Annotated in this window: 53 protein-coding genes and 2 pseudogenes (1 of these 55 only partly in view); 31 read left to right on the plus strand and 24 right to left on the minus strand. The window is 69.8% G+C overall.

The window, feature by feature from the left end; all coding sequences use genetic code 11:
- Positions 1-70: 70 nt before the first annotated feature.
- Positions 71-871, plus strand: coding sequence for an arsenite methyltransferase (gene arsM / locus QSK05_RS12250; protein WP_352301050.1), 801 nt, complete (start codon positions 71-73; stop codon positions 869-871).
- Here the strand turns inward: arsM and QSK05_RS36325 are convergent.
- Both QSK05_RS36325 and QSK05_RS12265 read right to left on the minus strand, forming a co-directional pair.
- Positions 831-1818: pseudogene (locus QSK05_RS36325) on the minus strand (ABC transporter ATP-binding protein). The gene arsM and the pseudogene QSK05_RS36325 sit on opposite strands and share 41 nt — an antisense overlap.
- A gap of 187 nt (positions 1819-2005) precedes the next feature.
- Positions 2006-3031: a LacI family DNA-binding transcriptional regulator gene (locus tag QSK05_RS12265; protein WP_285597238.1), complete on the minus strand. Its 1026-nt coding sequence runs from the start codon at positions 3029-3031 to the stop codon at positions 2006-2008.
- Between the two features lie 147 nt (positions 3032-3178).
- Here QSK05_RS12265 and QSK05_RS12270 point away from each other — a divergent pair, with 147 nt between their 5' ends.
- The 3 genes from QSK05_RS12270 to QSK05_RS12280 are packed head-to-tail and all read left to right on the plus strand — an operon-like array spanning position 3179 to position 8143.
- Positions 3179-4699, plus strand: coding sequence for a glycoside hydrolase family 43 protein (locus QSK05_RS12270; RefSeq protein WP_285597240.1), 1521 nt, complete (start codon positions 3179-3181; stop codon positions 4697-4699).
- A gap of 49 nt (positions 4700-4748) precedes the next feature.
- Positions 4749-6041, plus strand: a complete 1293-nt coding sequence (locus tag QSK05_RS12275) for an MFS transporter (protein WP_285597241.1) — start codon at positions 4749-4751, stop codon at positions 6039-6041.
- A 14-nt stretch (positions 6042-6055) separates the two neighbouring features.
- A complete protein-coding gene (locus tag QSK05_RS12280) occupies positions 6056-8143 on the plus strand; it encodes a beta-galactosidase (protein ID WP_285597242.1) in 2088 nt (695 codons plus the stop codon).
- Between the two features lie 115 nt (positions 8144-8258).
- Here the strand turns inward: QSK05_RS12280 and QSK05_RS12285 are convergent, their stop codons facing one another.
- Positions 8259-8975 carry a calcium-binding protein gene (locus QSK05_RS12285; protein ID WP_285597247.1) on the minus strand — a complete coding sequence of 239 codons (717 nt, stop codon included), beginning with the start codon at positions 8973-8975 and terminating at the stop codon, positions 8259-8261.
- Positions 8976-9178: 203 nt separating this feature from the next.
- Here QSK05_RS12285 and QSK05_RS12290 point away from each other — a divergent pair, with 203 nt between their 5' ends.
- Complete coding sequence (locus tag QSK05_RS12290; protein ID WP_285597250.1) at positions 9179-9619, plus strand: hypothetical protein; 441 nt, start codon at positions 9179-9181, stop codon at positions 9617-9619.
- Positions 9620-9689: 70 nt separating this feature from the next.
- Here the strand turns inward: QSK05_RS12290 and QSK05_RS12295 are convergent, their stop codons facing one another.
- The 3 genes from QSK05_RS12295 to QSK05_RS12305 are packed head-to-tail and all read right to left on the minus strand — an operon-like array spanning position 9690 to position 13400.
- Complete coding sequence (locus QSK05_RS12295) at positions 9690-11228, minus strand: sulfatase family protein (protein ID WP_285597252.1); 1539 nt, start codon at positions 11226-11228, stop codon at positions 9690-9692.
- A 41-nt stretch (positions 11229-11269) separates the two neighbouring features.
- Positions 11270-12664: a glycosyltransferase gene (locus QSK05_RS12300; RefSeq protein ID WP_285597254.1), complete on the minus strand. Its 1395-nt coding sequence runs from the start codon at positions 12662-12664 to the stop codon at positions 11270-11272.
- Between the two features lie 7 nt (positions 12665-12671).
- Entirely contained in the window at positions 12672-13400 is a 729-nt protein-coding gene (locus QSK05_RS12305; RefSeq protein ID WP_285597256.1) for a TylF/MycF/NovP-related O-methyltransferase, read from the minus strand.
- 206 nt (positions 13401-13606) lie between these two features.
- Between QSK05_RS12305 and QSK05_RS12310 the strand changes: the two genes are divergently transcribed.
- Positions 13607-15178, plus strand: coding sequence for a sensor histidine kinase (locus QSK05_RS12310; RefSeq protein WP_285597259.1), 1572 nt, complete (start codon positions 13607-13609; stop codon positions 15176-15178).
- A 227-nt stretch (positions 15179-15405) separates the two neighbouring features.
- On the opposite strand, the gene QSK05_RS12315 is transcribed toward QSK05_RS12310, so the two are convergent.
- Positions 15406-15855, minus strand: coding sequence for a DUF6281 family protein (locus QSK05_RS12315; RefSeq protein ID WP_285597260.1), 450 nt, complete (start codon positions 15853-15855; stop codon positions 15406-15408).
- Between the two features lie 96 nt (positions 15856-15951).
- Here QSK05_RS12315 and QSK05_RS12320 point away from each other — a divergent pair, with 96 nt between their 5' ends.
- The 3 genes from QSK05_RS12320 to QSK05_RS12330 are packed head-to-tail and all read left to right on the plus strand — an operon-like array spanning position 15952 to position 18514.
- Positions 15952-16599, plus strand: a complete 648-nt coding sequence (locus QSK05_RS12320; RefSeq protein ID WP_285597261.1) for an HAD family acid phosphatase — start codon at positions 15952-15954, stop codon at positions 16597-16599.
- Positions 16600-16653: 54 nt separating this feature from the next.
- Positions 16654-17172: a hypothetical protein gene (locus QSK05_RS12325; RefSeq protein ID WP_285597262.1), complete on the plus strand. Its 519-nt coding sequence runs from the start codon at positions 16654-16656 to the stop codon at positions 17170-17172.
- Between the two features lie 52 nt (positions 17173-17224).
- The gene (locus tag QSK05_RS12330) at positions 17225-18514 is read left to right on the plus strand and encodes an alpha/beta fold hydrolase (protein WP_285597264.1); all 1290 of its coding nucleotides are present in this window, start codon (positions 17225-17227) and stop codon (positions 18512-18514) included.
- Between the two features lie 12 nt (positions 18515-18526).
- On the opposite strand, the gene QSK05_RS12335 is transcribed toward QSK05_RS12330, so the two are convergent.
- Complete coding sequence (locus tag QSK05_RS12335) at positions 18527-19597, minus strand: pyridoxal-phosphate dependent enzyme (RefSeq protein WP_285597266.1); 1071 nt, start codon at positions 19595-19597, stop codon at positions 18527-18529.
- Between the two features lie 83 nt (positions 19598-19680).
- Here QSK05_RS12335 and chrA point away from each other — a divergent pair, with 83 nt between their 5' ends.
- Entirely contained in the window at positions 19681-20868 is a 1188-nt protein-coding gene (gene chrA / locus QSK05_RS12340; RefSeq protein ID WP_285597268.1) for a chromate efflux transporter, read from the plus strand.
- A gap of 8 nt (positions 20869-20876) precedes the next feature.
- On the opposite strand, the gene QSK05_RS12345 is transcribed toward chrA, so the two are convergent.
- Positions 20877-22142, minus strand: coding sequence for a mechanosensitive ion channel family protein (locus QSK05_RS12345; RefSeq protein WP_285597270.1), 1266 nt, complete (start codon positions 22140-22142; stop codon positions 20877-20879).
- A gap of 264 nt (positions 22143-22406) precedes the next feature.
- Positions 22407-22733, minus strand: coding sequence for a hypothetical protein (locus QSK05_RS36630; protein ID WP_285597272.1), 327 nt, complete (start codon positions 22731-22733; stop codon positions 22407-22409).
- Between QSK05_RS36630 and QSK05_RS36330 the strand changes: the two are divergent.
- The 3 genes and pseudogenes from QSK05_RS36330 to QSK05_RS12360 all read left to right on the plus strand — a co-directional run.
- A pseudogene (locus QSK05_RS36330) lies at positions 22627-22947 on the plus strand (2-isopropylmalate synthase); the annotation flags it as partial. The gene QSK05_RS36630 and the pseudogene QSK05_RS36330 sit on opposite strands and share 107 nt — an antisense overlap.
- Positions 22948-23033: 86 nt before the next feature.
- Entirely contained in the window at positions 23034-23621 is a 588-nt protein-coding gene (locus QSK05_RS12355; protein WP_285597274.1) for a hydroxymethylglutaryl-CoA lyase-like TIM-barrel protein, read from the plus strand.
- Positions 23621-24274 (plus strand): hypothetical protein, encoded by a 654-nt coding sequence (locus QSK05_RS12360; RefSeq protein ID WP_285597276.1) that lies wholly within the window; start codon positions 23621-23623, stop codon positions 24272-24274. Before QSK05_RS12355 ends, QSK05_RS12360 begins: the two co-directional genes overlap by 1 nt.
- Here QSK05_RS12360 and QSK05_RS12365 read toward each other — a convergent pair.
- Positions 24271-24900, minus strand: coding sequence for a YczE/YyaS/YitT family protein (locus QSK05_RS12365; RefSeq protein WP_285597277.1), 630 nt, complete (start codon positions 24898-24900; stop codon positions 24271-24273). The genes QSK05_RS12360 and QSK05_RS12365 overlap by 4 nt on opposite strands.
- Positions 24901-25061: 161 nt before the next feature.
- On the opposite strand from QSK05_RS12365, the gene QSK05_RS12370 reads away from it, so the two are divergent.
- From QSK05_RS12370 to QSK05_RS12380, 3 genes are all read left to right on the plus strand, one after another.
- The gene (locus QSK05_RS12370) at positions 25062-26381 is read left to right on the plus strand and encodes a GH1 family beta-glucosidase (RefSeq protein WP_285597279.1); all 1320 of its coding nucleotides are present in this window, start codon (positions 25062-25064) and stop codon (positions 26379-26381) included.
- A gap of 23 nt (positions 26382-26404) precedes the next feature.
- The gene (locus QSK05_RS12375) at positions 26405-27604 is read left to right on the plus strand and encodes an MFS transporter (protein WP_285597281.1); all 1200 of its coding nucleotides are present in this window, start codon (positions 26405-26407) and stop codon (positions 27602-27604) included.
- Between the two features lie 61 nt (positions 27605-27665).
- A complete protein-coding gene (locus tag QSK05_RS12380) occupies positions 27666-28640 on the plus strand; it encodes a phosphotransferase family protein (RefSeq protein ID WP_285597282.1) in 975 nt (324 codons plus the stop codon).
- Here QSK05_RS12380 and QSK05_RS12385 read toward each other — a convergent pair.
- Positions 28637-29845, minus strand: a complete 1209-nt coding sequence (locus QSK05_RS12385; RefSeq protein WP_285597283.1) for a DUF2332 domain-containing protein — start codon at positions 29843-29845, stop codon at positions 28637-28639. The genes QSK05_RS12380 and QSK05_RS12385 overlap by 4 nt on opposite strands.
- A gap of 90 nt (positions 29846-29935) precedes the next feature.
- Complete coding sequence (locus QSK05_RS12390) at positions 29936-30499, minus strand: TetR/AcrR family transcriptional regulator (RefSeq protein ID WP_285597284.1); 564 nt, start codon at positions 30497-30499, stop codon at positions 29936-29938.
- Positions 30500-30579: 80 nt separating this feature from the next.
- On the opposite strand from QSK05_RS12390, the gene QSK05_RS12395 reads away from it, so the two are divergent.
- Entirely contained in the window at positions 30580-31680 is a 1101-nt protein-coding gene (locus QSK05_RS12395) for a zinc-binding alcohol dehydrogenase family protein (protein ID WP_285597285.1), read from the plus strand.
- Positions 31681-32144: 464 nt separating this feature from the next.
- Here QSK05_RS12395 and QSK05_RS12400 read toward each other — a convergent pair whose 3' ends face one another.
- Positions 32145-33110, minus strand: coding sequence for an NADPH:quinone oxidoreductase family protein (locus QSK05_RS12400; RefSeq protein ID WP_285597286.1), 966 nt, complete (start codon positions 33108-33110; stop codon positions 32145-32147).
- A gap of 194 nt (positions 33111-33304) precedes the next feature.
- Between QSK05_RS12400 and QSK05_RS12405 the strand changes: the two genes are divergently transcribed.
- Complete coding sequence (locus tag QSK05_RS12405) at positions 33305-33736, plus strand: hypothetical protein (protein WP_285597287.1); 432 nt, start codon at positions 33305-33307, stop codon at positions 33734-33736.
- A 65-nt stretch (positions 33737-33801) separates the two neighbouring features.
- On the opposite strand, the gene QSK05_RS12410 is transcribed toward QSK05_RS12405, so the two are convergent.
- Positions 33802-34263, minus strand: a complete 462-nt coding sequence (locus QSK05_RS12410) for a universal stress protein (protein WP_285597288.1) — start codon at positions 34261-34263, stop codon at positions 33802-33804.
- Positions 34264-34482: 219 nt separating this feature from the next.
- The gene (locus QSK05_RS12415; RefSeq protein WP_285597289.1) at positions 34483-34638 is read right to left on the minus strand and encodes a hypothetical protein; all 156 of its coding nucleotides are present in this window, start codon (positions 34636-34638) and stop codon (positions 34483-34485) included.
- 447 nt (positions 34639-35085) lie between these two features.
- Between QSK05_RS12415 and QSK05_RS12420 the strand changes: the two genes are divergently transcribed.
- From QSK05_RS12420 to QSK05_RS12450, 7 genes are all read left to right on the plus strand, one after another.
- Positions 35086-36255, plus strand: coding sequence for an ROK family transcriptional regulator (locus QSK05_RS12420; RefSeq protein WP_285597290.1), 1170 nt, complete (start codon positions 35086-35088; stop codon positions 36253-36255).
- A gap of 61 nt (positions 36256-36316) precedes the next feature.
- Positions 36317-37648 (plus strand): extracellular solute-binding protein, encoded by a 1332-nt coding sequence (locus QSK05_RS12425; protein ID WP_285597291.1) that lies wholly within the window; start codon positions 36317-36319, stop codon positions 37646-37648.
- A complete protein-coding gene (locus tag QSK05_RS12430; RefSeq protein WP_285597292.1) occupies positions 37645-38601 on the plus strand; it encodes a carbohydrate ABC transporter permease in 957 nt (318 codons plus the stop codon). Before QSK05_RS12425 ends, QSK05_RS12430 begins: the two co-directional genes overlap by 4 nt.
- Positions 38598-39422: a carbohydrate ABC transporter permease gene (locus QSK05_RS12435; RefSeq protein ID WP_285597293.1), complete on the plus strand. Its 825-nt coding sequence runs from the start codon at positions 38598-38600 to the stop codon at positions 39420-39422. Before QSK05_RS12430 ends, QSK05_RS12435 begins: the two co-directional genes overlap by 4 nt.
- A gap of 4 nt (positions 39423-39426) precedes the next feature.
- A complete protein-coding gene (locus QSK05_RS12440; RefSeq protein ID WP_285597295.1) occupies positions 39427-41037 on the plus strand; it encodes a beta-N-acetylhexosaminidase in 1611 nt (536 codons plus the stop codon).
- A gap of 183 nt (positions 41038-41220) precedes the next feature.
- The gene (locus QSK05_RS12445) at positions 41221-41946 is read left to right on the plus strand and encodes a GTP pyrophosphokinase (RefSeq protein WP_352301053.1); all 726 of its coding nucleotides are present in this window, start codon (positions 41221-41223) and stop codon (positions 41944-41946) included.
- Between the two features lie 570 nt (positions 41947-42516).
- Positions 42517-42861 carry a hypothetical protein gene (locus QSK05_RS12450; protein WP_285597297.1) on the plus strand — a complete coding sequence of 115 codons (345 nt, stop codon included), beginning with the start codon at positions 42517-42519 and terminating at the stop codon, positions 42859-42861.
- On the opposite strand, the gene QSK05_RS12455 is transcribed toward QSK05_RS12450, so the two are convergent.
- From QSK05_RS12455 to QSK05_RS12465, 3 genes are read right to left on the minus strand one after another with little or no spacing between them, the layout of a single operon-like run.
- Positions 42822-43805 (minus strand): glycoside hydrolase family 26 protein, encoded by a 984-nt coding sequence (locus QSK05_RS12455; RefSeq protein WP_285597298.1) that lies wholly within the window; start codon positions 43803-43805, stop codon positions 42822-42824. The genes QSK05_RS12450 and QSK05_RS12455 overlap by 40 nt on opposite strands.
- Before the next feature lie 24 nt (positions 43806-43829).
- Positions 43830-45101, minus strand: a complete 1272-nt coding sequence (locus QSK05_RS12460) for a sensor histidine kinase (protein WP_285597299.1) — start codon at positions 45099-45101, stop codon at positions 43830-43832.
- Positions 45098-45763, minus strand: coding sequence for a winged helix-turn-helix domain-containing protein (locus tag QSK05_RS12465; RefSeq protein ID WP_285597300.1), 666 nt, complete (start codon positions 45761-45763; stop codon positions 45098-45100). Before QSK05_RS12465 ends, QSK05_RS12460 begins: the two co-directional genes overlap by 4 nt.
- 96 nt (positions 45764-45859) lie before the next feature.
- Between QSK05_RS12465 and QSK05_RS12470 the strand changes: the two genes are divergently transcribed.
- Positions 45860-46525 carry a TetR/AcrR family transcriptional regulator gene (locus QSK05_RS12470; RefSeq protein WP_285597301.1) on the plus strand — a complete coding sequence of 222 codons (666 nt, stop codon included), beginning with the start codon at positions 45860-45862 and terminating at the stop codon, positions 46523-46525.
- A gap of 3 nt (positions 46526-46528) precedes the next feature.
- Here QSK05_RS12470 and QSK05_RS12475 read toward each other — a convergent pair whose 3' ends face one another.
- Complete coding sequence (locus QSK05_RS12475; RefSeq protein WP_285597302.1) at positions 46529-47674, minus strand: acyl-CoA dehydrogenase family protein; 1146 nt, start codon at positions 47672-47674, stop codon at positions 46529-46531.
- Positions 47675-47849: 175 nt separating this feature from the next.
- On the opposite strand from QSK05_RS12475, the gene QSK05_RS12480 reads away from it, so the two are divergent.
- The 4 genes from QSK05_RS12480 to QSK05_RS12495 are packed head-to-tail and all read left to right on the plus strand — an operon-like array spanning position 47850 to position 51056.
- Complete coding sequence (locus QSK05_RS12480) at positions 47850-49079, plus strand: acetyl-CoA C-acetyltransferase (RefSeq protein ID WP_285597303.1); 1230 nt, start codon at positions 47850-47852, stop codon at positions 49077-49079.
- On the plus strand, positions 49079-49849 hold the full coding sequence (locus tag QSK05_RS12485; RefSeq protein WP_285597304.1) for an SDR family oxidoreductase: 771 nt from the start codon (positions 49079-49081) through the stop codon (positions 49847-49849). The genes QSK05_RS12480 and QSK05_RS12485 overlap by 1 nt, the downstream gene beginning before the upstream one ends.
- Positions 49850-49851: 2 nt before the next feature.
- The gene (gene fabG / locus QSK05_RS12490) at positions 49852-50604 is read left to right on the plus strand and encodes a 3-oxoacyl-ACP reductase FabG (protein WP_285597305.1); all 753 of its coding nucleotides are present in this window, start codon (positions 49852-49854) and stop codon (positions 50602-50604) included.
- Positions 50604-51056, plus strand: a complete 453-nt coding sequence (locus tag QSK05_RS12495; protein ID WP_285597306.1) for a MaoC family dehydratase — start codon at positions 50604-50606, stop codon at positions 51054-51056. Before fabG ends, QSK05_RS12495 begins: the two co-directional genes overlap by 1 nt.
- On the opposite strand, the gene QSK05_RS12500 is transcribed toward QSK05_RS12495, so the two are convergent.
- From QSK05_RS12500 to QSK05_RS12515, 4 genes are all read right to left on the minus strand, one after another.
- Entirely contained in the window at positions 51053-51724 is a 672-nt protein-coding gene (locus QSK05_RS12500; protein WP_285597307.1) for a TetR/AcrR family transcriptional regulator, read from the minus strand. The two genes, QSK05_RS12495 and QSK05_RS12500, sit on opposite strands and share 4 nt — an antisense overlap.
- Positions 51725-51787: 63 nt before the next feature.
- Complete coding sequence (locus QSK05_RS12505; RefSeq protein WP_285597308.1) at positions 51788-52786, minus strand: class I SAM-dependent methyltransferase; 999 nt, start codon at positions 52784-52786, stop codon at positions 51788-51790.
- Between the two features lie 71 nt (positions 52787-52857).
- On the minus strand, positions 52858-54033 hold the full coding sequence (locus QSK05_RS12510) for an LLM class flavin-dependent oxidoreductase (RefSeq protein WP_285597309.1): 1176 nt from the start codon (positions 54031-54033) through the stop codon (positions 52858-52860).
- Positions 54034-54048: 15 nt separating this feature from the next.
- Positions 54049-55290, minus strand: coding sequence for an SfnB family sulfur acquisition oxidoreductase (locus QSK05_RS12515; RefSeq protein ID WP_285597310.1), 1242 nt, complete (start codon positions 55288-55290; stop codon positions 54049-54051).
- A 179-nt stretch (positions 55291-55469) separates the two neighbouring features.
- Here QSK05_RS12515 and QSK05_RS12520 point away from each other — a divergent pair, with 179 nt between their 5' ends.
- Positions 55470-56362, plus strand: partial view of a LysR family transcriptional regulator gene (locus QSK05_RS12520; RefSeq protein ID WP_285597311.1) — the 5' portion only. Its footprint extends 7 nt past the window's final position; the window shows 893 of its 900 coding nt (coding positions 1-893); its start codon is at positions 55470-55472; its stop codon lies beyond the right edge, outside the window.

Below are 56362 nucleotides of genomic sequence, written 5' to 3' on the forward strand. Positions count from 1 at the left end.
TTGACGAATGTCGATGGCTGGGCAAGCATGGGACATCGACAAGCATCAATGTCTCTGGGAGGTCGCGATCATGATCGACACCACACCTACGGATGAAGCGAGCCGGGTCCGTGAGGAGGTCCGGGTTCGCTACGCGGCGGCCGCTATCGCCGTGAGCGGCGGGGATACGGCTTCGGCGTCGTGCTGTGGTCCGGACGCAGCCGCCGGCTCGCCGGCTCTGGACGGCTCGTTCGGTGCCGGCCTGTACACCGCGGACGAGGTCGAGGGCCTGCCGGCCGAGGCCCTGGCCGCCTCCCTCGGCTGCGGTAACCCGATGGTGGTGGCGTCGCTCGCACCGGGCGACCGGGTGCTGGACCTCGGCTCGGGCGGCGGCATCGACGTGTTGCTGTCGGCCCGGCGGGTCGGGCCCACGGGACGGGCGTTCGGGCTGGACATGACCGAGGAGATGCTGGCCCTGGCCCGGTCCAACGCGGACAGGGCCGGGGCGACGAACGTCGAGTTCCTCAAGGGGCAGATCGAGTCGGTCCCGCTCCCGGCCGCGTCGATCGACGTGGTGATCAGCAACTGCGTGGTGAACCTGTCCACCGACAAGCCGGCGGTGCTGGCCGAGATGTTCCGGGTCCTTGTCCCCGGTGGCCGGATCGGGATCAGCGACGTGGTGGCCGAGGACGAGGTGAGCCCGGCCGAGCGGGCCGAGCGGGGCAGCTACGTCGGCTGCATCGCCGGGGCCTTGTCCCGGGCCGAGTACCTCGAGGGTCTGGCCGCGGCCGGATTCGTGGGCGCCGAGGTCGCGTTCACCCACGAAGCGGTCCCCGGGATGCACGGCGCGATCATCCGCGCCACCAAGCCCGCCGGCGCATCCTCCCGCTGAAACCCCCGGCCTGGAGCACTTCGCAGCCGACATCGACGGACGGGTCCGGGAACTGGCAATCGAGCTGGTCCAGGCTGGGTGGCTCGACGGTCAGGGCGCTCGGCGCACAGGCGGCCACCAGCGCCACGGAATCGCCGAGGGCCTGCGTGGGCGTGCGGAACGAGGTGCGGTAGGCGCCGGGTGTCTCCTGCACCTGCAGGTCTTCCAGATGGGCGACGTTTTCCAGCCCGGGAACGGGTTTCGCCGTGACCGCGGTCACCTGGGTGAGGGTGTGGACGCGCAGCTCGGCCAGGCTGCCCCGGGTCACCACCTGCCCGGCGCGCACGATACTCACGCGGTCGCACAGTGCCTCCACCTCAGCCAGGATGTGGCTGGACAGCAGCACCGTTCGGCCCTCCTGCTTGGCCTCGAGGATGCACTGCTGAAAGACCGCTTCCATCAGCGGGTTGAGCCCGGAGGTGGGTTCGTCGAGCAGGAGCGGATCGGCGTCGGTCGACAGGGCCGCGCACAACGCCACCTTCTGCCGGTTGCCCTTGGAGTACGTCCGGGTGCGTTTGGACGGATCGAGCAGGAACCGCTCGATCAGCTCGGTGCGCCGCTACGGGTTGGGCCTGCCCTGCGAACGCGCCAGGATGTCGATGCATTCACCGCCGGTCAGCCCGGGCCACAACGCCACGTCCCCCGGTACGTAGGCGACGTGCTCGTGGGCGGCCACCGGCCGGCTCCAGCAGTCCAGGCCGAACAACCGGGCCTGCCCGCCTGTCCAGCCGTAACTGCCCGAGCAGGGCCCGGATCGTGGTGGACTTGCCTGCTCCGTTGGGACCCAGGAAGCCGTGCACCTCTCCGCGGGCGACCGTGAGGTCGAGCCCGTCCAGGGCCTTCGTGGTGCCGAAACTCTTGCGCAGATCGGTGGCTTCGATAGCCGGGCCGGTGGTGTGAGACGTCATGTGAAAGCCGGACCCCCGTGGTCGTGGATGAACTCGTCCCCTGGCCGCAGTGAAGGTGCCGTTCTCCCGAACCGCTGCATATTCCGTGAGCCAGTTCACAGAGGCCGGACGGTATGCAGCAGGGCCAAAGGTCCCGAAGCGGGTGATCTGCGCTCCCGCAGCACCGGCAGGCCGGGCTGCGGGACGGTCAGCCGGGGGGAGGCCCGCTCGACTCCCGCACCACCATCGACGTGGACAGCTGCACATGATGCGATACCGGTGGTTCGCCCTCACTCATCCGGATCACGGTTGCCATTGCCACCCGGCCGATTTCGGCGATCGGGGTGTGGACGGTGGTGAGGAGCACGGGGGAGGGCATCGTGGTGTAGGTGTTGTCGTAGCCCACCACGCTGATGTCGCCCGGCACTGAGCGTCCGGTGTGGGTCACTCGTCGCAGGACGTCGAGCGCGCCCGGGTCGCTCGAGGCGAAGAACGCGGTGGGCGGGTCGGGGAGGTCGAGCATACGCAGCGCGGCCGGGCCGGCCTCGCCCATGCCGCCCTCCTCGGAGACCAGGGACGGGTCTTCCCGGATGCCGGCGGCCTCCAGCGCCGCGCGGTAACCGCTCAGGCGCTCGCGCAGGCCCGCGTGGGTGGCCGAGCCACCGACGAAGGCGATACGGCGGTGGCCGAGTGACGCCAGATGCTCCGTCGCCTGCAGGCCGCCCGACCAGTTGTTCGAGCCGACACTGGCGACGCGGGGGTCGAGGGTGTTGGGCGGGTCGACTGCCACGATCGGGAAATGGAGTTCGTGGCACACGGCGACCACCTCGTCCGACACCTGGGTGGTGACGACGAGCAGACCGGTGTGGCCGCGCCCGTGCAGTTCGCGGATGCGCCCGGGCTCCAGCGGGCCCAGGGGGGCGGGGGTGAGCGGGAACATCACGTCGGGCACCAGCTCGACGCCCACTTTCTGCGCCTGCGCGACCAGCCCGTCCAGCAGGTTCAGGAAGTACAGGTTCGCCAGGGTGTCGAAGAGGACGACGAACGAGCGTCGTCGTTGCTGCACGACCGGGCGGGTGGTGGGGGCGTAGCCGAGCCGCTCGAACGCCTCGCTCACCCGTCGTCTCGTCGCCTCGGAAACGCCCGGGCGGCCGTTGAGCACCTTCGACACGGTGGCCTTGGAGACACCGGTCGCGGCGGCGATCGAGTCCATCGTCGCGCGGTTCTCGGGCATAACCGCAGTCTACGCCCGACGAAACTGTTTCGTAAATTCGATGGGAAAACGCCCCTTGCTCGAGTCCGTACGTCCCTCTACTGTCACTTTCAGAACGAAACATTGCGAAACAGTTTCGTAGAGTTGGCTGTGCGAAGGAGCATGACGATGAACTCGAACCAACCGGCGGCGGACCTCGGTGCCCTCTTCCCGAATCCGCTGATCCCCGGCTTCAACCCCGACCCGAGCGTCGTGAAGGTCGAGGGTGTCTACTACCTCGTCACCTCGACGTTCGAGTACCTGCCCGGTCTGCCGGTCTACCGCAGCACCGACTTCGTGACCTGGGAGCAGATCGGCAACGTCGCGACCCGGCCCGAGCAGATCGCCGTCGACGAGGTGCCGACCGGCCTGGGTGTCTGGGCGCCGACCATCCGGCACCGCGACGGGCTCTTCCACGTGATCGTCACCGTGCCCGCCGGCCGCGGATGCGTCGTGTTCACCGCGACCGACCCCGCCGGACCGTGGAGCGACGGCACCGTGCTCGAGGGCCTCAACGGTATCGACCCGGACCTGGCCTGGGACGATGCCGGCAACGCCTACGTCACCTTCTCCGGGCTGCTGCTCGAGGGCGAGGACATGGGCCGGCACCTGGGCATTCAGCAGGTCCGCGTCGACCTGGAGAGCGGCAAGCTGCTCGAGGACCCACGCTCGCTGTGGTCCGGCTCCGGGTTCATGTTCCCCGAGGCGCCGCACCTCTACCACCGCGGCGACTTCTGGTACCTGCTCATCGCGGAGGGCGGCACCGAGCGCGGCCACGGTGTCTCCATCGCCCGGGGTCCCTCGCCCGAGGGACCTTTCGAGGCCTACGACGCCAATCCCTTCCTCACGGCCCGCAGCACGATCCGGCCGATCCAGAACACCGGCCACGGCGACCTCGTCGAGGGACCGGACGGCGGAACGCTGCTCGTGGTGCTCGGTGTGCGCCCCGGGGGTGGCACGCGGGCGTTCTCACCCCTGGGCCGCGAAACGTTCGTCACCACCGTACGATGGGAAAACGACTGGCCCGTAGCCGAACCCGTCATGCTGGCCGCCCGGTCCCCGATCACGGACGAGGCCTCCACCGCCGACCACCGCTGGATCGCCGTGCGTCGCACCCCCGACAGCGTGGCCACGTTCGGCCCCGGTGGCGTGAGCATCGTCGCCGACGGCTCCACCCTCGACGACCCACGTCCGTCGTTCATCGGCCGCCGTCAGCTCACCATCGCGGTCGAGAGCTCCACGACCGTGGACGTCTCGGCCGGCGTGGGCGGCCTGGCCGTACGGTACGACGAGACCCACCACTACGAGATCGAAGCACGGACGACCGGGTCGGTTGTCACTGTCGTTGCCCGCGCAGGCGTGCCCGGGTTGCGTCAGGAATGGACGGGAACCCTTCCCGCCGGACCGGTCACGCTGCACCTGGATGCCGTACGGCCCGCCGGGACGGGGTTCGGGCCGGAGATGATGACGAGCGACCACGTCGAACTCTGGGCCGAGGCCGGCGGGGAACAGGTACGCCTGGCCCGCGTCGACGGCCGCTACCTGAGCGCCGAGACCGCCGCCTCGTTCACCGGCCGCGTCATCGGGCTCTACGCCACCGAGGGCACCGTCACCTTCGACGGCTACCGGGCCACCGGATCCGACAGCTGATCGGGCTTCTGCTCCAACCCGTTCAAAGACGAACAAAGAAGGTTCCCCCATGAGCTCCCAGTCCTCCCTCGAGGAAGCCCCCCTCGCGGACGATGCCGCCCCCGACACCCGAGAACCCCTGGCGCCTGCGCGTATCGCCAGGTTCGGGGCCGGATTCCTGATCTTCGGCCTGAGCTGGGCCGTCGGCCTGGCTATGGTGGCCACCGTCCTGCTGCCGCAACGCCTCACCGACATCGGCGTCTCCTCCCCGGACGCCTGGTTCGGCACCATCAACTCGGTCACCGCGATCGTCTCCCTGGTCTCCAACCTGGTGTTCGGAAACCTGTCCGACCGCAGCCGTTCCCGCTTCGGCCGCCGCAGCCCCTGGATCCTCGGCGGCGGCATCCTCGGCGGCGTCTCGCTCTTCGCCGTCGGCCTGCTCACCAGCCCGGTCGCCATCATGGTCACCTACTGCGTCACCATGGTCGGCCTGAACATGATGCTGGCCCCCGCCGTCGCCGTCATCTCCGACCGCGCCCCGCTGAAGGTCCGTGGCACCATGTCCGCGTTCTTCGGGGCCGGCGCCACCATCGGATACCCGATCGGCGCCCTCGTCGGTGCGGCCTTCATCAGCCAGACCGTTCCCGGCTACGCGCTCGCGGCCGTGCTGATGGCGCTAGCGGGCATCCTCACCCTGATCGTCTGGCCCCGCGAGCGTCCCGTGCAGCACCTCGCACCGCCCACCGGCGGACTGCGCGAACTGCTGGCCTCGTTTCGTCCGCCGGCCCTGAAGGCCGCGCCGGACTTCTACAAGGCCTTCGGCGGCCGGCTGTTCATGCTGATCAGCTACCAGATGATTTCCGCCTACCAGCTGTACATCGTGCAGAACTACGTCGGTCAGTCGAAGGTGGAGTCGGCCGCGACCATCTCCACGATGTCGATCATCACGCTCGTCGTCGGTGTCGTGGCATCACTGGGCTCCGGCCCGATCTCGGACCGGATCGGCCGGCGCAAGGTGCCTGCCGTGGCCGCCAGCGTCCTGTTCGCGATCGGCGTGGCCATGCCGTGGATCTTCCCCTCGGCCATGGGCATGTTCCTCTACGCGGCGATCGCCGGATTCGGTTACGGGGTGTTCGGTTCCGTCGACCAGGCGATCAACGTGGACGTGCTGCCGAGCAAGGAGGAGGCCGGCAAGGATCTGGGCATCCTCAACCTGGCCACGACGCTCGGGCAGACCATCGGCCCGATCATCACCTCGACGGTCGCCGTGTCGACGGGCTCGTACGGCCTGATCTTCCCGATCTCGATCGCGATGGCCGTGGCCGGCGCCTTCATGATCACCCGCATCAAGAGCATTTCCTGAGGTAAGGAACCGTCATGAGCTACACCCCGTCCCAGATTCTCTACGGCGCAGCCTATTACCACGAGTACCAGCCGACGCCGCGCCTGCAGCAGGACTTCGAGGAGATGAAGGCCGCCGGTTTCAGCGTCATCCGGATCGGGGAGTCGGTCTGGTCGACCTGGGAGCCGCAAGACGGTGTCTTCGACCTGGACTGGATCACACCGGTGCTCGATGCCGCCGCCGAGCACGGCATCTCGGTGATCCTGGGCACGCCCACCTACGCGATCCCGCCGTGGCTGCAGCGCCGTTACCCGGAGATCAACGCCGAGATCGCCACCGGCCAGAAGTTCGGCTGGGGCATGCGGCAGGAGATCGACGTGACGCACGCCGCGTTCCGTTTCCATGCCGAGCGGGTCGTGCGCCGCATCCTGGATCGCCACGCGAGCCACGCGTCCATCATCGGGTTCCAGGTCGACAACGAGCCGGGTGCCTGGGTCCTGCACAACCACGGCGTGTTCGAGCGCTTCCGTGACCACCTGCGTCATCAGTTCGGCACCGTGGAGGAACTCAACGGGGCCTGGGGCCTGACCTACTGGTCGCACCGGCTCAGCGACTGGATCGACCTGTGGCGCCCCGACGCGAACTCGCTGCCGCAGTACGACCTGGCCTGGCGGCTCTTCCAGGCCGACCTGCTCACCGAGTTCATGTCCTGGCAGACGGACATCGTGCGGGAGTACGCCGGGGACCGGTTCGTGATGACCTGCATGTCGTACAGCCGCCCGACGGTGCGGGACGACGCGCTCGGCGAGATCTTCGACGTCACCGCCGGAAACCCCTATTTCAAGGCGCAGGACGCGCTGGCCCTGCCCGACACCGAGGTGAAGAGCCAGACCTGGTGGACGCAGGGCACCTGGGCGCTCTACCACAGCGCCGACTGGATGTTCGGCACGCGGCACGAGCCGTTCCTGGTCACCGAGGTCGGGGCGCAGTCCATCGGGTTCTCGTCGATGAACCAGCCCGGCTACCCGGGGCAGCGCCGCCAGGCGGCCTGGGCCCTGATCAGCCGCGGTGCCCAGATGATCGAGTACTGGCACTGGCACACCCTGCACTTCGGCCCGGAAACCTACTGGGGCGGCGTGCTTCCGCACAGTCAGAAGCCGGGCCGCACCTACCGCGAGATCGCCGCGATCGGCCAGGAGCTGGCGCAGTTCGGTGACCGGATCACCGGACTGCAACCCGACGCCCAGGTGGGTCTGCTCTACGACCACGCGAGCAAGTGGGCCCTGGAGAAGTTCGGCCCGCTCGCCGCGCCGGACGGGATGCCGATCCCCGACTCCTACGGCCCGCTCGTGGAGGCCTTCGCCCGTGGTTCCTTCGACGCCGGGCTGCAGACCCGGGTCTTCCACGCGAGCGCCCTGACCGGCTTCGACGCGGCGGAAACGGCCCGGAAGATCCCGGTGTTCGTCGCCTCCGCCTATTATGCGGCCGACGACAGCGTGATCGAGTGGCTGCTGGCCTACGCCGAGGCGGGTGGCCACCTGATCGTCGGGCCCCGCACCGGTTACGCCGACACCCAGGTCCGCGCCCGCCTCGAGGTGGCGCCGGGTGCGGGGCTGAGCGCAGCCGCGGGGGCCTGGTACGACGAGTACACCAACCTCGAGCGGCCGGTGCCCGTCGTCGCGGTCGAGGGCATCGAGATCCCCGACGGGGCAGCCGCTCTGGAGTGGTCGGAGTCGTACCAGGTGACCGACGCGAGGGTGGTGGCCCGCTACGTCCACCCGTTCCACGGTTCCTACGCCGCCGTGACCACCCGCGCGCACGGTGCGGGCCGGGTGTCCACGGTCGGTTGCCTGCCCAACCCCCAGCTGGCAGACGCGGTGCTCTCCTGGGCAGCGGAACCTTCGGTTGCGCTGTGGAGGCCGGAAGAGCCCTCCGTGCGGGTGCACTCCGCCGTCAACCAGCGCGGCGAGCGGCTCTGGGTGGTGCAGAACTGGTCGTGGGACGAGGTCTCCGTCACCGTCCCGATGGCCGCCGAGAACCTGCACACCGGCGCCAGGACGGACGAGGGTGAGTCGCTGAACCTGGGCGCCTGGGACGTGGCCGTGCTGGTGACGCCGGCCTGAGAACGGGAAGCATCTGACGGCCTTCGGCCCGGCTGGCTGTTGCCGTACCTCTGTCCGTGATCATGACAAGTGTCCCCGGGGACACTTGTCATGACCACGAACGAGGTGGTCGGCGTCACTTCGGGACGCCGCCCTGGTAGATCTCGTTCTTCCCGGTGCCGCCGGAGATCTTGTCCTGGCCGCCCTCGCCGACCAGGAGATCTTTACCGGCGTTGCCCCAGATCCGGTCGTTGCCGGCGCCACCGAAAATCGAGTCGTCACCGGTGTTCCCCTGCAGCGAGTCATTCCCCTTCCCGCCGAAGACGATGTCCGCGCCAGCTTCTCCGGTGACGTCGTCGTGACCGGAGCCTCCCTCGATCACGTCGTCGCCCTTGCCGCCCAGGATGCCGTCGTCGCCCGCGTCCCCACTGATGAAGTCGTTCCCCGCGTCCCCGGTGATCAGATCGGTGCCCGTGCCGCCGCGGACGAAGTCGTGCCCGGCGTCCCCGGCCAGGATGTCGGCCCCGGCCCCACCGGCGATGCTGTCGCTGCCCTGGCCACCGAACACGCCGTCGTTACCCGCGCCGGCACAGATGATGTCGTCGCCGCCGAGTCCCTCGATGATGTCGGAACCGGCAAGCCCGGCGATCACGTCGGCGCCCTTGGTCCCGACCAGATGGTCGTCGCCGGCCGTCCCCACGATCGTTGCCTTCAGCCCTTCGCACGTGGGGGTCGTGGCCGCCGCCGCGAACGTGGGCGTGGCCGCCTGGGCCGAGTTCATCGTGGCCAGGGTGAAGCCGCCGAGGCCGATCGTGAGAGCGGTGCCGGTGACGAGAATGCGCTTGCGGAGCATGATTTCTTCCCTCCGGAGTGACTTGCTGACATGGACGATCCTGTCTTCCAGGGGTGTCCGTCCGCGTCCGTCCGCAGAGGGGTTCGAGGGACGCTCGTCGGTGAGCCTTTAGTGGTGGCAGGTCACGCTTTCGTCGCAGGCCCGCTTCCCGTTCGGGCCGGTGCCGAGTTGCCGGGGTGGCATTTGTCCGGTGCGATGTGGGCATGGAGGAGGAGAGCACCGTGGGCTGGATCGGCATCAGCATCCAGATATTCGGGCTACTGTTGCTGATTCCCGGTGGAGTTCTGCTGTACCTCCGGTCGATCGAAGACGCCGAACGCCGCCGGGCGGCCGGCGAGGTCAACTACACGCCCTACACCGGTCGCGACATAGCCAGGGTTCTGCGCGAAGAGCCGGACGAGGCGGATCTACCCCGGCTGCGCCGCCTGGCCGTGACCCTGAAATCGCGACGCCCGGCGGCTCTTCTGCTCGGGGCAGCGACGGTGTCCCAGCTGGGTGGCCTCGTCTTCCAGGCGGGCCGGCCGCGACTGGTGTTCGCCGTTCTCTGCGTCGTCCTGATCGGAGGGCAGGCGTTGCACATCGAGCGCAACGCCCGCATCGCCCAGCGTTTCCTGCAGGCCCACCCCGACGACCCGACGCGCTGACCGGAACAGCCTGCCTAGCCGTGATCATGCAAAACCTCCCCGGGGAGGTTTTGCATGATCACGAAGGGGGTCAGTCGTCGAGTTGCTGGGCCTTCTCGCAGGCCTTGGTGCCCTCGCAGTCGATGACCTCGTGCAGCTTCTTGCTCAGGGAGGCCAGACGCTCCTTCGACTGCTTCTTCGCGACGTTCTTCAGCTGTTCGGGGTCTTTGCGCAGGTCGTAGTACTCCGTCGCACCGTTCACGTACTCGACGTACAACCAGTCGCGGCTGCGCAGGGCCTCGTAGCTGGGCGGGTTGGCGCTGCGGAAGCCCTCGTAGTCGGGGTCTTTCACGTCCACGTCGGGGCCCCGGTGCTCGATCAGCACCACGTCGCGGTCCTGTACGGCCGAGTCCTCGGGCGTGGAGCCCCAGAGCCCGGCGAGGCTCTGCCCGTCCGAGATCTTCGGGGTCTTCTGGCCGGCGATGTCATTGAAGGTGGCCCGCAGATCGATGTTCGAGCCCATCGCGTCGACGGTGCGGCCGGCGGTGACGTCGGGGCCCATGACCACCAGGGGCACGTGCACGTCGGTGTCGTAGGCCGTCATCTTGCCGGAGACCAGTCCGTGCTCGCCCATGTGATAGCCGTTGTCGGAGCTGAAGACCAGGTAGGTGTTGTCTTCGATCCCGCTGGCCCGCAGCTGTTCCCACAGGCCGCGCACCAGGTCGTCCACCGCCTGCACCCCGCGCGCCCGCTTGCGGAAGTCGCGGTCCATCTTCTTCTGCTCGGCATCGGTGAGGGCGGGCTGGGTCATCCAGGCCGGGGCGTTCTCCGGCTTCTTGCCGTACGACGCCGTGCGGGGCGCCTTCACCTTCTTGAACAGGTCTTGGTGCCGCTCGGCGACCGGGTACGGCTTGTGCGGCGTGTAGGTGGAGACCTCCAGCATGAACGGCTCGTTCTTGTCCGCCGCCCGGGCGACGAAGTCGCGGCCCCGGGCCCCGAGGACGTCGGTCAGATAGTCCTCCGGCTCGTCGCCGTACTTCACCACGGTGCCGTTCTGGTTCAGCGTGTAGTCGTACTGCCCGTAAGCGTTACCGGCCAGCGCCCATTCGTCCCAGCCCTCCGGCACCGGCAGCGCCGCGCCGGGCTCGCCGGTGGCGTACTGGTTCAGGAGCTTGCCCATCATGGCCGTGCGGTACCCGGCCTTCTGGAGGTCGGTGGCGAAGGTGTCGCCGTCGAGCCCCTTCTTCATGAAGGTCTTGTACCCGCCCTGCGGGCCGGAGTTGCGGTAGATCCCGGTGCTGTGTGGGTACCGGCCGGTGAAGATCGACGCCCGGGAGGGGCAGCACAGCGAGTCGGTCACGAAATACTGCGAGAACGTGGTGCCTTTCTGCTGCATCCGCTGCACGGTGGGCAGGTAGGGCAGCAGATTCATCGACAGGTCGTCGGTGAGCACGAACACGATGTTCGGCCGCGACGTGTCCTGGCTGGTGCGATCGGCGGCCGTGGGAGCGGCAGCCTCGAGCTGACCGGCTTCGGCCGAGGCGGTGCAGGCCGCCAGAGCGAGGGTCAGGAGCAGGACCAGTGCGGCCGGGATCGCCCGGGCCGGGGCTGACAGCAGGCGCCGTCGCATAACAGCCGTTCTCCTCGTGATCGTGGTGGGTGCGAAAGCTGTTACGGCTTATCGGTGACCGCGCGCAGAACATCCTGCCAGCTGGTCAGGTACGCGTCGATCGAGTGGGTCGCCGAACTGAGGCGGGCGGCCGTGGACATCCGGGCGGTGAGGTCCGGGTCGGCGATCAGCCGCAGCATGCGCTCGGCCAGGGCGCCGGTGTCACCCGAAGCAACCAGGTAACCGCTCTCGCCGTCGGCGATCTGCTCGCGCGGGCCGTAGGCGATGTCGTAGGCGATCACCGGGCAGCCCCGGTCCAGGGCCTCCAGCACCACCAGCGGGTATCCCTCGAAGCGGCTGGTCAGCAGCAGGGCCGTCGCCGAGCGCAGGTAGTCCTTGGCCGCCGGGTCGTGCCCGGGCAGCCGGACGGAGGCCTGAAGGCCGAGTTTGCCGACCAGCTTCTCCAGTTCGGCACGCTGGCTGCCCTCGCCGTAGATGGTCAGCGTGGCCTGGGGCTGCTGGGTGACCACCTTCGCGAAGGCGACCACGGCGTCCTCCAGGCGTTTCTGCTTCTCCAGGCGCCCGAGCATCACGAAATCGGCTTGATGACGAGGCACTTGGCGATCGCTGTCGGGTCGGTGATCGATCGGGTTGGGGATGATGTGCACGTTGTCCATCGCCCCGAACCGGGCCGCGATCTCGTCGCGCTGGCGCTCGGTGAGCATCACCAGGGCGTGCAGGCGGGGGATCGCCTCGATCACCGGCAGATGGGTCGGGTGCACCGGGGAGTCCCACTGGTAGGGCTCCTGGACGTGGATGTTGTGCACCACGTGGATCAGCCGCACCCGGCGCCGGCTGGTCAACGGCACCAGTTGCCGCGTCGCGAAACGGCTGTCGGACATGATGATCACCGGCCGCTTGGGCTGGTCGTCGAACAGGCCGGTGAGCCACCAGCGCCGCAGGGCGCCGACCCCGGAGAACTCCCGCACCACGCGGCTCCGGCGGTCGCAGAGCACCACCCCGTCGGGGCTCTGGCGCAGGTACACGCTGCCGTCCGCGCGGCGGTGGTCGGTGACCACGTCGGAGCCGTCCCGGCTGCGGTAGGTGGTCAGGTGCACGGTGCCGTCCGGGTGCGGGACGTCGTGCGCCTTCAGGCCCGGCACCGGCGGCAGCGCAGCCGCGTCGTCGGCCGCGAGGGGGGTGCGCTCGTGACGGAACCACTCGAAGAGGTTGACGATCACCGTGGAGGGCGCCACCGAGCCCCGGGCGGCGAGCTCGGCCCGGATGCGCGGGTAGTCGGGCTGGTCGTCGAACGAGACCAGGGTCGGGGTGATACCCGCGCGCTCGGCGAAAAGCCTGCTGCGCAGCAGGAACATGGCTGTCTGCCCACCCGTGTCGAGGGCCAGGCGCACGGTGACGGCGAGGTACTGGCCGTCCGGGAAGTCGAAGTCGGGCACGCGGCGGCTACGGTTTGATCGCCACGCGGCCGTTGCCGGCACGCCAGAGCAACAGGTCGATGCCGTTCTCGCGCAGCCACTCGTCGGTGGCCTGCCGGGAACCCTGCCACCAGCCGTAGTCGTCGAGCAGCAGCACGCCGCCGGACACCAGCCGGGGGTACAGGTGGTCGAGCTCGTGCCGGGTGGAGGAGTACCACTCGGTGTCCAGGTGCAGCAGCGCGATGGACCCGGGCGCGTGCTGGGGCAGCGTGTCCTCGACCTTGCCCGGTACGAGGTGAACGTGCTCGTCCGGGTAGGGCACGGCCGTCAGGCCGGCGCGCACTGCGTCGAGGGAATTCACGGCCCCGAACGTATCGAACAGATAGAGGTCACGGTTGCGCTCACCGGCCGCGAGCAGGGTGCGGGCCACGGCCTGCATCGAGCCACCACGCCCGACCCCGCACTGCACCACGGCGCCCTCGACCCGGCGGTCGTGGAGATGACGGGTCGCGGTGATCAGCGCGTGCAGCTTCTCGTTGCTCGCCGCGGTGTAGGGCCGCACTGCCGTGACGATGTCGCGCGCCTCGTCGTCGAAGTCCCGCGGGAGCGGCTTCTCCTTCGGTTTAGCAGGGGCTTTCGCCACTGCGGGCGCTGCGGGCGCGGCGGGCGGCTGGGCGAGAGCCAGCTTCTCCAGGCGCGCCGTCGCCTTGTTGAGGCGGTTGACGGCCTTGTCGAGCCCCTGGGGAACTGGTGGCACGGGACGCGTCAGCTCGAAGCCGGTCGTGCGTCTCAGAATGCCATTTAACGTTCTCTTCGGGTTCACCTTTCACATTAAACACATAAGAAGAGGGTGTTGTTGGCCGCCTTGCACGATGGTGCCGGTTACTGGTAGGCGCCGGTTCCGGTGTGCGGTAGGGGCCTTCGGCGGGAATCCGGCGATAACGCCCCTGGATACTCTGATGCGTGACGGTGAACCCGGTGCTTTCGGTAGTCGGGCGGGTACGTTCCGCGTACCGCGCAGATCGGTTGCGTCTGGCCTACGAGGCCGTTCTCACACTCTTTCTCGCCCTGACGACGGCCCTGCTCTGTCTTGCCTTCTGGTTCGAGCCTTTCCAGGACGAACGGCTACCGCTCGTGCTGATCATGCTCGCCGGGTTCGTGGGAACGCTCGTGGTGGTGCCGCTGCGGATCATCAGCCCGATGACCGCGCTCGTGCTCGGAGCCCTGCTCTCCCTGCTGACGGCCGGAAGCAGCGTCGCGCTGATCCTGCTCGGTGCCGCCGTCGGCTACCGGTCGCGACGGGCGTCGTCCATCGGACTGGGTCTTGCCGCCGTTCTGATGTGCTGCGTCGCCGGTGTCGATCTGCAGACCCGCAACCCCTTCGCCTACTGCGTCCTGCTCGGCCTGATGCTGTTCTGCCTGACGGTGCTGCTGCCTGCGGCCGTGGGCGCGATGGTCGCCCAGCGCCGCCTGCTGGTCATGACGATGCATCAGCGCAACGTCGAACTGCATCAGGAACGGCAGCTGCTGATCGACCAGGCACAGATGCGCGAGCGCAACCGCATCGCCGCCGAGCTGCACGATTCGCTCGGCAGCCGGCTCACCCTGCTGTCCCTGTACACCGGAGGCCTGGCCCAGTCATCCGCCGCGACCCTGCCGCCGAAGGGGCAGGAGGCCCTGGCCCTGATGCGCGACACCTCCGCCCAGGCCATGTCGGAGCTGCGGCAGATCCTGCGGGTGCTGCACCAGGACGACGTCCGGGACGCGGCGGGCAGGTCGCTCAACGAGGTGGAGGAGACGGTCGCCTCAGGGCGGGGGACCGGTACCGACATCGAGCTGGTCCGCCGCGGGGAACCCCGGCCGCTGCGCCTGCTGGCCGAGCACGCCGGGTATCGCGTGGTGCAGGAGGGCATCACCAACGCGCTGCGGCATGCCGGTGGGGCACCCGTGCGCGTGGAGGTGCGGTACGAGGACGACGCCCTGGTCGTGGAGGTCGGCAACCGTGCCGGGCAGCCCTATGAGGGGATCAGTACCGGTCAGGGGCTGCACGGTCTGGCCGAGCGCGTACGGCTGGCCGGTGGCGTGCTGTCGCACGGGCCTACGGACGAGGGCGGTTTCCGTCTACTCGCGATGCTTCCCTACGGTGGGGAGGTGCCCGAGCCGGGCCGGACGCCGGCGAACGGCGACTTCCCGCAGGAACTGCGGAAGAGTTCACGCCGCCAGAGGATGGGTGCCGGGGCCGTGATCGTCTCGCTCGTGCTGTCTCTCGGGTCGTGCGTCGGCACCTTCTTCGTGCCCGCCACCCCCGGAGCGGTGAGCCGCGAGCTCTTCGACTCCCTGACGGTGGGTGACGACCAGGTCGCCGTCGACGAGAACCTTCCCATCGACATGGTCGAAACGACCGTCAACACCGACGGCGTCACCTGCACCACCTACTACGCGCAGGACCGGCCGTCGACCGGCGACGGCGAACTGCACTACGAGATCTGTTTCAAGGACGGTGTCCTCGACAGCAAGCGAGAATTAATTCAGTGACCCGAATATCAATGGGTCGGAGCCATCGATGCGGCATTTCTCGGCGCCGGGTGAACTATTTCCGGCATGTATCCGTGTGTTGGGTAGGACCGGTTGATCTCTGAGCGTTCGAAAGCACCTGTCCCGTCCTCGAGACGGGAAAGGCGTGCTGCCGTCGGCCCGGTCGGATTGCCCCGGTGGGCTGACCAGAAACTACCGGCCGGCCCGGGCATGGGCCGGCCGGTCCGTCAGCGGGACAGGGCCTCCAGGTCGGACCGCACCTCGGCGGGCATGTCCATCTCCGGAATCGTGAACATCTGGCCGGGGCTGCTCTCGTCGCCACCCTGGTGCTGCCCGGCGGCGAAGACGGCGTACCGCGGGTCGAGTCCCTTGATCCGGTAGAGCTTCACGTCGCCGGGGGAGGGCTCGTCGGCCATCACCCCGTTGGCTCCGGTGTCGTTGCAGGCGGGCAGGGGATGGGTGCCCAGACTCGGGCCCACCTGGTCGGGGTCGATGTCCTGGCCGTAGCTGTAGAAGTGGCCCTCGTACTCCACCCCGACCGCGCAGGAGGCGGCCGCCTGCCCCGCGCTGGTGCAGCCGGCCAGCAGCAGGCCCGCCGCCAGGTACGGGGTGGGTCGCCGGAGCAGGCAGGACGTACGTAAGGACATGGTGGCGAGCCTTCCGTCGGTGATCAGCATGGCTCAGACGCGGGCGCCCGGGTGCGGGTTCCGTGCTGGCGCGGGCTGTCCCGTAGCGTGTGCGCCGCGGACACGACGGACGGAGGCCGCGAGGCGATGACGGACATGACGAAGCTGACCGAGGGGCTGCGGCGGGCGCTGCACATCGTGCCCTCCGGATATCCCGCCGGCGAGGTGCGCGAGTACTACGGCGACGACGGCTCGGGCCGGATCTCGCCCGACTCCGCCTACTCGGGCGACCTGCGAAAGGTGCTGGAAGACGTCCACCATCATCTCGGCGACCACATGGCGACCGAGCGTGCCGCCCTGGTGCTGGATGTCGACGACACCGCGCTGAGCAGCTACGACTACGGCGCCTCGTGCGACTTCGACGGGTACACGCAGGGGCCGTTCGTTCAGTACCTGCTGGGGTGCCGGCCGCAAGCCGTCTCCGGGATGCCGGAGCTGACGAGCTGGGCCGCCGCGCAGGGGTTCACGATCTTCTACATCACCAGCCGTCCCGACCCGCTGCGGGACGTGACCCTGCGCAACCTCCGTGAGCAGGGCTACGAGGAGCCGGCCGGGCTGTTCACCAAGCCCGCCGGCGGGCTGAGCACGGTGGTCTTCAAATCCGGGGTGCGGGCCGATCTGGCCGCGCAGGGGTGGGACCTGGTGGCGAACGTGGGTGATCAGCAGTCGGACCTGGACGGCGGCCACGCCCGCCGCACGTTCCTGGTGCCGAACCGGATGTATCTCCTGCCCTGAGAATTCTGCACCCTGAGCGCCGGGCAGGATGCCCGGTATGTCACCATCTCGGGCATGGATGCGCCGGGTGTGCCGATCTGGCTGCTGGACATGGACGGCGTCATCAACGGCATCCGGCCGGGCTGGGTGCGGGCGCCGCGCACCACGTCGCTCGAGGCCAACGGGGTGGAGTACCGCATCCGGTACGCGCCCGAGCTGATCCGGCGCATCCGCGGGCTGCACCAGACCCGGCAGGTCGACCTGCGGTGGGCCACGACCTGGGCCTGCCACACCCGGCGCCTCAACAATCTGTACGACCTGCAGGGGGTGCCGCCGGCGTTCGCTCTGCCCCGCGGCGACAACACCTCCCGGGAACGGGTCGGGGAGCTGAAGGTGCGGGCCGCGCTCGCGGTCGTGCGGGCGGGGCACCGGCTGATCTGGACCGATGACGAGGCGATCCCGGCCCAGGGCCCGGTGCGCGAGGAACTCGAGGGGTGCGGCGCCCTGCTCCTGGCGCCCGACGACTCCCGCTGCCTGCGGCCGGAGGACATGGACGCGATCGAGAAGTATGCCTGCGCGAGAAGACCTGTCTGACCCTGTCCGACCCGGCCCGGCGTGTCCAGGACCGGGATGGCAGGCTGCATCCATGAGCCTGGTCGAATACCCCCAGCCCGGCGCCTGGGTGCGCGAGTTCTTCGTGGATGTGCCGCTGAACTGGGCCGATCCGGACGGTGAGAGCATCCAGGTGTTCGTGCGGGAGTACGTCGATCCCGACCGCCGGCACGACGACCTGCCCCTGCTGACGTTCCTGCAGGGTGGCCCCGGCGGTGCGAACCCGCGGCCGGTGGGCCTGTCGGGCTGGCTGGCCGAGGCGCTGCCGCACTATCGCGTGGTGATGGTGGACCAGCGCGGTACCGGTCGCAGCACACCGATCGACGGCACCGTGATCTCGGCGTTCCCGGACGGTCGCGCGGCCGGCGACCACCTGCTGAACTTCCGCGCCGACTCGATCGTGCGTGACCTGGAACACGTGCGCACGACCCGGTACGACGGGAAGAAGTGGGCCACCCTGGCGCAGAGCTTCGGCGGCTGGATCACGCTCACCTACCTGTCCATGGCCCCCGAGGCGCTCAGCGCGGGTTACGTCTGTGGAGGCATCCCGGGCACGCCCGCGGATCCCGACGAGGTGTACCGCCGGACGTTCACCCGGGTCGCGGGGAAGACGGCCGACTTCTACCGGCGCTACCCCCAGGATGTCGAGACGGTCTCGGCCATCGCCGACATCCTGGCCGCGGGTGACGTGAAACTGCCCGACGGTTCGCCCTTGTCGGTGCGGCGCTTCCAGACCCTGGGCAACGACCTGGGCTTCGGGCCGGGCCACCAGCGGCTGCACTGGCTGATTTCCGAAGGGCTGCTGCCCGGCGGCCGGCTCAGCGACGCGTTCCTCGAGACCGTGCTGCTGAAGACGTCCAACGCCGGCAACCCGCTGTTCTGGACGTTGCAGGAGACGATCTACGGGGACGGCGCGAACGGGCCGTTCCGCTGGTCGGCGCAGCGCGAACGCGACCGGCGGCCCGAGTTCGGCGAGGACCGGCGGCCGCTGCTGTTCACCTCGGAGATGGCCTTCCCCTGGCTGTTCGAGGAGGTTGCCCTGCTGCGGCCGTTCGCCCCGGCGATGCATGCCCTGGCCGAGCAGCAGACCTGGTCGCCGCTGTACGACCCGGCCGTTCTGGCCGCGAACGAGGTGCCCCTGGCTGCGGCGGTGTACGCCGACGACGTGTTCGTGGACGCGGACCTCTCCCGCGACACCCTGAGCCGGCTGGGGAACGCGCAGGCCTGGGTCACCAACGAGTTCGAGCACGACGGCATCGGCAGTGGACGCGTCTTCAGCCAGTTGCGGGAGATGGTGCGCGACCGGGGCGGTGAGCTGCGCTGATCACCGGTCTGTTCACCGGGAGCCGGCCGCGGTGACCAGACCGACCGTGGTGCCCGCCTCGTCCGTCATCCCGATGCCCGCGAGAACCGCCGCCGAGGACAGCTCGAGTGGCCAGCCCCGCGAATACGCCTGCGCCCGGGCCGTTCGCAGTTGGTCGTCGTCGACGACCAGCACGTCACCGCGGCTCTCGCGCACGGCCCGCACCGCCATCGCCGTGGCGAGGGGGTCGCTGATGGAGACGGCCTCGACCGGACCGTCGGCGGGGGTGGTCTGCGGTTGTTCCAGCCCTCCGAGCAGGGCGTCACGCAGGCTCGGAAGGCGAACCACGGCGAGCATTCTCGGGAGGCGTTCGATCCACCCCAGCGTGTGCATCTCCTGAAAACCGGCCCAGAGCGCCGCGAGCGCGTCACCGCGGGAGACCGGGATCACGACCTGCTCGGGGGCGGTGCGGCCGAGCTGCTCGACGATCTCGTAGGCGATGGAGCGGTAGGCGCGCACCCCGACCGGGTGGCTGCTCACCGGTGGGCTCTGGTAGTTGCTGACGGGGAACCACTGCTGATGGTGGACGCCGTGGGCGAGAGCGTCCCAGCGGGCCGCGTAGGTGTTGGTCAGGTGGAGTTCGGCGTTCATGGCCCGCAGCGGCTCCAGCACGCCCGGCACCACCCCGCCCTCCTTGGCCAGCACCACACAGCGCAGCCCGGCCGAGGCCGCGTAGGCGGCGACCGAGAGGGCCGCGTTCCCGGTCGAGGCGAGCGCCACCGTGTCGTACCCGTGGGAGAGGGCCCAGGAGACCGCGGCGCTCGCCATCCGGTCTTTGAACGAGCCGGTGGGGTTGGCTCTTTCGTCTTTGAGGAAGACACCGGGGGAGTTGCGCAGGGCGACGAGCGGGGTGTCGCCCTCGCCCAGCGTGACCGCTTGATCGACCGGGAACAGCAGGTCACGCGGGGTGGTGGCCGGTCCGGTGCGCGTCACCTCGGGCGCCATCGCGATGCCGTCGGCCCGGCAGCGGGGGCAGGGGTCGATCGCGGCGACGATCTCCCCGCGCCAGGAGCATCGAGGGCACTGCAGAAACCAGTCCGGCATGATGCCCAACTTAGGGAGATGTTTGCCGGGGGTCCATCGGCGCGCGGTTGAGCGAACGCCGGCGGCCGGTCAGACTGCGCGGCATGACTGAGGCACCACCCCGGCACCCCGGTTCGGCCGGTGAGGTGTTCCGCGTCTTCCTGCAGCTCGGCCTGACGTCGTTCGGTGGGCCGGTGGCGCACCTGGGCTACTTCCGCGAGGCGCTGGTGGTGCGTCGCCGCTGGCTGAGTGAACAGGCCTATGCCGACGTGGTGGCGCTGTGCCAGTTCCTGCCGGGGCCGGCCTCCAGCCAGGTGGGTATGGCGCTGGGGCTGCAACGCGCCGGCTTCGCCGGGCTCCTGGCCGCCTGGACGGCCTTCACCCTGCCGTCCGCGGTCCTGCTCATGGCCTTCGCCTACGCGGTGACCGAACTGGGGGGCTCCACCGGCACCGGATGGATCCTCGGTCTCAAGGCCGCGGCCGTCGCCGTGGTGGCCCAGGCCGTGATGGGGATGGCCGGCTCACTGGCTCCCGACCGCCCGCGGGCCACCGTCGCCGGGGCCGCCACCGTCGCGGCGCTGCTGGCCCCGCAGGCCTGGGCCCAGCCGGCGATCATCGCCGCGGCCGCGCTGGCCGGTCTGGTCTGGTTGCGGCCGGACGCCGCGACGCCTGCCACCGGTGAGGCCGGTGAGGAGGAGGACTTCCCGGACGTGCGGGTGCCGCGCGGCGTGGCCCTGGGGTCGCTGGCCACGTTCTTCGTGCTCCTGGTCGCCGTGCCGATCCTGCCCCGGCTCTTCGGGATCTTCTACCGGGCCGGTGCCCTGGTCTTCGGCGGTGGCCACGTGGTGCTGCCCCTGCTGGAATCGGGTCTGGTGCCGGCGGGACTGGTCGGGCACGACGAGTTCCTGGCCGGTTACGGTGCGGCCCAGGCCGTTCCCGGTCCGCTGTTCACCGTCGCGGCGTATCTGGGGGCGATCGCCGACGGAGTTCCCGGTGCCCTGGTCGCGCTGGTGGCCATCTTCCTGCCCGCGGCACTTCTCGTCGTCGGTGTGCTGCCGTTCTGGCAGTCGCTCCGGCACGTGCCCTCGGCCCGCGCGGCCCTGATGGGTGTCAATGCCGGGGTGGTCGGTCTGCTCGCGGCCGCCCTCTACGACCCGGTCTTCACCGACGGCATCACCTCGGCCCGGGCGCTGGCCCTCGCCGTCGCGGCGTTCGTGCTGCTCACCCGCTGGCCGGTACCGGCGTGGGCCGTGGTGATCGCGGCGGCGGCCGTGGGAGCCGTGGCCCTGTAGGGAGGCGCTCAGAGTTCCTCCGGCCCCGGCACCGTGAACGACGCCGAGAAGCCCGCGGCGTTGAGGTCCAGGAAGAGCCGGCGCCGCAGGACCGCGAGGGCCTGCTGCCGGGAGGTGTCGGACACCCGGGCCGTCACGCGCAGCACCACGTGGTCGTCGCCGGCGTTGATCAGGCCGGCCAGGTGGCTCTGGGTCAGGACCGGCACGTCGGCGTCTTCGAGCAGGTCGCGCAGATGGGCCAGGTCGTCGAGGTCCTTGGGGGTGAAGGCGAGGGGCTGGGTGTCGACCGTCTCGGCAGCGGAGGTCACCGTGGCCAGGGTGGCGAAGGCCTTCTGCCGGGCGCCGGGCACCAGGACCGGCAGGATCTCGGCGAGGGTGCCGGCGACCGCGCCGGCCTTCAGCGGGTTCGGTGAGGCGGCCGAGGCCAGGTCACGGTCGAGGCGGTCCAGGCTCATCCGCACCACGCGTTCGGCGGCGGCGAGGCGGCCGGCGGCGCTGGTGTCGGGGGAGGCGTCGCCGAAGCCCGCCCGGATGTCGAGCGTCAGGTGCGACTGGGCCTGGGTGCGGTTGCCGAGCCGGTCGATCTTGCTGTGCCGCACGTGCCAGATCGTGCCGTCGCGGCCGCGTAGCCGGGTGGTGCGCAGGCCGATCTCCTCCACCACACCGGTGGCACCGAGGGTGGTGTCGATGTAGTCGCCGATGCCGTAGGTGTCTTCGGCGAGGACGAAGAGACCGGCGATGATGTCGCGGCCCAGGCCCTGGGCGCTGACGGCGGCGACCACGCCGAGCAGGCCGGCGGTGAAGACCCCGGCCTTCGAGAGCCCGGTGCCCTGCACGAAGAGCAGGACGGCGATCATGGCCAGGGCGGCGGAGGTGAGATGGGACAGCAGCGAGGCAATGGCCCGGGCCCGCTGCTTGCGTCGTTCGGTGAGGGCTTCCTCGCCGGTGTCGGTGCGGCGCCGGACGGTCTGCCACAGCGTCCGGAGGCTGCCGTGACCGGGGGAGGCGCTGGTGGCGATGCGGTCGGCGACGGCCTTGAGCAGGCGGTGCGCGATCAGCCGGACCACCAGCAGCAGCGCGATCAGGACGACGGCCTTGAGGGTGAAGTGGAGCAGCGTGTCACCGGCGCGCAGCAGGAGCTGGGTGAAGGCGTCCGGGCCGTCCTGCGCGGCGTCGGAGACCTGGTGCCACAGCTGGGTGGGTGTCGGTGAGGGGGACGGTTGCGCCGCCGTTGCCGTCTGGGAGCCGGCCACGGCGGGTATTGCGGGAAGCACGAGGTTCCTTTCCGGCCCGGTTCGCGCGGAGCCGGGCGTGGAGGCGGATCGGGTTCTGGGTGGAGGCACCGTCGCCACGTCAAGCTAACCATAAATGTTACGGCGATATTTCGCGAATCACAGTGCCACGCGAAAGATGTTGGCCAGCGGTGATTTCGGGAATATTCGGCGCCGTCGGCACGTCCCCCGAAAGGTGTTCTGGCATGGATGTTTACCAGTTCACTAGGATCCCTTGCACTGGTTCGGAAGGAGATTCATGTCTGATCAGATCGTCGAGTCCGCCCGGGCCGGAAAGGTCGTGGTGTTCGAGGAGTCGGCTCGCGACGGGGCCCAGGCCAAGACTTTCATGGGGGCGGTGCTGCGCACGGCGATCGCCCGTGAACAGGGGCGCATCTTCGGTGATTCCGGTCCCCGGCAGGTGATTTTCGCCGCCGGTTTCCCCTCGGTGGCCGAGCCGGAGCGGGAGATCACCCGCCGGGTCGCCCTGGAGAGCGCCGACCGGGTGAGCCCTTCGGCGGTCTGCCGGGGCACCGCTGACGATGTGCGCCTGGCGCTGGACACGATGCGGGGCGTGCCGGGTGGCCGGATCATGGTGATCCTGCCGTCCTCGGGGCCGACCGCCGGGGCGATGACCCATCAGAGCCCGCAGCAGGCTCTGGAACAAGGGCTGGACCTGGTGCGCACGGCGGTGGACGAGGCGTCCGGGACGGCCGTCGACGTCTGTTTCGTGGACGTGCCCCGTGCCGACCCCCGGCTGGTGGCCGACAGCGCGGCGCGGATGACCGCGGCGGGCGGTGGCGTGATGGTGCTCGCCGACACGATCGGGCAGTGGCTGCCCGGTCTCGCGCAGCGGGCGGTCACCCGGATCGGTGAGTATGCGGGCCGGAGGTGGTGCTCGGCACGCACTTCCACAACGACCTGGGACTCGGCCTGGCGAACACCGTGGCCGCCGCCCAGGCCGGGGCCCGGGTGCTGGCGAGCTCCTGGCTCGGCATCGCCGAGCGCTCCGGGCTGGCCGCGACCGAGCAGCTGCTGTTCCTGCTGGCCTACGAGAAGGAGACCACCGCGGCCGTGCTCGGCCCCGACGCCGACCCATGGTGGGAACAGCCCGATCTCACGCTGCTTCCGGGCCTCGCGGACGCCGTGTCCCGGGGCACCGGGGTGCCGATCAGCGTGACCACGCCGATCGTGGGCAGCGGGGTCGGCACGATCTCCACCGGCACACCGTTCGCCGCCCCGGACGTCTACCAGCCCTTCGACCCGGAGACGGTGCTCGGGCTGCGGCCGCGGGTGCTGCTGACCCATCTGGCCAGCGGCCGGGTGGTGCGGGCCGTCGCGGCCGAGCTCGGTCACGATCTCGATGCGGCCCGGGCCGCGCTCGCGCTGACCTGGGTGAAGCACCGGGCCTACCGCACCGGCCGGGCCGTCGTGGAGCGGGAGCAGTTCGCCGACTTCCTCGACGGCCTGCACGCCTCCTGATGCCGAGCCAGCCGAGCCAGCCGAGCCAGCCGAGCCAGCCGGACTGGCCCGGTCTCGATCGGGTGCCGGAGACGCTGCGGTCAGGCCGCGCCGTCGTGCTGCCCAACCCCAGCCCGCTCACCTACGTGGTCGCCGCGACGGCTCCGGACGTGGTCAACGCGGCCAAGCAGCGCCCGCAGACCCAGGAGGTAGCGGTCTGGGTGCGGGGCGACGAGGTCTGGGACCAGGTCGCGGAAGGCATCCGGCTGCCGGCGCCGGACCGGGCCCGGGCGCTCGACCTGCTGCGGAACGAGCTGGTGACAGCCCTGGTGCCGGTGCACGCGCCGGACGTCCTGCCGCCCTGGCTGCGGCCGGCGGTGCGCGACGGGTTCGCCCTGCTCTTCGGCACGCTCTGGGAACCGCTGGGCCCGGCGCTGGCGCAGTTCCCCCGGCTGTACGTCAGCAGTGCCAACCGCACCGGGAGTCCACCTGCCCCGACCGCGCGGGACGCGTCCACCATGTTCGGTCCGGACTGCCTGGTCGTGGACGGCGACACGGCCCGCGACCTCACGGTCACACACCACGCGACCACCACGGTTCGGGTGGGCGCGGACGGCGCGCTGGAGCTCGTGCGTCCGGGAGCAACGGACGAGGTGGTCGCCCGCCGCCCCTAGAGGGCAGGTTGGGTGGCGCGGTCGTGGACCAGGCCGGGCACCCGGCGGGTGGCCAGGTCGATGGCCGGGCCCAGCACCAGGATGACCAGGATCGTGCCCGGCCCCACGGCTCCGCCCAGCAACCAGCCGACCAGCGCGCCGCCGCCCTGAAGGATGCTGTAGCTCCAGCGGAACGGCACGGGCGGGTCCCAGGCCAGGGCGGCGGCCTCGGCCGGACCGGCACCGGTGCCGCTACCGAGATAGCCGGCGACTCCGATGGCCAGCACCGGCACGGCGGCGATCAGCATCACGATCCGCGTCGCCATGCTGTCAGGGGTGTCCAGCCAGGCCAGCAGCAGGGACACGGTCAGCCCGACCACGACCGGCTGGGTGACTGTGCCGAGGCCGGGGCGGGTGCCGCGGAGCCAGGCCATGATCACGAAGACCACACCGACCGAGATGTTCACGACCATGAACGGCAGACCGCTCGTGTCGGTGATGCCGCTGATCAGGGTGGAGTAGCCGTCGGACCCGAGCGAGGCGAGGAGGAAGAGCGCCACGCCCGCGCCGAGCACCACGCACGATGCCACCAGATGGAAGATGCGGCCCGGGGTGATGGACGGGCGTTCGGTGCTGCTGTCGTTCACGCTTCTCGAGACCTTGGGGTGACACGGGCCACCGGAGCATACCCGAGCCACGTTCGATGACCGTCCGTCATGGACAGCTACCGGTGACGAAAGGGAAGATCGTCGCGGCGATGACGTGATCATGGACGGCGACGGCCCCGGGGAGCGCAGTGAACCTGCCAGTGAAACTGCCACGGAACTTCGTGTTCGGCACCAGCACGGCGGCCTACCAGATCGAGGGCGCGGTCGACGAGGACGGCCGGGGTCGCAGCATCTGGGACACCTTCACCGCGCAACCGGGACGCATCGCCGACGGCAGTAGCGGCGCGGTGGCATGTGACCACTACCACCGCTGGCCCGAAGATCTCGAGCTGCTGAAGCGACTCGGCGCCGGGGGCTACCGGTTCTCGGTCGCCTGGCCCCGGATCCAGCCGACCGGCTCGGGCCCCGTCAACGGCCCCGGTCTGGACTTCTACGACCAGCTCGTCGACCGCTTGCTGGAGGCGGGGATCGCGCCGATGGCCACGCTCTACCACTGGGACCTACCCCAGGGGCTTGAGGACGCGGGTGGCTGGCTGATGCGTGACACGGCCCTGCGGTTCGGGGAGTACGCGGCGATCGTGGCCGGGCGCCTGGGCGACCGGGTGACCCACTGGTGCCCGGTGAACGAGCCCAACGTCATGACGCTGCAGGGCTACGCGCAGACCGAACTCGCGCCGGGCCGGGGCCTGCTGTTCGACGCGCTGCCCGCCGTGCACCACGCCCTCCTGGCCCACGGCCTGGCCGTGCAGGCCATTCGCGCTCGGGGAACGGGGGCGGTCGGCACCGCGACCAACCACTTCCCGGTCTGGCCGGCGACCGGCAGCGAGAACGACGCGGCGGCGGCGCAGGCCCTCGACGTGCTGTGGAACCGCCTGTTCGCCGACCCGATCCTGCTGGGCCGCTATCCCGAGGGCCTGGAACCGCACAACTCCGGCCCGGACGACCTGGCCCTGATCGGCGCACCCCTCGACTTCTACGGCGTGAACTACTACAACCCCGCGGGTGTGCGGGCCGCCCCGTCCGGTGCCCCGCTGCCGTTCGAGTACACCGGGGTACCCGGCCACCCGACCACCGACTTCGGCTGGCCGGTCGTGCCCCAGGGCCTGACCGACGTGCTCGTCGACCTGAAAGACCGCTACCCGCACCTGCCCCCGGTGATCGTGACGGAGAACGGCTGTTCCTACGCCACCGGGCCGGACGAGAACGGCGTGGTGGACGACCAGGCCCGCATCGACTATCTCGACGCGCACCTGCGGGCCGTCGCCGACGCGGTGGACCAGGGGGTGGACGTACGCGGCTACTACTGCTGGTCGCTGCTGGACAACTTCGAGTGGGCCGACGGGTACACGCAGCGGTTCGGCCTGGTGCACGTGAACTTCGAGACCCTTGTGCGCACCCCGAAGCGATCCTTCGCCTGGTACGCCGAGAAGATCCGGGCCCACCGCGAAACCGCGCCGTGAGCCGGGAGGTTCCCCGATCCTGGGTGGCAGGGCTGGTCCTGGTCAGCATCGGCATGTGGTCCGGCCTGTTCGGCCCGATCCAGGTGCTGCTGGCCGAACAGGCCCAGGCTCTCGCGCCCGGTCACAAGGAAGCGGCGCTCTCCCTGGTGACGGGGGTCGGTGCCGCCGTGTCGACCGTGCTCAACCCGGTCTGGGGCGCCTTCTCCGACCGCACCACCCTGCACCGGGGTCGTCGCCTGCCCTGGGTGCTCGGCGGCGCCGCGGGTGGGGTGGTCGCGATGCTGCTGCTGTCGGGGGCCGGCTCGATCCTGGAGATGACCCTCGCCTGGGCCCTGGCCCAGGCCGCCCTCAACGCCATGCTCGCGGCGATCACCGCGACCGTGCCCGACCAGGTGCCGGCCGGCGAGCGCGGCGGTGTCGGGGGAGCGCTCGCCGTGGCCCAGACCCTCGGCGTCGTGGGCGGCACCGGGATCGCGGCCGCCACCGGCAGTACCGCCGCCGGATACCTGACCCTGGCCGGGGTTCTCGTCGTGACCACGACTCCCTACGCACTCAACGCGCGTGACCGGGCCATCGGGCGGGAGGAACGTCCACCCTTGGCTCTGAAGGATTTCTGGGTGTCACCGCGCCGGCACCCGGACTTCGGCTGGGCCTGGATCACCCGGTTCCTGATGAACCTCGGCAACGCCCTGCTCATCCTCTACCTGCTGTACTACCTGAAAGATGCGGTGGGGTTGCCCGACGACGAGGCCGACGGAACGGTTTTCGCCCTGACCGCGGTCTACGGCCTGTGCACGGTGGTGACGGCGTCCGTGGGCGGCTACTGGTCGGACCGGGCCGGGCGGCGCAAGGTCTTCGTGATCTGGTCGGGCCTGATCACGGCGGCCGCACTGCTGCTGTTCGCCCTGGCCCCGACGCTGGCCTCGACCCTGGGCCCGCCGATGCCGGCGGTCTGGGCGGGAGCGGTCGCACTGGGCGTCGGCTTCGGCGCCTACACCGCGGTAGATTTCGCTCTCGTGACCCAGGTGCTGCCCACGGCCGACGACCGCGCCCGGGACCTCGGGGTCATCAACATCGCCACGGCCCTGCCCCAGGTGCTCGCCCCGGTACTGGCGGCGGGGGTGCTGGGCCTGGGCCTCGGCTACACCGGCCTGTACCTGCTGGCGGCCCTGGTCAGCGTGCTCGGGTCGGTGTTGGTGGTGCGGATCCGGTCGGTGGTCTGATGAGTCGGTGGTCTGATGATCAGTCTCACCGGGCGACCGGAACGGGAGAGGTGGAGATCTGGTGGAGAGCATCACGAAGAACCGGCAGTCACCGGCCACGCTACGGGCCATGACCGCCCGCGCCTACGGGGCCGGAATGGTGCCCGCGGGGGACGACTGGGTGGAGGAACTGGGTCACGGGTGGTTCAACGTGGTCTACCGGATCCGGCTCGTGGACGGCCGGTCGGTGGTGCTGAAGATCGCGCCGCCGCCGCACATCGAGGTGATGAGTTACGAGCGGGCGGCCATGGCTACGGAACTAGCTGCGCTGCAACTGATCCGGGACAAGACCGAGGTGCCGGTCCCGGCCGTCGACTTCGCCGATCGTAGCCACGAACTGTGCGACGCGGACTACTTCTTCATGTCCTACGTGGACGCCGACAACTTCGGCATCCTGCGGCAGGAGGGAAGTCTGTCGCCGCAGGACGAGAACACCTACCGGGAGGCGGTCGGCGCTCTCAACCGTGAGCTCAACGAGGTGCGCGGGCCCTGGTTCGGTGCGCTGGAGGGGCCGGGGCACCCCACCTGGCGGGCCTGTTTCACCGGCCTGCTCGAGGGTGTGCTGGGAGACGGCGAGCGTCGCGGCGTCGACCTGGGGTACGGGTACGACGTGGTGCGGGAGGCCATCGCGGCCCGGGCCGGCACCCTCGACGCGGTGACCGAACCGCGCTTCGTGGAGTGGGACCTGTTCCCCAACAACGCCATGGTACGCGACGGGAGGATCGTCAGCGTCATCGACCACGAACGGGCTTTCTACGGGGACCCGCTGATCGAGGCCGGTTTCGTCGGGCTGGATCTGCCGGGGGCCTTCGGTGACCCGGCGGCCTTCCTGCGGGGCTACGGGTGGGGCGATTTCACCGACGACGAGCGGCAGCGGCGCTGGCTGTACAGCCTGTACCTGGTGCTCATCATGATCATCGAGACGAACTACCGCGGGCACACCACCACGACGCAGTACGACTGGTGTCGCGAGCGGCTCGTGGAGCTCATGGGTTAGCCGGCCGTCCAGGAGAGCAGGCGTCCTCGGGACCAGCAGCGGCCCAGGGCCTCGGAGTGCGGTGACGAGCCGAACAGCGCCAGCCCGACGATGCTGTGGCCCGAGGCGGGCCGGTCGCCGAAGGTCGGGATGCCCGGAGCCACGCCCACCCCCTCCGCCGACACCCAGGCGACCGGGCGCCCGGCCTCTTCGAGGAGCTGCCGGAAACGGCGTCGCTTCTCGGGCCGGTGACGCGACAGCGCCCAGGTGGTGGTGACGATCGGGAGGACGCCGGTGGGCACCTGCGCGAGGGCGTCGGGGAGCAGGTCGAGGGCCTCGCCCCGAAGAAGGTGCGGTTTCGTGCGGGCGGCCAGTGTCAGCTGGGCCCGGAGGTCAGCGGCTTGGCCGGGTCGGTCGGGGGCCAGGCAGGCGTGCAGCCATCGGGCGTCGTCGGGGTCGGAGCGGGCGTCGATGCCGGTGTGTGACCCGGTACCGGGCCGAGCGCCGGCGGAGAGGTCGAGGGGATCGGGATCGATGCCGATCCGGGTGACCACCTCGGGGAAAGCACGTTCGGGGAGGGGGCGGTCGCCCACGATGCGGGCCGAAAGCTGCACCGGGGACAAGGTATCGCCCCGGACCTGCCCGTTGTCGTACGCGATGCCGCACTGGTCGACCTGGAGATTCAGGCCCGTCGAGCAGTCCATGTCGATCAGTGCCACGGCCGTGGCGCCGGCTCGGTGGGCCGCCTCGGCCGCGGCCGGGTAGAGCACGGCGCAGCGGGCGGTCTGGAGTGTCCGGACCCGCCGGGCAGCAGCGATGGCGGCGACCGCGGCGCTCTGGCGCAGCAAGGTGCCCACAGCGACGGCGGCCGGATCGGGTTGTCGCGGATGGCTTTCCGGGGTCGGCCGGACATGGTCGTCGGGGTCGTCGGGGTCGTCGTGGTCCGGAGCGACATGGCCGACGGGAGCGGTGTAGATCTCGGCCAGCTCCGGGGCCTGCCCGGAGAGCGCGAGGTCGTGGAGCGCGGCCAGGATCAGCGCGGGCTGCCGGCGGCGAACGGGCGCCTGCTCGATCGCCCGCAGGGCCTCGTCCGACGCACTCAGGGCCAGGGCGATGCGCCGGTACAGCGGCGAGGTGCCGTCGTCCTCGCCGAAAGCCCGGTAGACCGCGGCCAGAGTCCTGGCGCGAGGGCCATGAGGGTCGGCCCCCTTCTTGTTCGTGATCATGCAAAACCTCCCCGGGGAGGTTTTGCATGATCACGAACATAGGGGTGCAGGGGGTGAGCGGCGAACGTCCAGGAGAGGTCGGAGAGGGTTCTAGCCACTGGAGAGACTTTCGCGGAACTCGCCGAGTGCCTTCTGCATCAGCGCGGGAAAGTCGGCCGTGGGGTGGGTGATCCATTCGGCCGCGGCGACCGAGAAGATCGACAGGGCGGCCTGCGCGGCGAAGGTGGCGGTGCGTTCCGGCACACCCCGGCGGCCCAGTACCTGAGCTACCGCCACAGCCGTCCCGGCCGACTTGACCAGGTCGCGTTCCTGGAGTTCCGGGGTGACCGCGAGCACGGCGATCCGGGCCTTGGCGAACTCGTAGTAGGGCGCCAGTTCCAGTCCGGCGTGGGTGAGGGCCAGGACGACCGCGTCGATCGGGCCCAGATCGGGGGCCGCGGCCTCCAGGTGGCCCAGCACGCTCTCCTCGAACATCTGGGCGTTGGCGAAGAAGACCTCGCGCTTGTCGGCGAAGTGGTTGAAGAACGTGCGCTTGGTCAGCCCGGCCCGGTCGGCGATCTGCGCGACGGTCACCTCGCCGTACCCGCGTTCCTGGAACAGCTCCATGGCCGCCTGCTGCAGACGCCCACGCGCGTCCGGTTCCCACCGTGCCATGCCCCGATCCTACTGCGATTGCACTTAGTGCAGTCGCATGTCACTCTTGATTGCACCAAGTGAAATCACGAGGAGTCGTCATGCCGTCCAACCGCGCCGCCTGGATCCCCGCCCGTCACCGCCCCTTGGAGGTCGGGCCCGCGCCCTACACCGCCCCCGGGCCGGGCCAGATCGTTGTCCGCAATCACGCCGTCGCCCTCAATCCGCTGGACTGGGTCATCCAGCTGGCCGGCCGGGTGGCCTACACCTGGCTCACCTACCCGGCCGTGCTCGGCGCCGACCTGGCGGGTGAGGTGGTCGAGGTGGGGGCGGACGTGACCCGGTTCCAGCCCGGCGACCGGGTGCTGGCCCTGTCGGTCGGCACCGACAAAGACGCCGACAGCGCTGCCCAGGGTGCGTTCCAGCACTACGCGGTGGTCGAGGAACGGCTGGCCAGCCCCCTGCCGCCGGGCCTGTCCTACGTCGACGCGGCGGTGCTGCCCCTGGGGCTCTCCACCGCGGCCTGCGCGCTCTTCCAGAAAGACCACCTGGCTTTGCCGCACCCGACCGCCACACCGCAGCCTTCGGGTCAGACGGTGCTGGTCTGGGGCGGCTCCACGAGCGTGGGCACCAATGCGATCCAGCTGGCGGTGGCCGCCGGGTACGAGGTGATCACCACCGCCTCACCGCACAACGCCGACCGGCTGATGGATCTGGGTGCGACGCGGGTGTTCGACTACCGCAGCCCGACGGTCGAGGCGGACATCGTCGAGGCCTTCGCCGGTCGTACGTTCGCCGGGGCTCTGGCGGTCGGGCCCGGATCGACCCCGGCCTGCATCCGCATTGCCGGGAAGTGCCACGGCAACCGCTTGGTGTCCATGGTCACGGCGCCCGTGACCTTCGAGAACGGCTTCTCCCTGCTGCGCACGGCGACCGGGATGGTCGGTGGCATGGTGAGCTGGCAGGGCGCCGCCTGGCGCCGTGGGGTGCGGCTGAAATTCGTCATCGGGTCGGACCTCAAGAAGAACGAGGTGGCCACCGCGATCTTCCGGGACTTCCTGCCCGACGCGCTCGCGCAGGGCCGCTACCAGCCGCTGCCACCGGCGTCCACCGTCGGCAGCTCTCTGGAAGATCTGCAGCACGCGATGGATCTGCAGCGCAAGGGTGTCTCCGCCACCAAGCTCGTGGTCACGCTCGACTAGCGAAAACCGCTACGGCAGCGACCTCCACACCATGCCCTCACGCGGTGACCACGAGGGTCCGCCACTTGACGCTCGCGGCCGCTGCACGGGGAGTTCGCCGGCTGTAGAGCCGACTGACCCGCCGGCCCAGATCGGCGAACATCTCCCGCAGTTCCGGGGGATCGAGGATCTCGAGGTCGTCCCGTGCGCGAGAAGCGCCTGCGCCGCAACCAGAGCCGGGAACCGCACAACCGTATCGACCCATTCACCTTCGTGCACAGCGTCTTTCATCGGTTCCTGCCCGTGCATGCGCAGAACCCGGCCGAGAATGCGGCTCCGGACGCGTACCCGCACCGGCACCGTCGCCGAACGGGGGTTACGCGTTGCGGTACGGGCTCGTGCCGCTGAGCCTGGCCGACGTCGAGATCCTGCGCGGGGTCATGAGCGGATCCTCATGACCCCGCCGCGGGGTTTCAGAACTGACCTCAGGGCTGGATGACGACCTTGCCGAACACCGCACGCTCCTCCAGCAGGCCGATCGCCTCCGCAGCCCGCTCCAGCGAGTAGATACGGTGCACGGGCGGTTCCAGCACACCCGACTTCAGCAGGGGCATCAGCCGGTCCCACTCACGCCGCCAGGCCTGCGGGTACTTCGTCGTGAAGGCGCCCCAGCCCACGCCGCGCACGTCGATGTTGTTCAGCAGCAGCCGGTTCACCTTCACCGTCGGGATGCTGCCCTCGGTGAAACCGACCACCAGCAGGCGGCCCAGCGGCGCCAGGCAGCGCAGCGAGTCGGTGAACCGGTCGCCGCCCACCGGGTCGACCACCACATCCACCCCCGCGCCCGCCGTGTACGAGAGCACCGCGTCCTTGAAGCCGTCGGCCAGCACCACCTCGTCGGAGCCGAGCTCCTTGACGAACTCCGCCTTCTCGGGCGTCGAGACGACCGAGATCACCCGGGCGCCGAGCGCTTTGGCCAGCTGAACGGTGGCTGTGCCGATCCCTCCGGCCGCACCGTGCACGAGCACGGTCTGGCCCGGCAGCACGCCGGCCCGGGTGTTCAGCGCGAACGACATGGTCAGGTAGTTCATCGGCAGGCAGGCGCCGGTCACGAAACCGGTCTTGCCCGGCAGCGGCCCGACCATGCCCACCGGCACGGCGACGGTCTGGGCGAACGCCCCCGTCACGGTGGCCGCGGCCACCCGGTCACCGGCCACGAACCCCGAATCGGGGGACGCCTCCCGCACGGTGCCCGCCACCTCACCTCCCAGCACGAAGGGAATCCCGGGCTTGTGCTGGTAAAGATCCCGGCTCAGCAGCACATCGGGAAAGTTCACCCCGGCCGCCTCGACGTCGATCAGGACCTCGCCCGGTCCGGCGACCGGTTCCGGCACCTCGCCGATCTCCAGCGCCTCGGGGCCGCCCGTACTCGTCACGCGAACTGCGCGCACTATCTCTCCTTTGTCCGGCTGCTGACCCCAGCCTGCCAGGACCGGGCGGAAAAGGGATCCGGGACCGTGTGCGCAGCGCCACCCGGCGGCTGCTGGCCGGGGGACATCTGGAATCGCAGACGTGGTGCGGTGGGGGAAGGGTGGCCCCTGGCCGTGATGTAACAAAAAGGATATTGCGGTCACGAGGATCTGACATGGAGGCAGCCTTGACCAACCTCTTCTTCACCCAGCGCGCCGCTGCGACCGGTGCCGTGGCCCTGGCCGCGGTCGGACTCGGGGCCCCCGCAGCCCAGGCGGCCACGGCCGCCCAGGCGCAGGCGTCCCCCTGTGTACAGAAGGTGACCGTTGTGAACAACGGCGGTTTCACCATGTCGTTCGCGCTGTCCACCCGTGAGGGTTCGCTGACGGCCTCGACCGACACGTACGCGATCAACCAGTCCCGCACGATCGACCTGAACGCCACCGAGATCGCGCCGGGTGCGGATGTGCGGCCGGTGGTCAGTGCGACCGCGGGTGACACGGTGCCGGGCAACGTGTTCGTCTCGTACTGCGAGAACGGGCAGAGCGCCACCTACACGGCCTCGGGCACGACGCTCGACTACAGCGTCACCCTGCTCGGCGGCTGAGCGGACGGTGAGTGGGTGTGCCGCACGGCCGGGCGGCACACCCCCTCACCGCACCACAGAACGGATTACGCCTTCCGGCCGGGGCGACTGACGGCCAGCATCGGCATCAGCTCGGGGCCGACGACCAAGACCGGTGCGCAGCCCCGGTGCCCGACCTCGGCCGTGACGACACCGCCGCGGTCCTCGCCCAGAACCATGAGGGAAGCGGTGAACGACTCGGCGATCAGGACTTCGTCGGCCCGTCCCGGGATGACCCGGGTGCTGACGTGAACCGAATCTGGTTCGGCGCGCAGGGGTTCGGCGATGGACTCGAGCCACTGCGCAGTGCTGATCAGGAGCTCGGGCGAGGCGTTGGCGGGCCGGGACGAACCCGCCGGGCGCGGCGGTACGCCCAGGGCGTGGACGAGGATGAGTGGCATGTCGCGCCGTCGCGCCTCGCGTGCCGCCCGGCGGGCGACCTCGACGTTCGACGCGGACAGGTCGATCCCGGCGACGACGCAGGATCGCCTCCCGAACTCGGCAGACATTCGTTCCCCCCCAGGTGAATGGTGCGACACCAGGACGGTACTCGGTCTACTCGCAGGTAGCTACGCCGCGATCGGCGCTCACGGGAAAGCCCCTGGTCAGATGGATGCTGTGAGTTTCAAGATACGGGAAAACACCTATACGGAAGCTGGACTCGTCCCGTTCGAAATCCCGGAGGCCCGGTCTCGGTAGCGGTGGTCGGGCGGTTGTCGCGGCTGCTGTCAGCGGCCGGCCACGTACTTCACCGGCTCGGGCAGGCCGTGCTCGGCCCGCACCGGCGCCCCGTCGGCTCGATCCGCGTCCTTGGCCGGTTCCGCGAAGACTGTTCTCGGGGGGCCACTGAGGTATGCCCAGCGAAGTGCTGTCGCGCCGGTCAATTCATGGAGTCGAGGTGGCAATGCCATCTGGCCCAAGGCATTGGGCAACTCCGTAGCAAAACGGCTTCTTGCAGATGATCTGTCGGCCACCGCCACCGGTACCCCGGCTCTGGCCGGCCCGGCCCGGCGGTCATCTCGATCGACGGTAACGCCGCCTGCTGAGGTCGGGCGTAGAGGAAAGCGTGGGGTCGGCTGATGACAGCCGGCAACCCGCTCCACCCTGTCGTCGTTCCTGCCCGTCCCGAAGGCCGGGAACGGGTGCCCCCACGTGCTGGAGCCCATGTTCGTCCATAGTCCCGATGAATCAGGGCGGAAGCTGGGCACTGTGCGTGCGCCGGACCCGTAGTTTCTCCAGACATTTGAGAAACAGGCTATTAACGACCAGCGGTCGAACCGATATCGACCAGGTTATTGACGACTACTGAAGGAACTGTGAAAGTTCCGGACATGTCAATCTTGTCCGGCTCCCGGGGGCTGGGAGCGCTGCGCTCCAGGAACCGCCGTCGGCTGCTGGACCTCCTGCGCGAGCACGGTGAGGTCAGCCGCGCCGATCTGGCCCGGCTCACCGACCTTTCGGCGACCACGGTGTCCAGCCTGATCGCCGAGCTCAGCGACGAGGGCGTGGTGACCGAGGCCGGTCTCGACGATCGTCGTCCGGGTCGTACCGGTCGCCCGGGTCGCCTGGTGCAGCTGGTGGGCGGCCGCGGTCTGGTCGTCGCCCTCGACATCGGCCACGACCTGGTGCGGGCTGCCGTCTGTGACCTGTCCGGCGCCGTGGTCTCCGAGCGGGTCTGGACCGTCGACGTGGACGCCGACGACTGCCTGATCCGCATCGCCGAGCTGGTCAACGAACTGGCCGACACCACCGCAGGTGGTCGGGACCGGGTCTCGCGCCTGGTCGTGGCCGTGCCCGGGGTGGTGGAGACGGGCAGCGGGCACGTGGTCTCGGCCCGCATGCCGAACTGGCAGAGACTGGCACCGGGCCCGGTGCTGGCCACCGCCACCGGCCTGCCGACCTTCGTCGAGAACGATGCTGATCTGTGTGCGCTGGGAGAGCGCGCCTTCGGTGCGGCGCTGGGGCTGAACGACATCCTGCACGTCGTGGCGTCGACCGGTATCGGCGTCGGGCTGGTGCTCGGGGGTCGTCTATACCGCGGCAGCAACGGCGGGGCCGGCGAGCTCGGTCACGTGCAGGTCTCGGAGTTCGGCGACCTGTGCCGCTGCGGCAACCGCGGGTGCCTGGAGAGCCAGGCCTCGCTGGACGCCGTGCTGAGGGCCCTGCGGGTGGTGCACCCCCAGGCCCGGGCGGCGCCCGATCTGGCCCGGCTGGTGGCGGCCGGTGACCGGGCGGCGATCCGCGCGGTCAGCGACGCCGGCACCGCCATCGGCAAGTCCGTGGCCACCCTCTGCAACGTGCTCGCCCCGCAGGCCGTCGTGGTCGGCGGCGATCTGGCCGGAGGGGGAACCCATCTGGCCGACGCCGTGCGCGACGCCGTCGAGCGCTACACCAAACCTCTGACTGCGGACCGTATCTCGGTACTACCCGCCGAACTTGGTCATCGCGCTGCCGTTCTGGGCGCTGTGGTCACTGCCGTGGAGGCAGAGCTCGCCTCCTGATCCGTCCTTCTTTCCGGCTGCCCCCCATTTCGCGCGTCAGCGCACCGTCCTGAGGAGTCCCATGCGTTCCGTCCGGTACACCACCACCGTCGCGCTCGGCATTGCCGCCGCTCTGACCCTGACCGCCTGCGCCAGCAGTGGTTCGAGTTCCGACGACACGGGCTCGGCCGACACCGGCGCGGCCAAGACCGTTCCCACCGTGAAGGGCGACGGCAAGACGCTCACCATCTGGACGATGAACGGCGACTACACCGCCGAGACCATCGCGGCGATCAACGCCGAGTTCACCAAGGTCACCGGCGCCCAGGTGGACGTGCAGATCCAGGAGTGGGACGGCATCACCACCAAGATCAGCACGGCACTGTCCACCTCGAACACCCCGGACGTGCTCGACCTGGGCAACACGCAGGTGGCCAGCTTCTCCGCCAACGGCGGCCTGGTCGACGTCACCGCCTACAAGGCCGACCTGGCCCAGGGCCGCACCTGGCTGGCCGGTCTGGAGGAGCCCGCCACCATCGACGGCAAGCTCTACGCCGTCCCGGGCTTCGCCGGCGCCCGCGCCGTTCTCTACAACAAGAAGATGTGGAAGGACGCCGGGGTCGACGCGGCGCCCACCACCTACGACGAGCTCACCGCCGCGCTGGACAAGGTCAAGGCCAAGAACACGGCCAAGGACTTCTCCGCCTTCTACCTGCCCGGCCAGCAGTGGGCCGCCGGCATGCAGTGGGTGTGGGACGCGGGCGCGGAGATCGCCACCAGCTCGGACGGCACGTGGACGGGTGGCCTGGAGAGCCCTGAGGCGATCAAGGGCCTCAACGACTTCAAGACCTTCCAGAACACCTACTCCAGCAAGGCCTCGCAGGCGCTGGACACGGACAACCCGGACTGGAACCAGATCTTCGCCGACGAGAAGACCTCGGCGATCATGACCACCACCGGCAGCATCGCGAAGATCCTCGAGACCAACCCGAAGATGAAGTCCGAGGACATCGGCACCTTCCCGCTGCCGGGTATCTCGGGCAAGACGCAGCCGGCCATGCTCGGTGGCTCGGACTGGGGCATCGCGGCCAAGAGCGACGCCGTCGACCTGGCCCTGCAGTGGACGAAGATCGCGGTCAGCCCCGAGTTCCAGGACAAGTGGGTCGTGGGCAAGGACGGCTGGATCCCGAACAGCACCGAGGGCATCGAGGCCGCTCAGGCCGGTCTGTCCGACCAGCTCAAGGGCTTCTTCAACGCCGCGCTGAACTCCAAGGCCACCCCGGGTGCCGAGCAGTGGGCCACCATCGAGGGTGACAAGAGCATCAACGAGCTGTTCTCCTCCATCGCCACCGGGTCCAAGACGCCCGAGGAGGCCGCCAAGGAGTTCGACGCGCACCTCTCCGAGACGCTGTGACCGTCAAGACCCCGCCAGTACTGACCAGCAAGTCTGACGCCCCCGCGCCTCGTGCGCGGGGGCGCCGCCCCGACTTCACCCCGCTCTGGCTCCTGACTCCGGCCGCCCTGGTGATCCTCGTGGTCACCATCGCGCCGATCCTCTACCTGGTCTACACGTCGTTCACCGACTACAGCCAGAAGACGCTGTTCACCGGGGAATTCGCCTACACCGGGGTCGACCAGTACACGACCCTGCTGGGCAGCGGCGACTTCTGGAAGTCGCTGCTGCGGACCGTGCTCTTCACCGCCGCCATGGTGGCCGGGAGCATGGTGATCGGGATGGGGGTCTCGCACCTGCTCACCCGGCTGGGCAAGGTCATGCGGCTCACCACCACGATCGTGCTGATCCTGGCCTGGGCGATGCCGAACGTGGCCTCGTCACTGGTCTGGAACTGGCTCTTCCAGCCCGGTTACGGCGTGGTGAACTGGGCGCTGGCCCAGCTGCGGATCTTCGGTGACACCACCAGCCTGAACTGGGCCGGTGACCCGGCCCACGCCTACGCCGCGATCTGGATGCTGGTCGTCTGGCAGGCGGTGCCGTTCATCGCGCTCACACTCAACGCGGCCGAGCAGCAGGTGCCCACCGAGTACCAGGAAGCGGCCCGCCTCGACGGTGCGAGCGAGTTCACCGTCTACCGGGTGATCACGCTGAACTTCCTGCGCCCCACCCTGCTGCTGGTGACGATCCTGTCGGTGATCTGGGACTACAACGTGTTCAACCAGATCTGGCTGTTCTCCGGCGGCGGTCCCGACGACGCCACGTCCACCCTGGGCATCTTCACCTACAAGACGGCGTTCATCGGGTTCCACATCGGTCAGGGCGCGGCGATCTCCGTGGTGACGACCCTGCTCCTGCTGGGACTGACCGCGTTCTACATCCGCAACCTGCTGAAGTCTGGAGAAGATCTGTGAGGCGGCGCAGCTGGATCCCCAACACCCTGGCCGCGATCTTCTGTCTGGTCTGGGTGTTCCCGGTCTACTGGATGATCAACAGCGCCTTCAAGCCGCGCCCGGAACTGCTGTCCACCACACCGCACTTCCTGCCGACGAGCCCCACGCTGGACAACTTCGTCACCGCGGTCACGCAGGACAACTTCCTGATCAACCTGCGCAACAGCGTGATGGTGGTGGCCGCCACGGTGGTGCTGGCCATCGTCGTGGGAATCTTCGCGGCCGCGGCCCTCTCGCGGTTCCGGTTCGCCGGCCGCCGGATCATCATGGTGGTGATCCTGGCGGTGCAGATGCTGCCCGGCACCGCCCTGCTGATCCCGATGTTCGCGTTGTTCAACAGCGCCAACCTGCTGGGCACCTACTACGGGCTGATCCTGGCCTACCTGGCCACCACGCTGCCGTTCTCGATCTGGGTGATGCGGGGCTTCTTCATCGCCATCCCGGTGGAGATCGAGGAGGCCGCCCGCTGCGACGGGGCCGGTACCTGGCGGATCCTGTTCAGCGTGCTGTTCCCGCTGGTGGCCCCGGGCGTGATCGCGACGAGCATCTTCGCGTTCATCGCGGCCTGGAACGACTACCTGGTCGCCTACACGTTCATGCAGGACCAGAGCCACTACACGCTCCCGGTCTGGCTGGCCTCCTTCACGAACCCGGTCACCGGGACGGACTACGGTGGCCAGATGGCGGCGTCCGTGCTGTTCTCGCTGCCCGTGGTCATCTTCTTCCTCATCGTCCAGCGCAATCTCGTCGCCGGCATGTCCGCCGGTGCTGTAAAGGGTTGATCTCGTGCTGATCCCGCGTCCCGTCGATTCCACGGTCGGTGAGGGAGTATTCGTCCTCGACCGGGGAACCACCCTCAGCGCCCCCGAAGGGCTCGAGGGCGTCCTCACCTGGCTGCAGGGCGCGCTGCGCCCCGCCACCGGATTGCCGTTGCGCGAGAGCGGGAACGGCAGTATCAAGCTGGACATGGAGGACGACCTGGGCGCCGAGGCCTTTCGGCTCACGGTCACGTCCGGTGGGGTGACGATCGCCGGTGGCGGTCCGGCGGGTGTGTTCTACGGCGCCCAGGCCCTGTTGCAGTTGCTGCCGCCCGCGGTGTTCCGGCGCGGTCGCGTCACCTCCACCCGGTGGGAGGTGCCGGCCGTCATCGTGACCGACGCGCCGCGGTTCGGGTGGCGTGGCGTGATGCTCGACGTGGCGCGGCATTTCATGCCCAAGCACGACGTGCTGCGGTTCATCGACCTGATGGCGATGCACCGGCTGAACACGCTGCACTTCCACCTGACCGAAGACCAGGGCTGGCGCATCGAGATCAAGCGCTACCCCCGGCTCACCGAGGTCGGGGGCTGGCGGCACGAGTCGCAGGTCGGTGCCGGCCCGGATGCCCCGAACGACGGACGCCCGCACGGCGGTTTCTACACCCAGGACGACATCCGCGAGATCGTCGCCTACGCCGCGGAGCGCTTCATCACCGTGGTGCCGGAGATCGAGACCCCCGGCCACGTGCAGGCGGCGCTGGCCGCCTATCCCGAACTGGGCGTGCACCAGGGCCAACTCGACGTGTGGCCGCGCTGGGGCATCAACAAGAACGTGCTGAACGTCGAGGAGTCGACGGTCGAGTTCTTCACGAACGTTCTCGACGAGGTGCTGGGGCTCTTCCCCTCCACGTTCATCGGGGTCGGCGGCGATGAGTGCCCGCGCGAGCAGTGGGAGGCCGACCCGCGCACCCAGGAGCGCATGGTCGAGCTGGACATCGTCGACGAGGCCGGCCTGCAGACCTGGTTCATGCGGCGGCTGGACGATCACCTGACCAAGGCCGGGCGCCGGCTGTTCGGCTGGGACGAGATCCTCGAGGGTGACATGGCGCCCGGGGCGACCGTGGCCTCCTGGCGGGGCATGGCCGGTGCGGTCACCGCCGCCCGGCGCGGGCACGACGTGGTCTCCTGCCCGGACGACCGGGTGTACCTCGACTACCGGCAGTCCGAGCTGCCCGGCGAGCCGATCCCGGTCTCCATCCCCCTGACCGTGCAAGACGTCTACGCGTTCGAGCCGGTGCCGCCGGAACTGACGCCCGACGAGGCGAAGCACGTGCTCGGCGGCCAGGCGAACATCTGGACCGAGCACATGGACAGCCCGCGCACCGTGGACTTCTTCGCCTACCCGCGCCTGTGCGCGGTGGCCGAGGCGCTGTGGAGCCCGGGCGAGCGCGACTTCGCCGACTTCGAGCAGCGTCTGGAGCACCACCTGCTGCGTCTGGACGCTGTGGGGGTGGAGTACCGCTCACCCGATGGCCCCCGACCCTGGCAGAGCCGGCCGGGCATCCCGGGCCGGCCCTCCACCCGCGAGGCCCGGGCCGCGCACATCGCCGAGCTGGTGGCGAACATCGCGCAGGCCTGAGCCGCCGCCTGAACCCGTTCCGGCCGTGATGTCGGCGGTGACCTTGCGCCCCGGCCGGGCGATGGTCGCGCTCGGTGACTACTCTGGAGTCACCGAGCGCGATCGACGGAGGTCAGGGCAGTGGAGGGCACACCGGAGGACAACCTGCCGGTTCTGCGGGGTCTGGCCCCGCCCGACCCGGACATGGTCGCCTTCGCCCGGGGGATTCAGCGCGATTTCACCCGCTTCATCATGGAGTACCGCTTCGCGGTGGACGAGGTGCTCACCAAGGTGACCATCCTGCGGGAGGAGTTTCTCTACCTGCAGAAATACAACCCGATCGAGCACGTGAGCTCCCGGGTGAAGTCGCCCGAGAGCATCCTGCGCAAGGTGGTGCGCAAGGGCGTCGAGCCCACCCTGCCGGCGATCCGCGAGAACATCACCGACATTGCGGGCGTCCGCATCACCTGTAGTTTCATCGCCGACACCTACCGGCTGCTGGAGGCCCTGACCTCGCAGACCGACGTACGGGTGGTCGAGGTCAAGGACTACATCGCGCATCCGAAGCCGAACGGCTACAAGAGCCTGCACGCGATCATCGAGATCCCGGTGTTCCTGTCGACCGGGCCGGTGCCGGTCATCGTCGAGGTGCAGATCCGCACCATCGCCATGGACTTCTGGGCCAGCCTGGAACACAAGATCTTCTACAAGTACGACGGCGAGGTGCCCGAGCACCTGGTGGAGGAACTCACCGAGGCCGCGGGCACGGCCGGCGAGATGGACCGCCGGATGGAGCAACTGCACACCCACGTGCGCGGCCCGGCCAAACCCACCGACCTGGTGGCGGGCACGGTGCCGGACATCGACGAGGACCTCCTACGGCAACTGTGGGCCCTGTTCCCGGGCGGCGGGCATTACCACCGCCCGTGATCTGATCGCTAGAGCCCTCTCCCTTCCCTCGTGATCACGAACACAGTGAGGGGGTAGTCTTTTCCGCATGTCGTCGATGGAGCCCTAGACAGCGGCCGGTGCCCTCGGGCACCCGTTGGCCCCTTTCCCTGTCTATCTAGGACTCCTTCATGCTCGGCACTTCTCGTGCCGGGGCCTACCGTGCGGTGCTACGGGATCGACGCCTGGTGCGCGTCTTCACCCTGGCCCTGATCGGGCGCTTCGGCTATGCCCTGTTCTCGCTCTGCCTGCTGTTCACGATCGCGCTGACCGCTGTGGCGGTACTCGGCGCCCGGGGCACGCAGACCGGCGGCGTCTGGATCATGGTCTGCCTGGTCGGCGGTCTTCTGTGTGCTCCCTCGCTGGGTCCGTCGATGCGGGCGCAGTGGCGGGAGGCGATCGGTGAGGAGCAGAGACCGGCCGCCTACTCCCTCGACGCGGTCGCGGAGGAGGTGGTCTTCTTCCTCGGGCCGGCCGCCGCCTCGGTGGTGCTCGCCGCAGGACCGGCCTGGCGCGGGGTGGCCGCGGTGGCCCTGGCGCCGGGAACTGGCGGTGCTCATGGCGGTGCGGCTGCCCCTCGTCATGGGATGTGTTCTGCTGCCACACCTCTGGTCGGTCGCCGGGTTCGTGGCACTCAGCGCCGTGGTGGTGTCACCCTTGTTCGTGGCAGCTTTCACGGCCAGCGACCGGATCACCGCACCGCACGAGCACACCGAGGCCAGCACCTGGGTCACCTCGGTGTCCAACATCGGCAGCTCCACCGGCACCGCCCTGGCCGGATGGGGATGCGCCGAGGTCTCGGTGTCCGGAACCTTCGTCCTGATCGCGGTGCTGCTGGTCGCCGGGACCGGGGTGGCTCAGGGGTTCAGGTACGGGTCCTTGGCCAGGTTCCGGTAGGCCGTGAGGGCGGACGCGGAGGAGTTGATCCGCCAGTCTCGTTCCTTCTTGATGTCGAACCAGACGACGGCCTTGATCAGGGGGTAGTCCTTCTTCAGGGTCGGGACGACCTGGTTGATCCAGGTGGCCTTGCTCTGGCCGGTCTCGTCGGAGGACATCTCGCCGATGATGATCGGCTTGCCCTTGGCGGCCAGCTGGGGGTATAGGCCGGCGAAGACAGACTTGAAGGTCTGCCATGCGAAGTCGGGGTCGGAGGTGCCCCAGTTGTAGCCGTCGATCCCGGTCCAGTCGACGTACCGGTCACCGGGGTAATACTTCATCGCGGCCGGGGTGCCCGGGCTGGTTTCGTTGTTCGGGCACCAGACCCAGACGACGTTCGTGGCGCCGCGAGCGGTGAAGATGTCGTGGATGTGGCGCCAGGCGGCGATGTAGGCGGCGGGACGGTGTTCGCCCCAGCCCTCGTCGCCGTTCATCTCCGCGGCGAAGTCGATGAAGAACTTCTGGCCGAGGGCCTTGGCATCGTCGGCGCGCTTCCTGAGCATCGTGTCGTACGTGCCGTTGACGATGTCGTCGAAGTCGACGTCGTTGGGTTCGACGTTGACCAGCGGGATGCGGCCGGCCGAGAAGTCGGCCTTGCTGACCGGCGACGTGATCCAGTCGTCGCTCGCGAAGTCGTAGTAGGTCAGGTGGACGCGTGGCGTGGTGCCGATGCGCTGGGTGGTCTGGGCGATGGTGCCGTTGCCGTAGTACTGGCCGAGCAGGGCGCCCTGTGCGGGCACGAGGGCGACGCTGGTCACCGCCTGGGCGGCGGGCTTTACGGAGGCGGCCGGTTCGGAGGCGAAGGCCCCGGTCCGAGTGACGGCGGCCGTGGCGACGAGCACCGTGGCGACGGCAACCACCCCGGTGATCCGGGTGGTCCGTCGTCTTCTGAGGTCAAGGCTCATACCGACAGCCTGGCGAACAGACCATTAGCGGACGATGAAGACCGGCAGCTCCAGCTCGACCAGGGCGCCGGGGCCGGTCACGGGGGAGACGTGGGCCCGTCCGCCGTGCAGTTCGGCGACCCAGCGGACGATGGCCAGGCCCACGCCGATGCCGCCGCGCTCGCCGATGCGGCTGCGCGGACTGATGCGGCCGTCACCGCCGCGCCCGCCGGTGACGCGGTCGCCGAAGATCTTCTCGCGTTCTGCGGCCGCGATGCCCGGGCCGTGGTCGCGGACGGAGACCCGGCCGTCCTCGACCGATACCTCCACCGGGGACGAGGCACCGTGGCGCAGGGCGTTCTCCACCAGATTGCGGACGGCCTGGGTCAGCAGGTCGGGGTCGCCGAGCACGACGCTGGGCTCGGTGCGGAGCGACACGGTTGCGCCCGGCTCCGGCATCTCGTCCACCACCTGCTCGACCAGGAGGTCCAGACGCAGCGGGGTGAGTTCCAGGGGCCGGGCGCCGCTGTCGATGCGGGCGCGGCTGAGCAGCCCGCCGACCAGCCGGTCGAGATGATCGACCAGGCGCAGCGCGTCCGGGGCGCCGGCCTGGCTCTCCACGCTCAGGCGCAGGGTGGCCAGCGGTGTGCGCAGCTCGTGTGCCGCCTCGGCGAGGAACTGCTCCTGCTGCTCCAGCGCGCGCATCGAGGGGCGCATGCTGCGGCCGGACAGGAGGTGGCCGGCTCCGGCCGAGGCCAGCACGAGCAGGATGCAGCCGGCGGACAGCCAGGCGACCAGCTCGGTGTGGCTGTGCTCTCCGGGGGTCAGGTCGACGGCGACCAGGACGACGGCGCCGATGTCGTCCTCGTTCCACACCGGTGCCGTACCCCACCGCAACCGGCGCCCGTCGGGTGCCGTGATCGTCCTCAAGACCGGCTCTTGCTCCCGGACGGTCGCCGCCCACAGGTCGGTCAGCTGGTCGGCCCCCGGCAGAACGTCGCTCTGCCGGGGGCGCACCCACCGGATGCCGGTGCCGGGCTTCTGCAGAACTGCTGTCACCTCCGACGCCGTCGCCAGCTCGTCCTCCGACAGTGGTTCCAGGTGCAGCACGCCCTCGTCCATCCAGACGGCCCGCGACAGCGCCTGCACCCGTCCGGTGATCTCCGCGTCGAGACTGCGCGAGGCCGAGCGGGCATCGCTGTACGCGGCGATGACCAGCAGCGTGACCAGCGAGAGCGCGCTGACGGCGGTGTAGAGGAGGGTCAGGCGCCAGCGCATTCGCCGCAGTTGCTGGGCAGCGGGACGGGCGGAGCTCACGCCGGACCGTTCAGGCGGTAACCGACGCCCCGTAACGACTCGATCAGGTCGGGCGGTCCGAGCTTGCGGCGCAGGTGCCGGATCACCACGTCGACCACGTTCGAGGCGGGCTCGCTCATCTCGTCCCAGCAACGTTCCAGCAGTTCGGTGCGGCTCATCGCCTCCCCGGCACGCAGCATCAGCGCCTCCAGCACGGCGAACTCCTTGGCCGTGAGGGTGAGCAGGACGCCGGAGCGCCGGACCCGGTGGGTGGGCACGTCGAGGGTCAGGTCGGCGACGGTGAGCTGGGGCAGTCGTGGGTGCTGCTCGCGCCGGCCCAGCGCACGCACCCGTGCGACCAGCTCGGCCAGGGCGAACGGCTTGCCCAGGTAGTCGTCGGCCCCGTGCGCGAACCCGGCGACCCGGTCCTCCACCGCGCCCCGTGCCGTCAGCACCAGAACCGGCACGGTGTAACCGTTCTCGCGCCAGGTCCGGAGCAGTTCGAGCACGTCGCCGTCGGGCAGGCCGCGGTCGGCGATCACACAGTCGTAGGTGTTGACCCAGACCTTGAGGTCGGCCTCGGCGCGGGACGTGGCGTGGTCGACCGCGAACCCGGCGGCCCGCAGGCCCGAGGTGAGGGCCGGGCCCAGCTCGTTGTCGTCCTCCACCACCAGAACCCGCACGAGCGGTGAGTATAGGTTCGGCGTCGTCTTGAGCAGCCGCTCAACTCATGTCAGGCTCGCTCCGTCCCCGTCCGAATCGCTGGTAGACAGGCGCCCGTGAACGACAGCGAAGCACCCTCCGGCCGGCGTCGGCGCAGCGGCCCGGAGACGGTCGACCGCCTGGTCGAGGCCGCGCTCACCACCCTGCGCACCCACGGCATCGCCGGCACCTCGGCCCGCACCGTCGCCGCGGCCGCCGAGGTCAACCAGGCGCTGATCTTCTACCACTTCGACGGGATGGAAGGCCTGCTGGCGCAGGCCTGCCGCCGCTCGACGGAACGCCGAGTGGCGCTCTACCGCGAGCGCTTCGCCACCGTCACCTCGCTGCGGGAGCTGCTGGCGGTCGGGCGTGACCTGCATGCCTCGGAGCAGGCCGAGGGAAACGTCGCGGTGCTGGCCCAGCTCCTGGCCGCCGGGCAGACCGACCCCGCGCTGGGCCGGGTCACCGCCGACGCCCTGAAGCTGTGGGTCGCCGAGATCGAGGCCGTTCTGACCCGGCTGCTGAACGACTCACCGCTGGGCGAACTCGTCGATGCGGCCGGGCTCAGCCGCGCGGTGTGCGCGGCCTTCGTCGGGCTGGAGCTGTACGAGGGTGTCGACCCCGACCAGGGCGCTCTGGCCCTGGACGCGCTGGACCAGCTGGGCGCCCTGGTGGAGGTCGTCGAAGGGCTGGGCCCGGTCAGCCGGCTGGCGCTGCGCTCACAGGTGCGCCGGCGGCGGTGAGGGTCACAATCCCAGGTCGCGGCCGATCAGCTCTTTCATGATCTCGTTGGAGCCGGCCCAGATCTTCGTCACCCGGGCGTCGCGCCAGGCCCGGGCCACGCGGTACTCGTTCATGAAGCCGTAGCCGCCGTGCAGCTGCACGCAGTGGTCGAGCACGTCGTTCTGGGTCTGGCTGGTCCACCACTTGGCCTTGGCCGCGTCCACGGCGGTGAGTTCCCCGGCGGTGTGCGCCAGTACGCACTTGTCCACGAACGCCTCGGCCACCTCGATCCGGGTGATCAGGTCGGCGAGCAGGAACTTGTTGTGCTGCAGCGACCCGATCGCCGACCCGAAGGCGCGCCGCTCCTTGGCGTACTCGATGGTCTCGAGAAGGATCTGCCGGGCGTGGGCCACGTTGGAGATGGCCGCGCCCAGGCGTTCCTGCGGCAGCTTCTGCATCATGTGGATGAAGCCGTTGTCGACCTCGCCGATCACGTATTCATCGCCCAGCCGCAGGTTCTCGAAGAACAGCTCGGCGGTGTCGGACTCTTCCTGGCCGACCTTGTCGAGCTTGCGGCCCCGGCTGAAACCCTCGGCGTCGGTGGGGATCGCGAACAGGGTGATACCGCGGGCCTTCTTCTCCGGCGAGGTGCGCACGGCGGTCAGCACCAGGTCGGCCGAGTAGCCGTTGGTGATGAAGGTCTTGGAGCCGTTGATGACCCAGGTGTCGCCGTCGCGCACGGCGGTGGTCTTGAGGGAGGCCAGGTCGGAGCCGCCGGAGGCCTCGGTCATGCCGATGGCCAGCCAGGTCTCGCCGGTGGCGATCGACGGTAGCCAGCGCTGCTTCTGCTCGTCCGTCCCGAGCTCGACGAGGTAGGGCGCCGTGACGTCGGAATGGATGCCCCAGCAGGAGACCAGTGCGGCGTTGACCTTGGACAGTTCTTCGGAGGCGACCGCGTTGAAGCGGTAGTCGCCGGCCTCGGACCCGCCGTAGGCCTCGGGGATCTCCAGGCCGAGCAGCCCTTGCTTGCCGGCCTCGAGCCAGACGTCCCGCGGGATCAGCCGGTCGTCGGCGTGCTGCCCGACGTGCGGGAGCACGGTGCGCTCGACAAATTCCCGCACCGTCGCCCGGAACGACTCATGGTCCTCGTCGTACAGATCGCGCTTCATCGCGGAACCTCCGGTGGGTAAGCAATCGCTTAGGTCTAGCACGGTCGTCGGCCGCAGCCAAGCACCTTGCGGTGAAGGGAATCCACCGACCGCCCGGCTCCGGGGTTCTTGACGGGCCGGAGGCTTTCCGGGCAGGGTGAATCAATAACTAAGCGATCGCTCAGGTTGGGATGTCATGCCCGAAGCAGTCATCGTCTCCACTGCCCGTTCACCCATCGGCCGGGCCGGCAAGGGCTCTCTCAAGAGCCTTCGGGCCGACGACCTCACGGTCCAGATGGTCCACGCCGCCCTGGCCCAGGTGCCCGAACTGAACCCCCGCGAGATCAGTGACCTCATCCTCGGCTGCGGCATGCCCGGCGGCGAGCAGGGTTTCAACCTCGGCCGGATCGTCTCGGTCCTGTCCGGGTACGACCACCTGCCGGGCACCACCGTCACCCGGTACTGCTCCTCCTCGCTGCAGTCGACCCGGATGGCGTTCCACGCCATCCGCGCCGGTGAGGGCGACGCCTTCATCTCGGCCGGCGTCGAGATGGTCAGCCGTTTCGACAAGGGCAGCAGCGACTACATCCCCGGTCGCGACGACCTGCAGAACCCCCTGTTCGAGGACGCGGTGGCCCGCACGGGCGAGCGTGCCCAGGAGGGCGCCGGGTCGTGGACGGATCCGCGCGAGGCCGGGGCGCTGCCGGACGTCTACGTGGCGATGGGCCAGACGGCCGAGAACGTGGCCCAGCTGACCGGCATCACCCGCTCCGAGCAGGACGCGTTCGCCGCCCGCAGCCAGAACCTGGCCGAGAAGGCCGTCGCCGACGGGTTCTGGGCCCAGGACATCACCCCGGTCGAGCTGCCCGACGGCACCGTGGTCGACCGTGACGACTGCCCCCGGCCCGGCACGACGACCGAGGTCCTGGCCGGCCTGAAACCGGTTTTCCGTCCCGACGGCACCGTCACCGCCGGCAACGCCTGCCCGCTCAACGACGGGGCCGCGGCGCTGGTCGTGATGAGTGACGTGCGGGCCCGCGAACTGGGCATCACCCCGCTGGCGCGGATCCTCTCCACCGCCGTCACCGGGCTCTCGCCCGAGATCATGGGACTGGGCCCGGTCGAGGCCATCCCGCTGGCGCTGAAGAACGCCGGGATCGCGCTCGCGGACGTCGACCGGTTCGAGATCAACGAGGCCTTCGCCGTCCAGTGCCTGGGCTCGGCGCAGAAACTCGGCATCGATGTCGACCGCCTCAACGTCAAGGGCGGGGCCATCGCCGTGGGCCACCCGTTCGGGATGACGGGCGCCCGCATCTCCAGCACGCTCATCAACGTGCTGCGCGCCGACGACCAGCAGATCGGCGTGGAGTCGATGTGCGTAGGCGGCGGCATGGGTATGGCGATGGTCATCGAGCGGCTGTCCTGATGGCGGAGACGGTCGAACAGAAGCGGTTCACCGGCCGCACCGCGATCGTCACCGGCGCCAGCCGTGGTATCGGGCTGGCCATCGCCGGGCAGCTCGTCGCCGACGGTGCCCGGGTCGTCATCACCGCCCGCCGGGGAGATGCCCTGAAGGACGCGGTCGAGCAGCTCGGGGGATCCGGGCACGCGATCGGTGTCGCCGGCCACGCCGCCGACACCGACCACCAGGCCGAGGTCGTCGAGCGGGCGATCGCCGAGTTCGGGGGAGCCCACCTGCTGGTGAACAACACCGGCATCAACCCCGTCCACGGCCCCCTGGTCGGGATCGACCTCGACGCGGCCCGCAAGATCGTCGAGGTGAACTGCATCGCGGCGCTCTCCTGGATCCAGCAGGTGCACGCGCGGTGGATGAAGGACAACGGCGGCTCGGTGGTGAACATCGTCTCGGTGGCGGGTGTCAAACCGGCGCCCGGCATCGGTTTCTACGGCGCCAGCAAGGCCATGCTCGTGCACCTGACGCAGGAGCTCGCGGTCGAACTGGGGCCCGGCATCCGGGTCAACGCCGTGGCTCCCGCCGTGGTCAAGACCCGTTTCGCCTCAGCTCTTTTCGAAGGGCGAGAGGACGAGGTGGCCGCCGCCTACCCGCTGAAGCGGCTGGGGGAGCCGGCCGACATCGGCAGTGTCGTGGCCTTTTTGCTGTCCGGCGAAGCCGCCTGGATCACCGGCCAGACCGTCGTCGTGGACGGCGGGCTCACTCTCACCGGAGGTATCTGATCGTGACCATTCGCACCGCTGTCGTCACCGGCGCCGCCCGCGGTATCGGCGCAGCCGTGGCCCGTCGGCTGTCCGCCGACGGTCTGGCCGTCGCCGTGCTCGACCTGTCGGCCGATGCCTGCAAGACCGTCGTGGACGAGATCGAGGCCGCGGGGGGAACGGCCCTTGCGGTCGGCGCCGACGTCTCCTCCGAGACCGACGTGGCCCGGGCGCTGGAAGAGGTCACCGGCACGCTCGGGGCCCCGGCCGTGCTGGTCAACAACGCCGGGATCCTGCGCGACAACCTGCTGTTCAAGATGAGCGTGGACGACTGGGATCAGGTGATGAACGTGCACCTGCGCGGTTCGTTCCTGATGACGCGGGCGGTCCAGCAGCACATGGTCGCCGCGGGCTGGGGCCGGATTGTCAGCCTGTCCAGCACGTCCGCGCTGGGTAACCGGGGGCAGGCCAACTACGCGGCGGCCAAGGCCGGGCTGCAGGGATTCACCAAGACCCTGGCCCTGGAACTGGGCAAGTTCGGGATCACCGCCAACGCCGTGGCGCCGGGCTTCATCGAGACCGAGATGACCGCGGCCACCGCGGCCCGTATCGGTGTGCCGTTCGAGGATTTCAAGGCCGCCACCGCGGAGCAGATCCCGGTGCGCCGCACGGGAAAACCCGAGGACATCGCGCACACCGTGTCGTTCCTGGCCAGCGAGGGCGCCGGTTTCGTCTCCGGTCAGGTCATCTACGTGGCCGGCGGGCCCACCGACTGATGCGCGTCTTCCAGGGCATCGACGAACTCACCGCCGCGGTCGGTGAGCACCTCGGCCACTCGCCGTGGCACACCGTCACCCAGCACCAGATCGACGGTTTCGCGGACGTCACCGGCGACAGTCAGTGGATTCACACCGACCCGCAGCGGGCTGCGCAGGGCCCCTTCAAGGGGCCGATCGCGCACGGCTACCTGACCCTGTCGCTGCTGCCGATGCTGAGCTGGGAGGTCTACCGCGTCGAGGCGGTGAGCATGGCGATCAACTACGGTTCCAACCGGGTTCGCTTCCCGTCGGTGGTGCCGGTCGGCTCGTCCGTGCGCGCCGGGATCGAGTTGCTCTCGGTCGAGCCGGGCGCCAACGGCGTGCAGGTGGTCACCCGGGTCACGATCGAGATCAAGGACGCGGTCAAGCCCGCCTGTATCGCGGAGATCGTGAGTCTGCTGGTGCCCTAGGAATTTTCCGGGGCTGAGTCAATCAGGCCGACCATGCTGAGGGCGATGTCGGCGTGGTGGCGTCCGATCGTGGCGGGCGTCCACTCGCCGTCGGAGCGGTACCAGCGGGCGATGTCGATGCTGAGTGACATCAGCGCCACGACCATCAGATTCAGGTCGCGGATCTGGAAGACCCCGGCCTGCACCCCCTCGGCGAGGATCGCCCGGACCGTGCCGGAGATCTGCCGCCGCACCCCGGCGATTACCTCGGCGTGCTCGGGCGTCAGTGAGCCCAGTTCGTACTGCACCAGGCGCGCGTTCACGTGGTTGGCCGCGTGCCACTCGCAGAACGCGTTCACGACCGACCACAACCGCTGCGCCGGTTCCCGGTGCGGCTCGTCCGCGCCGGTCACCAGGTCCAGGGCCTCCTGGTGGCCGGCCAGGGACAGGGCGAAGAGCAGCTCCTCCTTCGAGGAGTAGTGCACGTACACCGCGGCCGGACTCATCCCCGCCGCCTCGGCGATGTCCCGCGTGCCGGTGCCGTGGAACCCGTTGGCCACGAACGACTGCAGAGCCGCCGCCAGCAGCCGGGCCCGGGCCTGGTCGCCCCGGGGCCGGGTGCGCGGTGACGGCCCGGACGGGGGACTACGCCGACCGGAGTTCGTCCGGATACCGGTACCGTCGTCCATCGGGCTCCTCCCTGGGCGCCCGAGTCCGACCGCCGGAAACCACGATACCTACCGGCCGGACGACTACACCGCCTCGGTGCCGAGCGGACGGGCCCGCAGGAACGCGCTGGTCGACACCCGGCCGAGGAACTCGAACCGGGTGTCGCCGGCCAGATGACGCGTGGTGGCTTCTTCCACCCCCGGCCAGCCCTGGGTGCCGTAGTCGTCGAGCACCACGATGCCGCCCGGCGCCGCGATCTTCTCGGCGAACACCAGGTCGTTGGCCACACCCTCGGCCGAGTGGTCACCGTCGATCACGATGACCCCGTACTCCCGGTCACCGGCCTGGGCCTGGATCGCGGGGTCTTCGGAGAATCCCCGGATCAGCCGCAGCCGTTCCGGATCGACCCCGGCCAGCGCCAGGTTCTCGCGCACGACGGTCTCGGTGACGGGAGAACCCGAGGTGTCCGGCCGCAACTGCGTGACCTGCAACTGCACCGAAGCCAGCGGATCGATGATGGTCAGCTCGTACTTCAGCCCGATGCGGCTGATCTGCCGCACCATTCCCCCCGAGAACAGGCCGAACAGCGTCCCGATCTCCAGAATTTCGCCGTTCGGCGGGTTCAGCAGCGGGGTCGTGGCGAGCTTGCCGACAATGTTGCCCGGGCTGCCCGCCAGACGCCCCACACCCCGCAGCTCCAGCTCGAACAGGGTCCGGTAGGCCTGCACCACCCGGTTGTAGGCGTCCGGGGCCTGCGCGGTCCGGGTCACCTGGGCGGCCAGCTTCTGCAGATCGTCCTTGCTCATCAGGCGCGAACTGCGGCGGCCGTGCGACCCCAGGAGCAGGTCGATGGCGAAGCCCGACGAGGTCACCTCGCCGCGCATCCGCGCCAGCTCGGTCTGCACGGACACCAGCTCCGTGCGCAGCTTGTTCGCCTCACCCAACAGGTCGCGGACCGACCGGCTCTCGTCCACGACCTGACGCGCCCGCTTGCGCGCGAGACGCTCGATGCGCCGGTCGAGGACGGTGAGGGCGGGCTTCAGTGCGCGGGTTGCGGCCTGCTGGGCCCAGTTCTGCGACATGGGTCCATGCAACCATCGGAGGGGTAGCAATACTGGCAAACCGCCCTAATCGGACCAGAATCTTCGAGCGGTCACCGGTGGCCCGAGGGGGCCGGCAGGAACGGTGTGTGGCCGGTGCCCTGGGCGGCGGGGCCGGTGAACAGCCCACGCCCGCGCAGCTGCGGCAGCACACCCTCGCCGAACCAGTACAGCTCTTCCAGGTGTGGGTACCCGGACAGCACGAACTCGTCGATGCCGAGGGCGGCGTACTCGGCGATCCGGTCGGCCACCTCGGAATGGCTCCCGACCAGAGCGGTTCCGGCGCCACCGCGAACCAGGCCGACGCCGGCCCAGAGGTTCGGGTAGACCTCCAGGGTGCGCGGGTCGCGCCAGTCGCCGGAGGCCCGGACGGCCTCGTGCAGTTCGCGCATCCGGGCCTGACCGGTCGACTCGCTGCGGGCCAGGCCGGCCTGGGCGGCCGCGACGATGTCCTGCCCGAGGGCGTCGAGCAGGCCCTGGGCGCGGGCCCAGGCCTCGTCGGCAGTGTCGCGGGTGATCACGTGAAGCCTTATCCCGAACCGGATCTCACGACCTCGGGCAGCGGCCAGCCGACGGATCCAGGCGATCTTCTCGGCCACCTGCGCCGGCGGCTCGCCCCAGGTGAGGTAGACGTCGGCGTGCTCGGCGGCGACCGGCCCGGCGGCGGCGGACGATCCGCCGAAGTACAGCGGCGGGGTCACCGAGGGGACGGACGGGATGGTGGCCTGATCGATCTGGATGTGCCGGCCGTCGAGGCTGACGGTCTCACCTCGCCAGAGCCCGCGGATCACGGTGAGGAACTCGTCGGAGCGGGCGTAACGCTCTTCCTTGGAGAGAAAATCGCCGTAGGAGCGTTGCTCGTGGGCCTCGCCACCGGTGACCACGTTGAGCAGCAGCCGGCCCGGGGCATGGGCGTCGAACGTGGCGGACATCTGGGCGGCCAGGGTGGGGCTGATCAGGCCGGGCCGGAAGGCGATGAGGAACTTCAGCCGCTCGGACTCGCGCGTCAGCATCGCCGTGGTCAGCCAGGCGTCCTCGCACCAGGCCCCGGCCGGGGTCAGGGCGCCGGTGAAACCGAATTCCTCGGCGGCGCGGGCGATCGATCCCAGGTAACCGAGGCTCGCCCGGCGGTCACCCGAGGCGGTGCCGGCGGGCAGGCCGTGGCCGCCCCCGACGATGAACCGGGAATCGCCGTAGGTGGGCAGGAACCAGTGGAAGGTGAGAGACATCGAGGGAGGCCTTTCTCAGATCTGGCCGTGGCGGGGCGGGGCGACGTCGTCCAGGAGCCAGCGGCCGATGTGCTGGACTTTCCAGCGGACCGGGTCGTGCAGGGTGTGGGTGCGACCGTCACGCCAGAACCGCGACAGATTCAGCGAATTCATCACGGATCGGGTGCCGGCCAGGTCGAACAGCAGGGAGGACGCGTCGAGCGCCGCCCGTGCGGAGGCCACCTTCGCGACGGCGGTGGCGATGGAGGCCTCGGCGGTGTTCGTGGCGTCGGGCGCGGTCCGGGCGAGGTCGACGAGGGAGGCGGCGTGTTGCAGCAGGGCCTCGGCCCCGCGCACGGTGATCTCCGCCTCGCCCGCGGTCTGCACCAGGAGCGGGTCGTCGACCGCGCGGTCACCGCCGGCCTCGAACCACGGCCGGGCCCGGGTGACCTGCTCCTTGGCCGCGTTCAGCGCGGCCCGGGCGATCCCGGCGTCGATGGCGGCGTGCAGCACCTGGGCGAACGAGCCGTAGGTGGTGGGCCGGTCGAAGATCGGTGTGTAGGGAATGACGTCCGCGACGGGAACGAGAACGTTGTCCAACCGGACCGTCCCGCTACCCGTCGTCTTCTGGCCCAAAGCGTCCCAGTCGTCGTCAATCTGAACTCCGGGCGCATCCGCCGGAACGAAAGCGACCGCCTTGTCGGCACTCCCGTCCGGTCGCCGCTGCGGCAGCACCGCCCGCACCAGCAGCCGGTCGGCGAACAAGGAGCCCGTGGCGTAGAACTTCTCGCCGTTCAGCCGGTACCGGCCGTCGCCGTCGGGGGCCAGTGCGGTGACGTCGTCGGTGATGGTGCGCCCGCCGCGTTCGGTCTGGGCGTTGGCGTACCGCGCCCCGGCGAGCACCTCGCCGTAGAACCGCTGCTGCTGGTGCAGGGTGCCGCCCAGCCGCAGCGCTTCGAGGAACACGTAGTGGCTGTTCGGGATCTGCCCGAGGTTCGGGTCGGCCACCGAGAGCAGCCGGAAGACCTCGGTCAGCGTCACCACACGGACGTCCGGCCCGCCGAAGGCCGCGGGCACGGTGAGGGCGAACAGCCCGGCCTTGCTGATCTGCCGGATCTCCTCGTGCGGCAGAAGGCGCTCGGCGTCGCGCCGGGCGGCTCCGGCTGCGAGCTGCGGGAGCAGGCCGGTCACGGCGCTCACCGCCTCCTCGTCGTCGCGGATCGGCTGGTTCGGTTTCCCTACCGGTGACGACGGCGTCGCCGAGGCGTCCGGTGTCATCGCCCCTCCTCGCTCTCACCACCAAAAGCGGCCACTCGGTCGGACTGACCTGTGGCGTTCCGGCGTCATAATCTCAACTGGATGTGTAGAGAATGCGTCTACTATCCGTCTCTCCCGCGCGATTCGTCCAATAGGAGTTGGCGAGGGGGTGGAAGGGCAACCCGATCACTGGAGCCGGCATGCGGATCGAACAGCTGGAGTACCTGGCCACGGTGACCCGTCTGGGTTCCCTGCGGCGCGCGGCGGAGGAACTGCACGTCTCCCAGCCCGCGCTGTCGGAGACCATCCGCAATCTGGAGCGGGAACTGCGGGTCACGCTGCTGGACCGCCGACGCTCGGGGGCCGTGGTCAGTGACGACGGCCGCGAGCTGCTGCCCCACATCATGGGTGTGCTGGAGTCGGTCGACCGGCTCCGGCGGGCCGCCGACCAGCAGCACCGCACCCACCGGATGGTGCGGGTGGGCACGGTCAACGCCGCCACGGTGACCCTGCTGACACCGGCCGTCCGGGCCTTCCGGGCCGGGCACCCGGAGACCCAGGTCGAGGTGATCGCGGCCCAGCAGGACCAGATCGAACGTTCGCTGCGGGAGGGCGGTCTGGATCTCGGCCTGGTCAACGTGCTGGACGGTGACGACCCGCCGCACGACCTGGCGACGACGCGGCTGCTGCGCGGTCGGGTGGTGGCCTGCCTGCACCCCGACAGCCCGCTGGCGGCGCTGGGCGTGATCGGCCGGGATGACCTGCTGCGCGAGCCCTTGATCGTGATGCGGGCCGGCTACCTCATGCACCGCTTCGTCCAGCGTCTCTTCGACGGGGAGATCCCGGCGGTGTCCTATTCCACGGACGGCGCCGAGATGGGCAAGCTGATGGTGGCCGAGGGGCTCGGCGTCACGCTCCTGCCGGACTACAGCGTGATCGGCGACCCCCTGGAACGCCACGGCGCGATCACCCACCGGCCGTTGGCCGGAACCGGCTCGGACGTGACCCTCCTGCTGTACGCGCGCCGGGCGCCGAGCGCGCCGGGGGCGGTGCGTGATCTGCAGGCCGAGCTCTTGCGCCACGCCCTGACCGG

The organism is Kineosporia sp. NBRC 101731 (assembly GCF_030269305.1).
GTDB lineage: Bacteria > Actinomycetota > Actinomycetes > Actinomycetales > Kineosporiaceae > Kineosporia.

Excerpts from the sequence above, each read along its gene's own strand:
- QSK05_RS12280 (WP_285597242.1), top strand. The coding sequence starts at position 6,056 with ATGAGCTACACCCCGTCCCAGATTCTCTACGGCGCAGCCTATTACCAC.
- QSK05_RS12385 (WP_285597283.1), bottom strand. The coding sequence starts at position 29,845 with ATGATCACGAACAAGAAGGGGGCCGACCCTCATGGCCCTCGCGCCAGG.
- QSK05_RS12410 (WP_285597288.1), bottom strand. The coding sequence starts at position 34,263 with ATGTCTGCCGAGTTCGGGAGGCGATCCTGCGTCGTCGCCGGGATCGAC.
- QSK05_RS12505 (WP_285597308.1), bottom strand. The coding sequence starts at position 52,786 with ATGTCGCAGAACTGGGCCCAGCAGGCCGCAACCCGCGCACTGAAGCCC.
- QSK05_RS12510 (WP_285597309.1), bottom strand. The coding sequence starts at position 54,033 with ATGTCTCTCACCTTCCACTGGTTCCTGCCCACCTACGGCGATTCCCGG.
- QSK05_RS12500 (WP_285597307.1), bottom strand. The coding sequence starts at position 51,724 with ATGGACGACGGTACCGGTATCCGGACGAACTCCGGTCGGCGTAGTCCC.
- QSK05_RS12295 (WP_285597252.1), bottom strand. The coding sequence starts at position 11,228 with ATGCGACGGCGCCTGCTGTCAGCCCCGGCCCGGGCGATCCCGGCCGCA.
- QSK05_RS12495 (WP_285597306.1), top strand. The coding sequence starts at position 50,604 with ATGCGCGTCTTCCAGGGCATCGACGAACTCACCGCCGCGGTCGGTGAG.
- QSK05_RS12475 (WP_285597302.1), bottom strand. The coding sequence starts at position 47,674 with ATGAAGCGCGATCTGTACGACGAGGACCATGAGTCGTTCCGGGCGACG.
- QSK05_RS12480 (WP_285597303.1), top strand. The coding sequence starts at position 47,850 with ATGCCCGAAGCAGTCATCGTCTCCACTGCCCGTTCACCCATCGGCCGG.
- QSK05_RS12315 (WP_285597260.1), bottom strand. The coding sequence starts at position 15,855 with ATGCTGATCACCGACGGAAGGCTCGCCACCATGTCCTTACGTACGTCC.
- QSK05_RS12285 (WP_285597247.1), bottom strand. The coding sequence starts at position 8,975 with ATGCTCCGCAAGCGCATTCTCGTCACCGGCACCGCTCTCACGATCGGC.
- QSK05_RS12335 (WP_285597266.1), bottom strand. The coding sequence starts at position 19,597 with ATGCCGGACTGGTTTCTGCAGTGCCCTCGATGCTCCTGGCGCGGGGAG.
- QSK05_RS12265 (WP_285597238.1), bottom strand. The coding sequence starts at position 3,031 with ATGCCCGAGAACCGCGCGACGATGGACTCGATCGCCGCCGCGACCGGT.
- QSK05_RS12360 (WP_285597276.1), top strand. The coding sequence starts at position 23,621 with ATGCCGAGCCAGCCGAGCCAGCCGAGCCAGCCGAGCCAGCCGGACTGG.
- QSK05_RS12325 (WP_285597262.1), top strand. The coding sequence starts at position 16,654 with ATGGATGCGCCGGGTGTGCCGATCTGGCTGCTGGACATGGACGGCGTC.
- QSK05_RS12320 (WP_285597261.1), top strand. The coding sequence starts at position 15,952 with ATGACGGACATGACGAAGCTGACCGAGGGGCTGCGGCGGGCGCTGCAC.
- QSK05_RS12275 (WP_285597241.1), top strand. The coding sequence starts at position 4,749 with ATGAGCTCCCAGTCCTCCCTCGAGGAAGCCCCCCTCGCGGACGATGCC.
- QSK05_RS12395 (WP_285597285.1), top strand. The coding sequence starts at position 30,580 with ATGCCGTCCAACCGCGCCGCCTGGATCCCCGCCCGTCACCGCCCCTTG.
- QSK05_RS12445 (WP_352301053.1), top strand. The coding sequence starts at position 41,221 with ATGGTCGCCTTCGCCCGGGGGATTCAGCGCGATTTCACCCGCTTCATC.
- chrA (WP_285597268.1), top strand. The coding sequence starts at position 19,681 with ATGACTGAGGCACCACCCCGGCACCCCGGTTCGGCCGGTGAGGTGTTC.
- QSK05_RS12515 (WP_285597310.1), bottom strand. The coding sequence starts at position 55,290 with ATGACACCGGACGCCTCGGCGACGCCGTCGTCACCGGTAGGGAAACCG.
- QSK05_RS12330 (WP_285597264.1), top strand. The coding sequence starts at position 17,225 with ATGAGCCTGGTCGAATACCCCCAGCCCGGCGCCTGGGTGCGCGAGTTC.
- QSK05_RS12425 (WP_285597291.1), top strand. The coding sequence starts at position 36,317 with ATGCGTTCCGTCCGGTACACCACCACCGTCGCGCTCGGCATTGCCGCC.
- QSK05_RS12455 (WP_285597298.1), bottom strand. The coding sequence starts at position 43,805 with ATGAGCCTTGACCTCAGAAGACGACGGACCACCCGGATCACCGGGGTG.
- QSK05_RS12485 (WP_285597304.1), top strand. The coding sequence starts at position 49,079 with ATGGCGGAGACGGTCGAACAGAAGCGGTTCACCGGCCGCACCGCGATC.
- QSK05_RS12390 (WP_285597284.1), bottom strand. The coding sequence starts at position 30,499 with ATGGCACGGTGGGAACCGGACGCGCGTGGGCGTCTGCAGCAGGCGGCC.
- QSK05_RS12270 (WP_285597240.1), top strand. The coding sequence starts at position 3,179 with ATGAACTCGAACCAACCGGCGGCGGACCTCGGTGCCCTCTTCCCGAAT.
- QSK05_RS12290 (WP_285597250.1), top strand. The coding sequence starts at position 9,179 with ATGGAGGAGGAGAGCACCGTGGGCTGGATCGGCATCAGCATCCAGATA.
- QSK05_RS12420 (WP_285597290.1), top strand. The coding sequence starts at position 35,086 with ATGTCAATCTTGTCCGGCTCCCGGGGGCTGGGAGCGCTGCGCTCCAGG.
- QSK05_RS12405 (WP_285597287.1), top strand. The coding sequence starts at position 33,305 with ATGGAGGCAGCCTTGACCAACCTCTTCTTCACCCAGCGCGCCGCTGCG.
- QSK05_RS36630 (WP_285597272.1), bottom strand. The coding sequence starts at position 22,733 with ATGATCCGGCCACCCGGCACGCCCCGCATCGTGTCCAGCGCCAGGCGC.
- arsM (WP_352301050.1), top strand. The coding sequence starts at position 71 with ATGATCGACACCACACCTACGGATGAAGCGAGCCGGGTCCGTGAGGAG.